The organism is Legionella wadsworthii DSM 21896 = ATCC 33877 (assembly GCF_000701265.1).
In the GTDB taxonomy this organism is placed as follows: Bacteria; Pseudomonadota; Gammaproteobacteria; order Legionellales; family Legionellaceae; genus Legionella; species Legionella wadsworthii.
This window is the reverse complement of sequence record NZ_KL370760.1, coordinates 584431-625747: the sequence shown is the minus strand read 5'-3', so window position 1 is coordinate 625747 and position 41317 is coordinate 584431. Positions and strand designations below refer to the sequence as shown.

The window sequence follows — 41317 nt, the reverse complement described above, 5'->3', positions numbered from 1 at the left end:
AAGGCATATTCCTACGCGTTACTCACCCGTTCGCCACTCGCCATCAGTCTAGCAAGCTAGACCATGCTGCCGTTCGACTTGCATGTGTTAAGCATGCCGCCAGCGTTCAATCTGAGCCAGGATCAAACTCTTCAGTTCAATTCCTGTGCCAGTTTAAAACCAGCTTCTTACTTCTTTATATACTTCTTAAGCACTCAAAGTTCTTCAAAGTGCCCACACAGTTTGTCTTCTCTCTTCTTAATGAACCTGCCCCGAAGGCGTGCTGCGTATTCTACTGATTTCCCTCCCTGTGTCAAACACTTTTTTTCTTTTTTTCAAAAAAATAGCGTATTACCACGCTCAATTCCATCCATGAACATATAATAATGAATAGCACTTTTTTAGCAAATCGTATCTGCGATTAAATAATTTTAGGGTAGAGCTGGCTATCCTCCTTTTTTTTTGTTAATCTTCACGGTTCAACTATGGTGGCTCTATTGGTCCCTTCGCGGCGATAGATCGTGAACCCCGTCAGGCCCGGAAGGGAGCAGCGGTAGCGATTGATTCGAGCGCCGGAGTGTGGCTCTTAGAGCCGCCGCCCAATTTGTGAAAACCTGTATGAGCTATCTGGCACTTGCCCGTAAATGGCGACCACGCACATTTTCCCAACTGGTTGGCCAAGACCACATAAATAAGGCGTTAATTAATGCGCTAAACCAGCAAAGGCTTCACCATGCCTATCTTTTTACTGGAACTCGTGGTGTGGGGAAAACAAGCATCGCCCGTATTTTAGCTAAATCACTGAATTGTGAGAGAGGTATTAGTTCAGAACCTTGTTTACAATGCACCATATGTCATGCGATTGAACAAGGCCGCTTTATTGACCTAATTGAAATTGATGGAGCATCTAAAACGCGGGTGGAAGATACTCGTGACTTGTTGGACAATGTGCAATATGCACCAGCAATTGGGCGTTTTAAAATCTATTTAATCGATGAAGTACATATGCTGTCCCAGCATAGTTTTAATGCACTTCTTAAAACACTGGAAGAGCCGCCTGAACATGTCAAATTTATTTTGGCGACAACCGACCCGCAAAAACTTCCAGTCACTGTTTTATCTCGTTGTTTGCAATTTAATCTAAAACATTTGGCTATGGAATTAATCAGCCAGCATTTGCAACTCATTCTCAAAGAGGAACAACTGGACTTTGAAATTCAGGCTGTAGAAATATTGGCTCATGCTGCGCGGGGAAGCATGCGTGATGCATTGAGTCTTTTAGATCAAGCCATTACTGGTTGCGATACTCAATTGCGCGCAAGTGATGTGAAAATGATTTTAGGGTATACGCAGCAAGATTATGCATTACAAATAATACAAGCCTTAGCAGAACAAAATGCTTCTGCTGTTTTAGCAATTAGTCAATATATTGCCGTAGAGGGAGGACATTTTCAGTATGTCCTTGATGAGCTTCTTAACTACCTTCATCAAATTGCGGTCTATCAAACTATTGGAGAATCTAACCCTCTAATCAACCCATCACCGGAAATTAAATCACTATCCCAATATATATCAGCTGAAGACATTCAGTTGTTTTATCAAATTGGGCTAAAAGGACGTGAAGAAATTCAACTCGCTCCAATTTTAAGTATTGGTTTTAACATGACCTTATTGCGTATGTTTACTTTTAGACCAATGCCTAAAGTGGCTCCCCCTCCTCTAGCATCCTATAGTAACTCGCAAATCGATCTATCTGCTTCTTCACAAAAAAAGGAACACCCCGTGAGTGCTCCGCACGAACCTATTCAGGATGAACCTGATTCAGATGCGGATTCAGAAAATCTGGAACAACCCATTCAAGTTCTATCTCATTTAGATATACATTCAGAAGATAATGTTAACAGCGATCAAAAACTGGATAGGGCTCAGGAAACTGAGGATTGGGCAAACATCATCTCTCATCTCAAACTGACGGGCTTAACGTTAACTGCAGCAGAAAATGCGGAACTCGTAGCCAAAGAAGGACGCGATGTCATTTTGCGGGTGTCCAAAGGGCACCAGTCTTTATTTACACCGACAATTCTTGCGCGTATCGAAACGGCACTAGGCAACTATTTCCAACATCAAGTAAAAATTTCTCTAAATAGCGATGAATTAGTCCAAGCATCTCCGGCCCAACAAAAAGAGATAGCAATGCAACACAAACAAATAAAGGCTGAAGCGGCATTAAATAATGATCCGGTATTTCAACAGCTCCAAAAAGAATTTTCAGCGGAATTGGTCAAAAATTCTATTGTCCCGCTAAAAGATGACTTATAATATATTGCTTTAAACCCCTAACCTATGAGGTCCCTATAATGGATATGAACCAAAATCTTGGAAACTTGATGAAAGAAGCGCAAAAAATGCAACAACGTATGCAAGAAGCGCAACAACAATTAAGTCAATTAATTGTTACAGGTGAAGCAGGCGGTGGGATGGTCGCAGTTAAAATGAACGGCCGACATGATATTACTGAAGTAAAAATTAAACCTACCATGATGGAAGAAGATGTAGAAATGCTAGAAGATTTAGTTGCTGCCGCGGTGAACGATGCAGTACGAAAAATTGAAAAAGCCTCTAAAGAAAAAATTAGCCAATTAACCGCCGGCCTAAATATTCCAACTGACTTAATGGGCGGTGATAAGGGCGATAAGGAATAGTCCTAACGATGGATATGTTAAACCGTTTGGTAGAAGCACTTCGCTGTCTACCAGGCGTAGGTCCAAAATCAGCACAACGTATGGTGTTTCATTTACTTCAGCATCAAAGACAGCGGGGGCTGCACCTCGCATCTTGTCTTGAGCAAGCAATGAACAATGTCCATCATTGCGAACGTTGTGCTAATTTTACAGAACAAAAAATTTGTAATCTCTGTCAAAACCCCAATCGAGATGCGTCCGTACTTTGCGTCGTAGAAACCCCTGCTGATGTATCGGCTATAGAACAAAGTAATGCTTTCCGAGGTAAGTATTTTGTGCTCATGGGAAAAATATCTCCGCTGGATGGTATGGGTCCCGAAGACATAGGATTACCCCGACTGAAAAGCCTCATTATTCAAGAAGAAACCAAAGAAGTAATCCTGGCATTAAGCCCTAGTGTAGAAGGACAAACTACCATTCATTTTATTCATCAGCTTTTGCGGGGTTTGCCTATCAATATCACTCAATTGGCACACGGCATCCCCTCTGGAGGAGAATTGGAGTTTTTAGATGGTAACACTATAGGAAACGCCCTTCGAAACAGAGCAATAATTCATGTTTAAAACTGTGTCTTGTAAAAAATACCTTATTATTTTGATGCTTCTCATTTCTGGTTTCGCCAATGCATCTTTTTATAAAAATTTATGGCCTATATGGGAGGTAAACAATCCTTTATCCAAAAAGGTGATTTCTCATAAACTTTGGCAAGATTTTTTAAATCGGCGAATCGTCACTAACGAAGAAAATATCAATCTGGTTGATTATGCGCATATGACTCAAACAGATATGAATTTGCTAAAAGATTACTTAAAAGATATGTCTGAAATTAATATTAATCTTTACAACCGCAAGGAGCAACTAGCTTATTGGATAAATCTTTATAATGCACTTACGGTGCAAATCATATCGAACTATTTCCCCGTCACTTCCATTCAGGAAATTAATATTTCTCCTGGATTGTTTAGCATAGGACCTTGGGGCGCAAATGTAGTCACTGTAAACAATACGACCTTAACTTTAGATGATATTGATAATCGAATTATTAGAGCCATTTGGAATGATCCCCGCACTCATTATGCAGTCAACAATGGCACCATAGGCGCGCCAAATCTTAATCGAAAAGCATATGAGGGGAAACTTTTAGAAGAACAATTAAATCAAGCCGCATCCAATTATATAAATTCACTTAGGGGAGTAAGTGTCATCGAGGGCAAATTAATTATTTCTAAATTATATGATTGGTATGAAGAAGACTTTGGCGGGACAAAACAAGATGTCATTTTTCATTTATTACAATTTGCAAAAGAACCGTTATTAAGCCAACTAAAACATATAAATACTATAGACAGTTATATTTACAATTGGCACCTCAATAGTCCTTCTCATGATCATGAATAAACATTTTCCTGCTTTTAAACCATTAAAATAAGTGTATACTTCACTGATTTGGGATTAAGGATATAAAAATGAATCGGGGTGGATTTTCTTGGAAAAGATTGATTGGTCTATCGGCCCTAAAAGCTAAAATTTCACGCACAATTGGAGTACCATTGACTAAATCCGGACGGGAAAGAAAGCTTGGTGCCTTAATCATCAAATCATTACGTTCACTTCTTTTAGAATATAAGAAAAGCAAACCTTAATAGTACTAATGCAAATAAAGACCCTATCTATTGTTGTCATGGCTAATTGATTGTAGTCATCGAGTCCTAGAAAATCTAAAAACAATATTTAAGTCATTATGATAAATGTAGGACTTACATCAGATGGCACTACATGGATTTGATCATTTGATTGAAGAAACATTGGTAAGATGACCTGAGCTTGCTTTGATACATAATAAACCTACCCATTATCCAATCCATACTGCTATTTTAAACAACCAATTAAATAGTGTTATTCAGCTGCTTCATGTAAACAATACTGCTCTTCAAAAGGACTCTAATGGTTGGTTGCCTTTACATTATGCTGCTCGATATGCCAACAAAGAAATTATTGAAGCGTGTTGTCAATTCAGTACAAATAAAGATACTCCCGATGCGATGGGAAGAACTCCTATAATGATCGCAGCTGAATCCGGCAGACTTTCGGCTGTTATTACGCTTATTGGATATCAAGCACAAGTAGATCTTTCTGACTCTGCAGGCCTTGGGATACTACATTATGCAGTAAAATCAGGCAAACTGGATCTCGTGCGCTGGCTGATAGAGCATACCCATTTAGACATCAATGCGACAGATGGTCAAAACCAGACACCAGTACAACTGAGCGAAACGAATTTAAGCGGAACTGATAAAAATAAAATCTCTTCATTTTTGTTAGAGCATGGAGCCAAATTAACATTGCTACCTCCCTATGGATAAACGGCGAAGTCAGATTGTCAGTGGTATCTAGAAAAAATAAACTGACTTTTATTAAATTTGACAAACTGCCACGGCATTGGATACTAGGCATTATTTTCTAGATTCATTTATCTCGAGAGATTGGAATATCTGATCCAAATTTTTATTATCAGGTTGGGGAGTAAATTGATATAGTGTCATTGCTCTATTTACTGCTTCACGATAATCAACTCCAATCTCAATATCTGGACTCAGTACATGGTATCGATAAGGTTCACCAAGTAGATGTCTCTGTTCTAAATCAATACGTAATGACTCCATAATACAACTTAAAATATGAAATACATATTTTATGGCGTCTTTTTCTTCAGTGTTCATGGTTGGAAACCCATTAACCGTTCTGCCCTGAGCCAGGGTAAAAAAAATATTGATTAAACGATGGGTGTCCTCATTTGAAAAGAAGCCATACAAGTTTAAACAATCTTTAGTAGGAAGCTGTGCGAATAAAGTTAATATTTTTTCTTGTAAGGATCGCAGTGAAAATGGGGTCCCATTACTATTTCCTGGAACTAAATTCTGTTGAAGCACCATGGCTGCATCAATAAAAAAACAAGGTTTAAACGAAAATTTATAAGCGGCAAAAAGACGGTAAAGATAATCTATTTCTGATGTCTTATGGGGTGAATAGGAATTCACTTTTAATTTTTTTATTGCTGCAATTAATATGGTTCTGAAATGTTCATTTTCTTTAAATTGAATGCCTGGGGGTAATTCATCGTCTCCTATAAAATAATCAACTCCACGACACAGGCAATTTTTCTTCGCCAGATCATATAAATAGCTCTGTAGGTATTGAATAGAATCATGCAACAGACACAAACGCATTTGTACTGAAATCAATTTCTCGGGAGGGGTTATTGCTGTAAATAATTTGCATGGATTTTTTTTATAGAAGGAAATGGAGTTCACAAATGCAGCAAAATTAAGGTTTTCAATGTAATTTAATGCGGCTTGTATTTGTTCTTTACTTTCATTTGAGGTATCTTCTTTGGACTCACAGGATATGTCCTCAAATCGATTCAAAATTTGAATTAATTCATCGACCCAGGAATGTAAATCGAGTTTTGAGAATAAATAGTCTAATTGTGTTGTACGTAGTTTTTTTTTAAATGGATTAATCTCTTGTTTCAATAAATGCTGTACTCCATTATTCTCTTTTCCCAGCCAGATTAGAAATCGGGTTTTATTCTCGGTCATCCGTTCTCCGCGAAATATCTTCTAAGATTCCTTATACTTCAGTTTAATAAAATAAAGCAAAAAATTTATCAAATAATAGCGTAAATTGGAGCAATAACTCTTAGAATAATAGCGAAAATAATTGCAAGTCGATACTAATCTTGCCAAAATTATAATGATCCTTGTTAAAAGTTCGGAAATAAGTGAATGCCGCATTCGAGTTATTTTATATTCATTGATAATGATCCTATAAGTGAGGATCTTAAGAATTACTTTGCTCAATTTAATATAAATATCATACAACAAAAACAGCTAACACCTATCCAAAAGGGATTGGGTAAACCCGATGCGATATTAATCGACTGGTCCATTATAAAAAATGATCTGCAGGTCATACATCAATTTTATACAGACTATCCAGTTCCTTTATTAATAATGCACAAATCTCCCGATGAAGAAGCATGTATCAAAGTACTCGAAGCAGGGGCAGATGACTTCATTATAAAACCTCTTTTACCTAGGGAGCTTCATGCAAGGGTCAGTGCGATTAGTCGACGTGTAATCCGTGCGCAGCAGCAATCCGAACATGAAAAGGACATTTTTGTTTTTGCAAATTGGCGGCTTTATCCTGCTTCCAGGCAGGTATTTCGTGAGAATACCCATGAAGAATTACTGTTAAGTGCTGGTGAATATGATTTATTATTAACATTTGTACAACAACCTCAAAGAGTACTTGATCGAGAACTTTTATTACACATTACTAAAAACAGCGATCTCAATCCCTTTGATAGAAGAATCGATGTACAAATCAGTAGACTGCGTCAAAAAATTGAAATTGATGCAAAAAAACCTGTTTTAATTAAAACAATCCGCAATGGGGGTTATATGTTCACAGCACAAGTAATGACAATAAAAGCTAACGATTCCAAGTAAATCTATTTACGTTTTTTAATTGTTTTATATACTTTCACACTTCGGATTGTATTGTCGCCGACTTTTAATATCTCCATTCGATAGTTTTCTATGGTTAAGCAGGACTCAGCGGGAGGGATATACCCCAAATATTCTACAATTAAACCACTCAACGTTTTAGGTCCTATCATAGGTAAATGCCACCCCATTAATCGGTTTAAGTGACGTAAGGTTAAACCGGCATCCACGATAACTGAACCATCGCTTTGAGGTATGAAATCTCTGGTCAGTGCCGCAACGTCTGTTGTAAACTCACCTACTATTTCCTCGAGTATGTCTTCCATAGTGACTAAACCTTGAATATTTCCATATTCATCAACTACGAAGGAAATGCGTCTTTTCATTTTTCTGAAGTTTAAAAGTTGAATATTAAGGGGCGTAGCTTCCGGAATAAAATAGGGCTTATCCGCTGCCTTTATTAAGCTGTCGAGATCAAGTTCGTTTTCTATTGCTAAATTTAATACATCGCGAACGTGGATCATACCAACCAGGTCATCAATTGAATCGCGATATAAAGGCAGCCGAGTATGTTTTGCTGTTTCTAATTGATACAAAATTTCTGACCAAGGCTCTTCTATATCAATTCCAACAATATCTGACTTAGGTATCATGATATCTTCTACTGTAGCTTGCTCCAAATCCAATAAACTAATTAACATACTTTTATGCTCAACGGGAAGCAACCCTCCCGCCTCAAGTACTACTGAGCGTAACTCTTCCCCTGTCAATGATTCTTTTTGAGCCTTATCAATGGATATTTTAAATAAGCGTAATACTCCGTTTGATAATGAGCTGCTGATGTACACCAATGGTAAAAAAATCATTTGCAATATCAGCAAAGGAAGTGACGTGGCAAATGCTACACGTTGAGGATAAATTGCTGCAAAAGTTTTAGGTATCATTTCAGCAAAAACTAAAACGATAAGGGTTAAAATAACTGTGGCTATAACAATTCCCATATCTCCATAAATATGCTGCCCTATTAATGTAGCTATTGTAGACGCCAGGATGTTGGCCAGGGTATTACCTATTAACACTACACTGAGTAGGCGATCAGGTCGAGACAGGATCTGATTGACTCTTATTGCCTGTTTGTCATCTTTTTTGACTAAATGCTTTAACTTGTATCGATTAATCGACATCATCCCGATTTCAGTACCTGAAAAAAAAGCAGCCAAAAAAATTAAAAAAAGCAATATGATGAACAATGTAGAAAGATGGAATGACACTGAATATCCTTAGGCTTTTGTCTCACGAGTTAAAGTATCATATGGTTTCAAATAAATCGAGATAGAAGCAACTTTGTCCGTATGGGCTTATCATCATGATTAGAGCGGTATATGAATTCAAAAATCTGGTTAGGAGCTCAGTAAACCCCTAAACCAGAACTTTTCCTACTTCAGCATAAATTATTTTTCACTGTTATACCGATCCACGCTGGCCATGATTTCTTCGTATGCTGCTTCAGGTCCGACCCAGCCATTCAGTTTAACCCATTTCCCCTCTTCTAAGTCTTTGTAATGACTGAAAAAGTGTTCCAATGAATTTAATAAATGTTTTGGCATGTCTTCGTAGGTTTGGACTGATTCGTAAATTTTAGTAAGCTTATTTATCGGAACAGCCAAAATTTTCGCATCAATGCCCGATTCATCAGTCATTTTGAGCATACCGATGGGTCGGCATGGAATAACCGAACCGCCAACGAGAGGTACAGGGGTTACGACGAGAACATCAACAGGATCTCCATCTTCTGATAAAGTCTGGGGTACATAGCCGTAATTCACAGGGTAAAACATGGGAGTGGATAAAAAACGATCTACAAACAAGACCCCGGATTCTTTATTTACTTCATATTTTACCGGTTCGCTATGCATTGGAATTTCTATAATCACATTAATTTCTTTTGGTAAATTACTGCCCATACTAATTCTCATTAAACTCATTTGTTCCTCTCCCCCTCTTAATCAAGTCTTTTTTTGATAGATAAACGGCATAAACTCAAATTATTAGTGAATTTTAAAACTTCGATAAAGCGGGTATTATGCGAAAAAACCTATCAAAAGGCAAAGAGAAGCTGTCGCATTCTGAGCAATGCGATGTATAATATCTTTTTTAACTGACGAGATTACTTATGAATTGCTTATTTTGCAGTATTGCCCAAGGTTCGATACCTGCATCAGTAGTTTTTGAAGACGATGAAATAATGTCTTTTCGTGATCTCCACCCACAAGCTCCCACACATCTATTGATCATTCCCAAGCAGCATATTGCTACATTGAATGATGCAAAAGATGAAAACCAGGCCCTGTTGGGAAAAATGATTTTAAGTGCAAAAAAAATTGCTCAAGCTGAAGGAATAAGTGACGCAGGATACCGATTAGTTTTTAACATTAATCCCGATGGTGGCCAAACAGTATATCACATTCATTTACATTTACTGGGTGGTCGTCATATGACTTGGCCCCCGGGATAGGAAACAATATGGAAAAACTTTATAAAGAACTGCTATCGCAATTAGGTGAAGACGTTAACAGGCAAGGGTTAATCGATACCCCTGCACGCGCTGCAAATGCCATGCGTTATTTGACTAAAGGTTATAATGAAAGTCTCGAAGAGATAATCAATGGGGCTTTATTCGATTCCGACATGAGTGAAATGGTCATCGTGAAGGACATTGAAATGTACTCCATGTGTGAACATCATTTGCTTCCATTTCTTGGAAAATGCCATGTAGGCTATATTCCCAATGGGAAGGTAATCGGATTATCAAAAATCGCTCGCATTGTTGATTACTTTGCTCGACGCTTACAAATTCAAGAAAGGTTGACTACAGAAATCGCGAACTGCTTGGAATCGATTACTGGGGCACGCGGTGTTGCTGTCGTTATTGAAGCCAAACATCTTTGTATGATGATGCGTGGTGTTGAAAAGCAAAATTCAATAATGACTACATCCGTGATGCTCGGAGACATGCGCAATAATCCCACCAGTCGCGGTGAATTTTTAACCTTGACTCATAATTACAATAAGTGATTGTCTGATAAATCCTGGGCTTGCAGCGCTTCACCCAGGATTTAAAAAATCTCTCTAGTAGAACTAGAGAGGAAGTTCTTATTCTTCTTCTCCCTCACCAGCCACATGTTCTTGATGGTGCTCTTCTTCATGTTCCTTTATTTCTTCTGAAGCTGGGGTAGTTGCTTCCGCTGCTTGAGGTTTGTCTTTCCATTCAAGCTTGACACGTCCTTGCTTATCAATGCCCGCAACAAATACTTCAATCTCTTGGCCCTCTTGTAGCACAGACTCAACTTTTTGAGTCCGATCATTGCAGATCTGAGAAATATGAAGCAATCCGTCTTTACCAGGTAAAAGATTAATAAAGGCACCAAAATCTACAATTTTACTGACTTTACCCTTATAAGTTTGACCCACTTCGATTTCTGCAATTAATGCTTTGATCTGCTTTTGTGCTTCTTCTAAAGCATCCATGTCCGGAGAAAATAATTGAACCACTCCGGTATCATCTATATCTATAGAGACTCCGGTGCTCTCAATCAATCCCTTAATAGTGGCGCCACCTTTACCAATAATCGTCCGAATTTTATCTTCAGCAACTTTCATCGTAGTAATGCGGGGCGCATGTTTGGACAACTCATCCCTATGTTCTGATAGTGCATTATTCATCACATTAAGTATGTGTAAGCGACCTGCTAAAGCTTGATCTAAGGCTTGCTCCATAATTTCATTAGTAATTCCATGGATTTTAATATCCATTTGTAATGCAGTAATTCCTTGCTCAGTTCCAGCAACTTTGAAATCCATATCTCCTAAATGATCTTCATCACCCAAAATATCAGTAAGTACAGCATACCGATCACCTTCTTTTATCAAGCCCATAGCTACCCCAGCAACAGGTGCTTTCAATGGAACACCTGCGTCCATTAATGCCAAACTGGTTCCACACACAGTTGCCATGGAACTTGAGCCATTGGATTCGGTAATTTCAGAAACGACTCTTAAGATGTATGGAAATTCACTTGTTTCAGGCAATACAGCCATAATGGCACGTTTAGCTAATCGGCCATGACCAATTTCCCGTCGCTTAGGACTTCCGACCATACCGGTTTCACCTACAGAATAAGGAGGGAAATTATAATGCAACATAAATCGATCTTTGGTTTCTCCAGTAATATTATCGAGTATTTGTGCATCCCGCTCATTACCTAATGTGGCTACTACAATTGCTTGGGTTTCTCCACGGGTGAATAATACAGAACCATGTGTTCTTTCCAGAAGTTTGGTACGAACAGAGATAGGACGAACAGTTTTGTTGTCCCGTCCATCGATTCGTGGCTCACCTTCAAGAATGCGGTTACGTACTGTTGCACGTTCTATTTCCACAAACATGGATCCAATGACATCTGCTTTTAACTCTTCATTTTCAGCTTGTAATGCCGCAATTGCTTGTTCTTTTAATTCATCCAAACGTGCATATCGCGTTTGTTTGTCTCTAATTAAATAAGCTGCCTCAACCTCTTGCTTCACCATATCCGAAATACGTTGCTGTAAATGAGTATCGGCTTCTGGAGCAACCCATTCCCATCGTGTTTTTCCGGCTTGTGCTGCCAGTTCTTCAATGGCTTTAATCACGTTTTTCATCATTTCGTGTCCAAACATGATCGCACCGCGCATGATGTCTTCGTTAAGCTCTTTGGCTTCTGATTCCACCATCAAAATAGCATCTTTGGTTCCGGCAACGACTAAATCTAATCGGGATTCTTCTAGTTCTTTACGGCTAGGGTTTAAAAGGTAAATTCCATCTTTATAGCCCACACGAGCAGCGCCAATAGGCCCATTAAAGGGAACACCAGAAAGAGCTAGAGCAGCAGAGGATGCAATCATGGCAACAATGTCTGCAGAAACTTCGGGATTTAAAGAAAGAACGGTAACAATAACCTGAACTTCGTTAGTAAAACCCTCTGGGAACAGTGGACGAATCGGCCGATCAATCAGTCGTGAAGTTAATGTTTCATTTTCAGAAGGCCTACCTTCACGTTTGTTAAATCCACCAGGTATCTTGCCTACAGCGTAAAATTTTTCTTGGTAATTTACTGTGAGTGGAAAAAATCCATTTTCTTCGCCACCTTCTTTTTTGCCAACTACAGTAGCTAACACTTGTGTGCCATTCATACTGGCTAATACAGCTCCATCAGCTTGTCGCGCAATTTCACCTGTTTCCAATATAAGAGTGTGGTCACCAAATGCTATTTCTTTTGTAAACTTAGCCACGTAATCTTCCTCATTAAGTAATTATAACGAAAAAAAAGGCGCAGAGAATGCGCCTTTCAATAAAGTTTTTTTTGTCCAAAACATTTCTACAGAAATGTGTTTGCCCAGCAATCAATAAGAATCTCTCAATTCCAAAGTTTGGATCAATGTTTGATAGCGAGCACTATCGTTGCGCTTTAAATACTTTAATAACTTACGACGTTTATTAACAAGTTCTTGTAGTCCACGTCGAGAATGAAAATCCTTTTTGTGTTCTTTAAAGTGTTCAGTTAAATATTTAATACGATTTGTAATGATAGAAACCTGAACTTCAGGCGAACCTGTATCTTTATCGGAACGCTTGAATTCTTTAACGATTGTTGCTTTATCTGCGCTGCTTAGCGACATTATACACTCCCGGAACTACTAAGTATTCATTTTAAAGGCGAACATTCTACCAAGGCATACGCAATGAAACAAGTGCTGAAAAACTTTTTGTGCAAAAAATTTCTTAATTTTCTGGTTTACTCTCATTCAAAAAGCTAAAAATCAAAAGGAGAGTAATCGTTTCGCTTTAATTTCACCTTGTGTATTTCGTTCACCTAACCCAATAAATTGAGACTTTTCATCATAAAGACGAACGCAGTCCAATCTTTCTCCACCTAATTTATTTTTTACGAGCCTGCCTTGACGAATGGTAACTACTTCCTCGGCTAAAAGAGTGACGTGTTCTAAATAATTTATCGCTCTATCCATAGGAAATAAACATTTTATTCGTTCAGACAGAGTCATTGATTCTAGTTCAGCTAACGAATACATCGGCATGTTTTCAAATCCAGATGTATAAACGCGATGCAGGCGCGTCACATGAGCTCCTACACCTAAAGCATCCCCAATATCTTCAACTAAATTGCGAATATAAGTTCCTTTGCTGCAATTTACCGTGATTGAAAATTGACGACCATCAAATTCATTCAGTTGTAAATCACGAATTAAAATCTCCCGTGCCTTTCTTTCTACATTGATGCCTTCTCTGGCAAAGCGATACAGGGGCGTTCCATTAAATTTTAATGCAGAAAACATGGAAGGCACTTGTTTTATGTACCCTGTATGCTGCATCAGTACACCCAACAATTCTTCCTCGGTAATAGCAAAATTGTCCATAAAGGCAATGACTTCACCTGTTGCATCCGAGGTATTGGTTTTAATTCCCAACAAACCAGTCGCTTGATAGCATTTATCTGCATCAAGTAAAAATTGACAGACTTTAGTTGCCTCGCCAAAACATAGGGGCAACATACCTGTAGCAAGCGGATCTAAACTCCCGGTATGGCCAGCTTTTTGCGCACCCAGTAACCTTTTGGTTTTCTGCAGAGCCGTATTTGAAGTCATTCCCTCTGATTTATTCAGCAAAATAATTCCATCTATTGCTGATTCTTTAATCGTGCTCATCTTCATCAGAGTCTGGAGGGTTTACTTTATCAATAAGCCGGCTTAAACGTTCACCATATTCTATGGATTCATCATAGACAAAATGAAGTTGTGGAACGGTACGCAAAGTAATACTTCGTGCCAAAGCACTACGTAGATAGCTCGCGGCAGCATTTAGTATTGTTTCGACCTGTTTTTTATCATCATCCAGCACAGTAAAATACACTTTGGCATGACCCAAATCCGCAGTTACTTTGACCGCGGATATGGTTATAAAACCAGTTAAGCGTGGATCTTTTACTTCCATAGGAATTATCTGAGCTAGTTTACGCTGAATCATCTCAGCGACCCGATCAGTACGTTTAAAATTATGGCTCATCTTTATAAATCACGCTTTATTTCGACTATTTCATATACTTCAATTAAGTCGCCAGGTTTTACGTCATTGTAATTTTTAACACCTATACCACATTCAAATCCTTGGCGAACTTCAACCACATCATCTTTAAATCTTCTTAAAGATTCCAACGTTCCCTCATAAATGACCACATTTGCACGTAGTACACGAATGGGGTTATTGCGCTTAATGACACCTTCAACAACCATACAGCCCGCAATGGCACCGATTTTAGGTGATTTAAATACATCACGAACTTCAGCAATACCAACAATTTCTTCTTTAAACTGAGGGGCAAGCATTCCGGTTAGAGCGCCTTTTATCTGATCAACTATATCGTAAATAACGCTATAGTAATGAAGTTGTATCGATTCGTGCTCTGCTAATTTCTTGGCACTACTATCTGCTCGAACATTAAATCCTACCAGTATGGCATTTGATGCTATGGCCAAATGAACATCAGACTCTGTGATACCGCCAACACCGCTTGAAATCACTTCTACTTTCACTTCATCGGTAGACAATTTAACCAACGCATCTGAAATGGCTTCAAGAGAGCCCTGTACATCTGCCTTGAGTACCACATTAAGGACTTTAGATTCCCCAGCAGCCATATTCTCCATTATGCCTTCAATGGTAGATTTTTGGCGTCGGGCAAGTTTGACATCCCGGAATTTACCTTGGCGGAATAAAGCGACTTCTCTCGCCTTTTTCTCGTCAGAAACCACCACTGCCTCATCTCCAGCATGGGGAATCGCAGACAAACCAAGTACTTCAACTGGAATGGATGGACCTGCTTTTTCAACCATATCACCATTATCACCAACAAGAGCACGTACTCGACCGTATTGGAACCCGGCCAGTATGATATCTCCTTTATGTAATGTTCCGCTTTGCACCAGTACGGTTGCTACAGGACCCCTGCCCTTATCCAGGCGGGACTCGATGACTACTCCTTTAGCAGCACCATCAGTAACCGCCGACAACTCCAAGACCTCGGATTGCAACAATATTGCATCCAGTAGCTCATCAATACCCATACCAGATTTAGCCGAAATATTAATAAACATGGTGTCACCGCCCCAAGCTTCGGGAACGACTTCATGAACCGTTAATTCATTCATGACCCGATCAGGATCAGCATCTGGTTTATCCATTTTATTAATCGCCACAATAATTGGCACTTTTGCTGCCTTAGCATGCTGAATGGCTTCGATAGTTTGTGGTTTGACTCCATCATCAGCTGCCACAATCAAAATGACGATATCTGTGACTTTGGCTCCTCGAGCTCTCATGGCTGTGAATGCAGCATGGCCTGGTGTATCCAAGAAGGTAATATCACCTTTAGGTGTGCTTACGTGATAAGCACCGATATGTTGGGTAATACCTCCTGCTTCACCAATCGCAACCTTGGTTCTTCGAATATAGTCAAGCAAGGAAGTTTTACCATGGTCAACGTGTCCCATAATGGTCACTACAGGCGCTCTGGATTCATTATGGATACCTGTGTTAATGGATTCTCCGAGACCGACTTCTATGGCATCTTCTTTAATAACACGAGACTTATGGCCCATTTCTTCGACGACAATGACTGCCGTTTCCTGATCAATAACCTGATTGATTGTAGCCATTGCGCCCAATGACATCATCACCTTAATGACTTCAGCAGCTTTAACGGACATTCTTTTTGCTAACTCAGCCACGGTAATAGTTTCCGGAATTAAAACCTCTTTAACAACCGGAGAAGTGGGTAAAGCAAATCCATGAGTCAGTGATTCTTCTGCTTCTCTCAATTTCTCGGATTTTTCAAATCCTTTCCGTTTTTTAAACTTGTTACGTCCACCTCGTCGATGTCCTTCTTGATCATCATCTTCCCGATCATAGGACACCTGGTACTTAGGTTTTTTCTTAACTTTTCTAAAGTCTGTTGCTTCCGATTCACTTCCTTGATCGACATGTTTCTTTTTAGCTGGTTTCTCGACTTTATGTTCTTCTTTTTTGGGTAATTCTTCAGTAGTCCCAAGGGCACCGGCGTTTTCTATCACTTCTTCTGAAGATACCTCAGCCACTTGACCCTCTGCTTTTACTTCTTCATTGTTTTCAGTTGTCTCAGTCTGTTTTAATATTTCATTTTGGGGTTCTTCAATCATTTCAGCATTTGATTCAGACACTGCGCCAATGGCATCTGGTTGAGCGTTCTCTGAAGCAACTTCATCTGGGTTTTGGTGCTCGGCAGTTTGTATTGCCAGTAGATTTTCTTCAGGAGCAATCTCTGATTCTTCGATTTCTGGTTGTTCTATGATTGGGGCACGTTTTACAAATATCTTTTTCTTACGTACTTCAACATTAACTGTTTTGCCACCATGAGCATCATGCCCTACAGAAACTTTTGATAAACTTTTTCGTCTTAGCGTAATCCTTTCAGGCGAAACATTCACGTCACGTAGAGAAGTCCTCTTCAAATGATTGAGTAGGATCCGCTTTTGCTCTTCATTCACAGTCTGTTGGTCATCAGAAAAAGACAAGCCTGCTTCCTGTAACTGGTTCAATAAGCGTTCAACCGGAATACCAACGACTTGAGCTAATTGTTTAACCGTCACATCCGCCATATTTTAATCCCCTTTCAGCAGCTATATTAATTATCTAAGAATAAACTGCATATTTGTACTACATTAATTTAATAAATCCATAGTATTATAAAAACCATGGTTCTCTGGCCTTCATGATTAATGCACCGGCCTTTTCTTCAGTCATTCCTTCAATTTCCAATAACTCATCTACAGATTGCTCTGCTAAATCTTCCATTGAAGTAATTCCTTTCGACGCCAATTTATCTGCGAGCTCCTCATTCATCCCCTCCATTGAAAGAAGTGATTCGTCAGGTGTGCCCGATAATTCTTTACCGGAAGATAATGCCATGGTCAGCAATTTATCATTGGCTCGATTCCGTAATTCTTCAACAATTTCTTCATCGAAATCTTCGATTGCGAGTAATTCTTCCTTTGGCACATAAGCTATTTCTTCAAGTGAAGAGAAGCCATGCGCAACAAGTAAAGTCGCGATTTCTTCATCAATTTCCAACGCAGTGGTAAATAATCGAACAATTTTGCTGGATTCTTCTAAATTCTTATTTTCGAATTCATCCGTAGTCATCACATTTAAAGTCCAGCCAGTTAACTGACTGGCCAAACGTACGTTCTGACCATTACGACCAATTGCTTGGGATAATTGATCTTTTTCTACTGCTAAATCCATAGTATGCGTGTCTTCATCAACAACTATTGAAGAAATTTCGGCTGGTGCCATGGCATTAATCACTAATTGGGCTGGATTATCATCCCACAGTATAATATCCACACGCTCGCCACCAAGTTCGCTTGAAACAGCCTGAACTCGAGCTCCCCGCATCCCAACGCATGCACCTACAGGATCAATCCGGCCATCATTGGTTTTAACTGCAATTTTGGCTCTATTTCCAGGATCGCGTGCTGCTGCTTTCACTTCGATAACATTCTCACCGATTTCTGGAACCTCAATACGAAAGAGCTCAATCAGCATTTCATTGCGAATGCGGCTTACAAATAATTGAGGACCGCGGGCTTGGGGAGTAATTTCATATAAATAAGCTCGTACTCGGTCATTTGGGCGAAACATTTCATGAGGCAGCATTTCTGTACGCGGTAAAAATGCTTCGGCTTTACCGCCTAAATCGATTATAACATTATCTCGGGTTACTTTCTTGACAGTTCCATAAATTAATTGACCCAGCTTGCTTCGGAATTGATCGATTACGAGCTCCCGTTCTGCTTCCCTGACCTTTTGCATAATGACTTGGCGGGCAGCTTGAGCTTCTATTCTTCCAAATTCAATTGATGGTATCGATTCTTCAATGCGCTCACCTACCTTTATGGCAGGATTACGTTCTTTTGCTTGTTCCAGAGTAAGTTGACGATCAGGAAATTCTAATTCGTCTTCATCCACCACGTCCCAGTATCTAAAGGTTACATATTCACCAGTACGGGGATCCAGTTTTATCCTTACCCCTATATCCAAACCAAAGATCTTGCGAGTTGCAGACTCCAATGCGGCCTGAATGGCAAGTAAAATAACTTCTTTACTTACGCCTCTTTCGTTTGACAACGCCTCTGCAACTAGTAACAATTCTTTACTCATTGTTCGCCTCTCTATACTGTCAAATTTGCTTTCACAATATTTGAAAAAAGTAATTCTTGATCTTCGTCATTTATATGAAGCACTATGGAGTTTTCAGATGCTGAAACAATAGTACCCATCAATTTACGTTTTCCATTAATCGGTTTAAAAGTTTTTACCTGTACTTCATGTCCCACGTAACGCTGATATTGCCAAATTTTAAATAGTGGTCTAGGGATGCCAGGTGAAGAAACTTCCAAACTGTAATTGCCTGGAATTGGATCTTCAACATCAAGTAATGCACTCACCTGGTGGCTTACTGCTTCACAATCTTGAATACCTATCCCGTCAGCTTTATCGATATAAATACGCAATAAAGAATGCCTACCTTGTGAAAGGTATTCGCATCCCCAAAGCTCATAGCCCATATCATTAATGGTAGGAGCTAATATATGTTCCAAGTCATCTTGTATCATAGTTTATAAACTAAAATGGGCTCAAAGCCTAATGCAAATACAATATAGTAATCTCGTGGCAAAGACTAACTTAAGAAGTGATTGATAAAACATTATTTCCGAGTAAGACCTTTGCTTCGCTGGGCTACTACTATCTTTTTTGTGCAGTTACAAATTTAACATAATAAAAAACCCCATAAATGGGGTTTAAATAAGTGGTAGCGGGGGCAGGATTTGAACCTACGACCTTCGGGTTATGAGCCCGACGAGCTACCAGGCTGCTCCACCCCGCGTCAACTGATGGCAAGTATACTTAGAGTCAGTACTCTTAGCAAGTACTTTTGCATAAGAATATAAATAAATATGTTTTCTGTATCAAAAAATACTAATATCTCTTAAAAATAAACAAGAGTTATTCACTTAGGGGCCAAATGCGTTGATGCAAGCAACAATCAATGCGCTCGGAAATATTCCCAAGTAAATTAACGACAAACAATTGAGAGAAAGTACTGCAAGATTTCCTTTATTCATAACAATTGGATCGGCCTGTACTGGTTTGTCAAAATATATGATTTTAACAATTCTCAGATAGTAATAAGCCCCAATTACAGTAAAGAATAAGCCTAATACAGCAACCCAAGTCATGTGCGCATCAACCAAGGCTTTAAGTACCAATAATTTGGTAAAAAATCCTACGGTAGGAGGAACACCTGCGAGAGAAAACATGATGATTAACATTAAAAAAGCCAACCATGGGTTTCTTTTGTTCAAACCTTTTAGGTCATCAAGATTATCTATTTCCATGCCCTGGTTAGACATCAACACCACTAGACCAAAAGCTGCAGCTGAGGTAATTGAATACACTACAATATAATAAAGAGCAGCGGAATACCCAGATGCTGTTGCAGCGAGAACTCCAAAAAGGGCATATCCTATATGCGCTATTGCAGAATAAGCGAGTAAACGTTTTATACTGGTTTGCACTACAGCAAATAGATTGCCCAAACCAGTTGAAAGCAACGTAATCACTAATAATATTTGTTGCCATTGTGCACTAATATCTACTAACCCAATGGTGAGTAATCTTAGTGCCATCCCTAAAGCTGCGACCTTAGGTGCGGCACTCAAGAATAGCGTCACGGAGCTTGGAGCGCCCTGGTAAACATCAGGTGCCCACATATGGAAGGGAACAGCTGCCAATTTAAAAGCCACACCAGAAAGAATAAAAACTAAAGCAAAAGTAAGTAAAGTACTTTGCTGTTGCCAGTTTGCAGCAATAGCATTAGCCACATCAAGTAAATCCAGCTTTCCAGTGGCTCCATATATTAACGAAATTCCGTATAGAAGCATTGCGGATGCGATGGAACCCATAACAAAGTATTTCATTGCTGCCTCAGAAGCATCACTGTCAGTTCTTCGGATGGCAGTCATCGCATATAAGGGTAATGACAATAACTCTAGTCCAAGAAATATTGTCAGCAATGAATGTGCGGAGACCAGTAGCATCATGCCTAGCGTAGCAAACATTCCCAGAATGTAATAATCTCCCGAAGGCATCTGTCGTTCTTCTATATAGTTTTTAGAGTAAATAAAACTCAGCAAGACAGATATATAGATAAAAAATTTCATGATGTTGGCAAGATCATCATTGATATATAGTCCATTAAAGGTAATAACTTTATACATGCCAATATAAAGAAAGCTAACCACAGCAGCCAATATTAAACCAATGCAGGAAACGACATAAGCAATGGGTTGATACTTATCCCGTAAAAATAAATCAGCCAGCAAAGCAACGCATGCTGCAGTCAAAATGATTATTTCCGGAAGAGCTACATGGATATTTTCAAGTAATGCTGTCATATTGATTAACCTTGATTACAATTTTGTTTGACTTGCCAATGCCAGAGTATGACTTACGGTTTGATGTATGTACTCTAAAAAGGGCTTTGGATAAACACCCATAGCGATAACCATCAAAGCAAGTAAGATATAAGCACTTAACTCGTAGCCCGAAAGATCTTTTAATGCTGCAACTTTTTCATTTGCTACAGGACCATAAATAACTCGTTTATACATCCACAGGTTATAACATGCTGCTGTAATTAAGGTAGATGCGGCCCAAAATGTTATCCAAAACCCTGCTTTCATGGAACCGAGAATTACCATAAATTCTCCAACAAAACCTGATGTACCTGGTAAGCCAGCATTCGCCATACAAAAGAGCATAAAGAACGAAGCAAATACAGGCATGGTATTCACAATGCCACCAAAATCAGCTAAGCGTCGGGTATGCATGCGATCATAGATATATCCTACTCCAGCAAAGAGTGCGCTGGAGACGAAAGCATGGGAAATCATAACGACTATGGCGCCTTCTAATATAAGTCCTGCGGCACTTAATCCTGATTGTTTTGCTATCGCAAAAACAGCAAAACAGCCTAAGGTGACAAAGCCCATATGAGAAATTGATGAATAAGCAATCAGTCTTTTCATATCTTTTTGAATAATGGCTACCAAAGCAATGTACACGATCGCAATTAAAGACAATGCAATCATGACGCCCGCATAACGGTTACACGCATCGGGTACTATTGGTAATGCAAAGCGAATAAATCCATAAGCCCCGAGCTTTAATAAAATAGCCGCAAGTACTACAGACCCTCCTGCAGGCGCCTCGGTATGTGCATCCGGCAACCAGGTGTGCACTGGGAACATGGGAATCTTAATCGCAAAACCAAGAAAGAATGCAATAAATATTAAAGTTTGAGCTGTCATGCCCAACTTTACGGCATAAAATGCTTCTATATTGAATGATCCTGCTATATAACCCATGTATAAAAAGCTAGCCAACATGAGTACAGAACCTAAAAAAGTATAGAGGAAAAACTTAATAGCAGCATAGACACGATTGTCAGAACCCCAAATACCTATGATCAAATACATGGGAATTAAAGTCGCTTCCCAGAAAATATAAAATAATATCGCATCTAAAGCCGAGAAAACACCAACCAATAATCCCTGCATGATTAAAAAAGCAGCCAGATATTGAGACACTTTACTGGTAATGCTCTCCCATGTCGCCAATATGACGATCAAATTGGTAAAAATACTAAGAACAATGAGCAGTAAAGACATGCCATCAATGCCCAAGCTGTAGCTAATACCTAAAGCAGGCATCCATGAAAATTCCTCCAAATATTGCATGCCCAATACTTTAGGATCGAATCCAGCAATAAGAGGAATGCAAAGTAATAGACAGAGTATTACGGTAAATAGAGCCAAGAAACGTGAAATATTCGGGCTTCGATCATCTCCTGCAAGAAGAACAAAAACACCGCCTATTACTGGCAACCAAATTAGTAAATTGAGCAAATAATGCATACCTTCACCCTATATTTAGCTGAGTATCAACCAGCATAAAAGTCCAAGTAATCCCAAAACCATCACTGCTGCATAATGGTAAAGATAACCACTTTGTATCGCGCGACCTTTAGCGGAGAACCACCTAATAAGTCGACTGCTGCCATTGACAACCAATCCATCGATTAATTTTTGGTCACCAACACTGTAAAATGCAGTTCCAATCCCCTTTGAACCTTTTACAAAAAACAAATTATTAAAGGCGTCAAATCCATATTTATTGAGAAGGATTTTATAGACAACAGACAAATGTCTGGCGAGATACCCTGGTATGGTTGGGATGGCAATATAACAAATCCACGCAATAGCAATTCCAGCCAGGGTAATCCAAAATGTCAGAGAAAATACAGAATGCAATAAACTTGCAAAAGGAGAAGTGACCTCGTGCGCAAGCTCGGCCAGAACATTATGTTCAGGAAGAATAAATATTGAGGAACTTAATATAGTTGGATTATTGAACAGCATAGGCATATAAAGCACATAACCTAATACTATCGATGGGATGGCAAGGAGAACTAAAGGCAACCAGACCACCCATGGCGACTCATGAATGTGGCTTAAGGTATGCTCATCCATACGCGGCTTACCATGAAATGTCATAAACAAGGATCTAAAGGTATAAAGCGCCGTCACTCCTGCACCAAGTACCACACAAAAATAGGCATAGCTGCTGCCAGGAATTTGTGACAATTGAGCCGCTTCAATAATAGTATCTTTTGAATAAAAACCTGATAACGGAGGTATTGCGCAAAGTGCCAGAGAACCAATGACGAAAGTAATATAAGTTATGGGCATTTTATTCCATAAACCACCCATTTTGCGCATATCCTGTTCATGGTGCATGCCAATAATAACGGAACCGGCGCCGAGGAAAAGGAGTGCTTTGAAGCAGGCATGAGTTAACAGGTGAAACATTCCGGCGCTATAAGCAGAAGCGCCCATGCCCACCATCATATAACCCAACTGGGATAATGTAGAGTAGGCCACAACACGTTTAATATCATTCATGACAAGAGCAAGAATCCCTGTAAAGAGTGCTCCAGTCGCGCCGATGACCAAAACAACACTCAATGCTGTTGTAGACAACTCGATCAAAGGAGATATGCGGGCAATCATGAATACCCCAGCGGTAACCATCGTGGCCGCATGGATTAACGCAGAAATTGGGGTAGGACCTTCCATTGACTCAGGCAACCACACGTGCAATGGCACTTGCGCCGACTTACCCATGGCGCCAACATATAGGGCCAAACAAATAACAGTCATTAAAGACCAAGGGTGTCCTTGAAATAATTCTATATTTTGGCTTGCCAAATAATTTGCACTTTTAAATACGGTCTCGTAATCAATACTACCTGTATAAGCAAATACTAAAGCAATACCTATCAGGAAACCAAAATCACCTACTCGGTTGACAATAAATGCTTTGAGACTTCCTTCAATCGCCGATTCCTTTTGGTACCAAAATCCGATGAGCAGATAAGAAACCAGACCTACGCCTTCCCATCCAAAGAATAATTGTAAGAAATTATTCGCGGTAACCAACATAAGCATCATGAAAGTAAATAAAGAGATATAACTGAAAAAACGTTGATATCCATCATCATCTGCCATATATCCGATACTATAAATATGAACCAGAAGTGAAACAAAGTTGACAATGACCAACATGACCGCAGTGAGCGGATCTATTAAAAACCCTATATTAAATTCAAAGGGAATCATAGCCCCACCACTAGCCCAGTTGTAAACTATGGTGTTTACATTGGGAATAATCCCGGAAAATATTTGCCAGGCCACATATAAGGATACTGCAAAGGAAATTGCAACCCCAAGGATAGTAGCAGTATGGGCTCCGACCCGTCCTATTTGATTACGAAAAAAACCTGCAATGATAGAACCTGCCAGAGGCGTCAAAACGATTATTAGACAAAGTTGTTGGATACTCACAATGTTAACCTTTTAAATGATTCATTTTATCGACATCAATATTGCCTCTATTTCGATAAAGCAACATGACTATGGCTAATCCTATTGCCGCTTCTGCAGCAGCAACTGTTAAAATAAAAAAGACAAAAACTTGTCCACTGATTTCGTGGTAATAATGAGAAAACGCTACAAAGTTTGTATTCACAGCAAGTAACATCAATTCAATACAGACCAGCAGCAAAATGATGTTTCTGCGGTTCATCATTATGCCAATAAGACCGAAACCGAATAGTATCGCTCCCAGAATCAAGTAATTATTAATAGGTATCATAGAGAGTTCCCAACCTTATTTTTCTGCTTTCATATTAATTAATTCAACACGATCTTTTTTCTGTGTGAGAATTTGTTCCCTCACATTCTGTACCTTGGATTTTCTTGGACCTCTATGTACCAGAGTTATGGCTGAAATGATTGCAATTAACAGAAGCGCAGCAGCTATCTCAAATGCCAGAAAATAATCAGTATATAAAACCATACCTAAAGCTTCAGTGTTGGATACAGGTTGTGCTTGAGGGGTATTTTGTGTATTTAATTGACTGCTGATTGGTGTAACATTTTGTAACTCAACGTTAGATTTAAAGGTACCTGATGGAATGGATACCAATAAAAGACCTACTAATAAAGCAACCAAAATCAATCCAAAAGGAATATAGCGCTTGTGGTGGCTTTTTATCATTTCAACATCAATGTCCAGCATCATTACGACGAATAAGAACAGTGTCATCACCGCCCCTACATAAACCAAAACCAGAATAAGCGCCAAAAATTCCGCCTCAACAAGGATCCATAGAGCTGCGCTGGCAAAAAAGGTAACCACCAGACTAAGCACGCTACGCACTGGGTTATCTTGAATAATGACCAAAAAGGCAGACCCAACGGCTATTGCCGCAAATACGTAAAAAATAGTTTGAATTAGTATTTCATGCATACTTTACCCCGTTAACGGTATTTTTCATCAGCAGCTCTATCGGCTGCAAGTCTTGGTTCCATTAAGTCACCCAGTGCCAGGAGCTTTTCTTTAGTCATAATATTCTGACCGCGTTCACTGATGTGAAAATGATGTATTGGTGTGACAACTATGGAATCTACAGGGCAAGATTCTTCACATAAACCGCAATAAATGCATTTAAACGCATCAATGTCATAGCGTGTCGTACGTCGAGAACCATCGTCACGTGGTTCCGCTTCTATGGTAATCGCCAATGCAGGACATACCGCCTCACATAGTTTACATGCGATGCAACGTTCCTCGCCGTTAGGATAACGACGCAAGGCAAGCGCACCTCTAAACCGATGAGAGATGGGCGTGGCTTCCTCAGGAAACTGGACAGTTACTTTTTTCTTAAAAAAATATTTACCAGTTAACTTAAGACCCTGCAATAATTCTATTAAAAGAAAACTGCGTACATAGTATTTGATAAATTGATATACTTTTTTCATCGGCTTCTCTATTTAAAACCAAGGTTTAACATGTGTAACAACCATTAACGCAGTTACAATAATCCAAACAATGGTAACCGGGATGAGTACTTTCCAACCTAATCGCATCAGCTGGTCATAACGATACCGAGGGAAAGTAGCCCTTACCCATAAATACACATATAAGAAAAAGCTAACTTTTACGATTAACCAGACAAATCCAGGAACAACAAAAAATATGTTTTGTAAAAATGGAATCCCTTCAAATGGCGACTTCCATCCGCCCAAGAACAAAATACTGAGCATGACTGAAATAAGAATCATGCTGGCGTATTCTGATAAAAAGAATAGTGCAAACCCAATTCCAGAGTATTCAACATGGAATCCAGCCACTATTTCAGATTCGCCTTCGGCCAAATCAAAAGGCGCTCTATTGGTTTCTGCGATACCTGCAATCCAGAATACCAGGAATAAAGGAAGCAAAGGAATAAACCACCAATGTATGATTCCGCCGCTTTGGGAATTCACGATATCGGTAAGATTCTGGCTGCCTGCAGCAAGCAATACACCTACCAGGGCAAAACCCATAGCGATTTCATAAGATACTGTTTGTGCGGTACTTCTTAATGCACCAAACATTGCATATTTAGAGTTGGAAGCCCATCCTGCTATTAATACACCATATACTCCAAGCGAACTTAAGGCAAAAACATAAAGAACACCGGCATTAATATTCGCTAGAACCATGCCTTCCTGGAAAGGAATGACTGCCCATCCTGCCAGGGCTGGAACTAAAGCAAATAACGGCGCAGCTATAAATAGATATTTGTTGGAGCGCGTAGGAATGATAATTTCTTTAGTGATGAGCTTAATTAAGTCTGCAATTGGTTGCAGTAAGCCTAATACACCTACACGATTAGGTCCGATACGTTGTTGAATATATCCAATAACCTTACGCTCTGCATAAATTAAATATGCAACACATAAGAGTAATGGAATAACAATTACTAATATTTTAATGATGACCCAAATTAATATGCTAATATCTTGCAGCATTTTTTTACCTGCCTAGCGCTTAATAGTTATTGCAGCAAAAGAATGGCCTAAATCTACAGTTTCAGGCATAGCGTTTGCTACCCATACAACATCTGCCGCAATGCGTTCGTCACGTTTAAGCGGCAATGTTATCTCAATATCTCCCTGAGATACAGTAGCAACCTCATCTAATTTCAATCTATCTGCTGTCTCAGGGTTCATACGGATGCATGCTGATTCTGCAGCAGCGCATAATTGCAAGGCTTTGGCATTTCTCACAATGGCATCACTACGATAGAGGGGCCACTCGCCAACTCGAATTAAAGACTGATTCATTAGTGGCAAGCTCTCAGGATAATAAGGCTTGTATTCTTGCTCCATTGTAATGGCAACAGTATTTTTAATTTCTGACAGGACATCTTCAGTTGACATGTAGTCAAAACCATCACTCTTCAATAAATTACCTAATACACGCAAAATTTTCCATGCAGGACGCGACTCTCCATGTGGGGGAGTAGCTCCGCGCACAGATTGCCAGGTATTATCAACATTAATGTAGGTGCCTGATGTTTCTGCAAAAGGGGCCATGGGTAAAATAACATCCGCATAATCATGCATGGATTCATGATTGAAAGCAGAAATCAGTACAACAAATTCGGCACCTAACATGGATTGCCTTGCGCCATAAGGATTTGCAAAATCAAAGCCAGGTTCTACACCCATTAAAACATATGCTTTAAGCTTGGCATTCAGTGCAGCTTGCACATCCATTCCCGGGTTTGTGTCTTCTTTACCTGCAGCCAGTCGATGGGGAAGCATACCTGCCATCCATGCACCTGCAGTATTTGCACCCTGGGTTAATCTTAAGATCTTTGTACCGCTTAATTTTTCAATATGGTGAACTAAAGTACGTAGAAGGGCAGCTTCTGGATGATTCTCACACAAAGCACCAGTAATGAGACAAGCGTTTTCACCTTTCAATGCTTCAGCTACGCGAATCGTACTTTCATCAATATCTAAGCCAACTACTAATTTTTGAACTTCTGCAGGTAGATTTTTCATCTCCCCAGCAAGAGCTAAAGCAAGTTTGGCGAGCTGCATGGGCATTTCTAGTGGGGAAAGGATAAATCGTTCAGTAAGATTAAAACGATATTCAAAATCCACAGGACTGATTGAGTAAATTTTGGCGCCATTACGGTATGCCTTACGAACTCGGATTCCAGCTAGCGGAACTTCTCGATCAATATTACAGCCAATCAACACAATAGTGTTTTGTTGATCAATGTCTGCATAAGCTAATGAACTTCTTGGTGTTGTTGCTTGGGATTCTTGATCTTTAAAATCAGTTTGTTGCAAACGGTGATCCAAATTATGGACGCCCAAGCTTCTCATTAATTTTTGCAATAAATACATTTCTTCTAAGGTAGAAGAACTCGAAGCGAAAGCAGCTACTTGCTCTGCGCCATTTTGTTTTATAACTTTAGCCAATCCATCTGCAGTAAACTTTAACGCAGTTTCCCAATCAACTATTTCCCATTGTCCATTGCGTTTTATTTGGGGTTGACTTGCTCTGGACGGACTGTTTAATCCCAAATAGCTGAATCGATCTCTATCGGCGAGCCATGTCTCGTTAATAGATTCATTTTCTTTAGGCACGACACGCATGAGTTCATTTCTGCGTGTATGCAAATAAATATTTGAACCCAAACAATCATGGGGTGCTACGCCCTCATGCTGGTTGAGTTCCCAGGCTCGGGCAGTATAACGAAAGGGTTTAGAAGTTAATGCACCCACAGGGCATAAATCAATAATATTTCCTGAAACTTCCGACTGCATGCTGTGCTGAACATAAGTTCCAATTTGCATGTGCTCGCCACGGCCTGTTGCACCCAGCTCTCTTAATCCCGCAATTTCCTCTCCAAAACGAACGCATCGGGTACAATGAATGCACCGAGTCATTTCTGTTTCAATAAGCGTTCCCAAATTATCATCGTCTACTGAACGTTTGGTTTCTGAATAGGGTGATTCATAAGCACCATATCCCATAGACACATCTTGCAATTCACACTCTCCCCCCTGATCGCAAATAGGGCAATCGAGTGGATGATTAATCAGAAGGAATTCCATTACCACCTTTTGAGAATGTAATGCTTCCTTGGATTTGGTAAATACTTTCATACCGTTGGTGATAGGAGTGGCGCATGCAGGAACAGGTTTGCGGCCGTTTTCTACTTCAACCAAACACATGCGGCAATTTGCAGCAACGGATAATTTTTTATGATAACAAAAACGAGGGATATGAATACCTGCTTCATCAGCAACTTCGATGATCATTTTACCGTTTTCTGCTTCAAATGTTTTACCGTCGATTTCAATAGTAGTAGTCATGATCAAACCTTTTAATTATGCTGCGACGATCGAGCGTTTATGCTTAACGAAATATTCAAATTCATTGCGGAAATGTTTTACGAAACTTTGCACAGGCCAAGCTGCTGCCTCACCTAGTGCACAAATAGTTCGTCCTTCGATATTATCCGCAACATTGACTAATTTCTCTACATCTCCTGGTTCACCATGTCCCTCTTTGATTCGATGTAATAAACGGACCAACCATCCTGTACCTTCGCGGCAAGGAGTACATTGACCGCAAGATTCATCCATATAAAATTCAGAAATGCGGTATAATGCATCAACCATACACGTGGTTTCATCCATAATAATTACAGCACCGGAGCCCAAGCCTGAACCGGCTTTTTGAATGCTGTCATAGTCCATGTCAAGCTCCATCATGACATCGCCAGGGAGCACACGCATGGATGATCCACCGGGAATCACTGCTTTAATTTTTCGGTTATTTCTGACGCCACCTGCAAGTTCAAGAAGTGTTTTGAATGGTGTACCTAATGGGATTTCAAAATTCCCAGGTTTATTAACATGTCCGCTGACACTAAAGCATTTAGCACCACCATTATTTGGCTTGCCTAATTTTAAAAACCACTCGCCACCTTTTTCCATAATAACCGGAACCGAAGCAAAGGTTTCCGTATTGTTAATGGTTGTAGGCTTTCCATATAAACCATAGTTAGCAGGGAAAGGGGGCTTAAATCGAGGCTGTCCTTTCTTTCCTTCTAAAGAATTAAGCAGCGCCGTTTCTTCACCGCAAATGTATGCGCCAGCACCCAGATGATTATAAAGGTCAAAATCAATTCCGGAACCTAAAATATTTTTACCCAGTAATCCTGCTGCATAAGCTTCTTTAAGCGCAGCCTCTGTGCGCTCATAAGGCAACCAAAATTCGCCACGAATGTAGTTATATCCAACCGTTGAGCCCATAGTGTAGCCGGCAATAGCCATACCTTCGATGAGTTGATGCGGGTTTAAGGTAAGAATTTCGCGGTCTTTACATGTACCGGGTTCTCCCTCATCAGAGTTACACACTACATATTTCTGTACTGGAGTATTTCTATTCATAAAACTCCATTTCAGCCCCGTTGGAAACCCAGCGCCTCCTCTGCCGCGTAAGGCAGAAGTTTTCAATTCATCAATAATGACTTGTGGAGGAGTTTGCTCTTTGAGTATTTTCCTCCATGCACTATATCCACCAACACTTTCATAAGCAGATAGTGTCCAAGGTTCTTGTAAATGAAATGTTCGATAGCAAACTTGATTTAATTCGACCACGGCAACCACCTCTATCTTTAATCGTATTGTTCCAACACTTTATCTATAGATTCAGGAGTCAGATTTTCATGATAATCTTTGTCCACCTGCATCATTGGCGCGTTTACGCAGGCACCTAAACACTCAACCGACCGTAATGTAAAACGACCATCATCTGTGGTTTCGCCTAAATTTATGCCCAATTTTTTTTCCAAATGCGTGACGACACCAGCAGAGTCACGCAGCATGCACGATATATTGGTACAAACATTGATTAAATGTCTGCCAATCTGTTTGTGTTCGTACATTGTATAGAAACTGGCTACCTCATAAACGGAAATCGGAGGCATATCAAGATATTCAGCTACGGCATCCATTAACTCTGTAGTAAGGTGTCCATGCTCTTCTTGAACAATACGCAGAGCACTCATTACTGCAGATTGTTTCTCATCGGCAGGATACTTTGCAATCCAATGATCGATGTCTTTTATTCTTTCCTTTGACACCATTTGATGTAATATTTTTGCTGAATTCTCAGACATTTCTAAACCTTTATAAATTTAAACTGGAACGTCATTCATTTCAAAGTTGCACGCCAGTATCATTAACGATCAATTTCACCAAATACGATATCCTGACTTGCTAGAATCGCGACACCATCCGCAATCATATGCCCTCGAGCCATCGCATCAAAACTTGATAGATGAGCAAATCCCGGCGCGCGAATTTTTATTCTATAGGGTTTATTCGCTCCATCAGAAATCATGTAAATCCCAAATTCACCTTTTGGTGCTTCTACAGCGCTGTATACTTCGCCATGAGGAACACAGAAGCCTTCTGTAAATAATTTGAAATGATGGATTAATGCTTCCATGTCTTCTTTCATTTCCACCCGGCGTGGCGGAGATATCTTGTGATCATCGATCCGTACAGGTCCTGGGTTTGCTCTAAGCCATTCGATACACTGTCTTATGATACGATTGGATTGCCTCAGTTCTTCAACGCGAACTAAGTAGCGATCATAACAATCTCCTGTTTTACCTACAGGAATATCGAAATCTACTTTATCATACACTGCATAGCTTTGTTTTTTGCGTAAGTCCCATGCGATACCTGAACCACGCAGCATTGGGCCTGTAAAACCCCATTGCAAAGCCTCTTCAGGTGAAACTACCCCGATATTAACCGTACGTTGCTTCCAGATTCTATTGTCAGTCAATAATGTTTCATACTCATCGACACAGCGAGGAAAACGTTCTGTAAATGCCCATAGGAAATCCAACAAACTTCCGTTTCTATGCTCATTAAGCTTTTCAACTTCCCGCTCACTGTGCCATCTTGAGGGTTTGTATTGTGGCATGGAATCAGGCAAGTCACGGGCCACTCCTCCAGGTCTGTAATAAGTTGCGTGCATTCGTGCACCAGATACAGCTTCATAACAATCAAAAAGATCTTCACGTTCTCTAAAGCAATAAAGAAATACAGTCATCGCACCAATATCAAGCGCTATAGCACCCAACCACAAAAGATGATTTAAAATGCGGGTTACTTCATCAAACATGGTACGGATGTACTGGGCACGAATTGGCGCTTCTATACCTAAAAGTTTTTCTATCGCGCGGACGTAAGCATGCTCGTTACACATCATCGACACGTAATCGAGCCTATCCATGTATCCAATGGATTGGATGTAAGGTTTCGTTTCAGCAAGCTTTTCTGTTGCTCTATGCAATAATCCAATATGTGGGTCTGCTCGAACAATTGTTTCGCCATCTAATTCTAGAACCAACCGCAAGACACCATGAGCGGCAGGATGTTGTGGACCAAAGTTTAAAGTGTAATTTTTTAGTTCAATCATTTTTTTGCACCCTTATCGCCTATATATCGGTTATCTTGACGAATAACCTTGGGCACCAGGACTCTTGGTTCAATATCTACAGGAGCGTATATGACCTTTTCAAATTTTGCATCATAACGCATTTCAACATGACCACTAAGAGGGAAATCTTTACGAAATGGATGTCCAATAAAACCATAATCGGTCAAAATACGTCTTAAATCAGGGTGCTCCTCGAATAAGATTCCGTATAAATCATAAGCTTCTCGCTCAAACCAATTTGCGCCCTTCCACAAATGATGGACAGAGGGAACAATAAGATGAGACTCTTCCAGAAAGACCTTGACACGCAATCGATGATTTAGTTTAGTTGACAGTAAATGATAAACCACAGCAAAGCGTGGCTTTTCCAAGGTAAATTCTTGATCATGCTGACGCTCTACTCCGCGAGAGAATCCCCTCTCTGTCGCTTCATCAGTTTCCCAATCATATTGGCCATAAAGCAAATAATCGACAGCGCATAGATCAATAAGCTGATCAAAGCAAAATGCTTCCAAATCACGAAGTTCTAGCATCATTGCTTTTAAATTGGATGCACTACACTCAATCGTCACTTCGTCATGTGCAACGATAATGTCACTAATATAGGCCGCTAATTCAGTTTTGAGTTGATCAATCAAATAATCATTTTTAGTCATCTATTCTGCACCCTATGATGATCTTAAGCTTCTAAGATTTTTTTATGCCTAATTTTGTTCTGCAGTTGAATAATGCCATACAGCAATGCTTCTGCAGTTGGAGGGCAGCCTGGCACATATACATCTACTGGGACAATACGATCACACCCGCGAACTACGGAGTAGGAATAATGATAATAACCCCCTCCATTGGCACAAGAACCCATAGAAATAACCCATCGAGGCTCTGGCATTTGATCATAAACTTTTCGCAGAGCGGGAGCCATTTTATTGCATAAGGTTCCAGCAACTATCATCACATCGGATTGGCGTGGACTAGGACGAAAAATAATGCCAAATCGGTCCAAATCGTAACGGGATGCACCTACATGCATCATTTCTACCGCACAACATGCCAATCCAAAAGTCATAGGCCACATGGAGCCGCTGCGGGCCCATCCGAGAAGTTTTTCGACTGAAGTCGTAACAAAGCCACTTTTTTGCAATTCTGCAACCGCCATAGTTAGCCTCTAAGCAGTTAAAATATTAATAAAAAAAGTTCCACCACTGATTGCTTTCCTATTTCGAAAGGAAAGATCAGCAGTGAAATAAACCTATTTACAATTTCCTGAATTGAACGAAAACTCAGGACCCTCGAGCACCACCGCAGCATACATCAAAGTATGGGAACTTTGAAGCGCGAATCATCCATTGTTGAATATAGAAATTGCAAACAAGCCCAATGGTACACCTGAGTTTACTCCCACTCTAGTGCGCCGCGTTTCCATTCATAAATAAAGCCAATTACCAACAATCCTAAAAATAACATCATTCCCGCAAAACCGAACCAGCCAATTTTACGTAAAGCCAATGCCCATGGAAAGAAAAAAGCTGTTTCCAAATCAAAAATAATAAATAATATAGCGACAAGGTAAAAGCGAACATCAAAGGGGATACGAGAATTCTCAAATGCACCGAATCCACATTCGTAAGGTGAATTTTTAGCACTATCAGGTTGGTGCTTCGAAAGTAGAGACCCTGCTCCTATCATTGCAGCACCCAGCGCAAATCCGATAATTATGAAAACAAGAACAGGTAAATATTGAGCTAGCATTTTTTCACCTTGTACGGATTAAAATGGTGCCGAAGGCCGGACTCGAACCGGCACGGCTTTCGCCACCGCCCCCTCAAGACGGCGTGTCTACCAATTCCACCACTTCGGCAATTCTTCTTTTCAGACCTGTTTCTATTTGTATGCTTGTCATCCAGCCATGATTTCTTATGAAATTACATCCCAATCCCAGTACTCAAGAATGGGGGCACTTTGGCTTAGCTTAACAAATGGAAACAAACCCATTATTTAAATTATTGTATCTTACGCAGCACAATAAGTGCATCGAAAGAAAACCTATTACTTCTTATTGCTGTCATCTCCGGGTACAGGAATTGTATTCGCTGGTACACTCGTAGGTTGAGGAATAACCTGCTGCTCCCCTTTTTGATATTGGACAGAAACCAAATAGGATAACAATAAACTGGTTACAAAAAACGTCAGTGCCAGTCCACCAGTTAATTTAAACAAAAAACTACCTGTCCCTTGGCTTCCAAATAATGTATTTGAAGCGCCCGATCCAAAAGCAGCACCAATATCAGCACCTTTACCATGTTGGATGAGTACTAAGCCGATTAAGACTACAGCAACGATTACATGAATCATTAAGATCAATTGATACATTTCACAATTTCCAAAAACTGTTTCGCGTTCAACGATGCACCGCCTACCAAACCGCCATCAACGTCTGGCATACTGAACAATGCTTTAGCATTATTCTCATTCACACTACCTCCATAAAGAAGGGGTAAATGCGCAGCATCGCTATGATTTATCTTTCCAATCAGCTTTCTAATAAACTGATGTACTTCCTGTGCTTGGTCTGGTGTAGCAGTTTTTCCTGTACCGATAGCCCAAACGGGTTCGTAAGCAATAACACAATCCTGAAAGCAATTTTTATCGTGTTCGCTTACAGCGAGCAATTGTTTGGCAATTACTTGCTCTGTTTGCCCTTTTTCACGTTCAGTTAGTGTTTCACCAACGCAAAGAACCGGTATCATACCATGTTCTTTGACATGGTGGAATTTTTGGGCTACAAAATTTTCTCCCTCATGAAAGCAATGTCTTCTCTCAGAGTGACCCACCAAAACATAGCGGCAATTAAAATCTTTGAGCATGGGACCGGACAACTCGCCCGTGTATGCACCAAAGTTTTTTGGGTATACATTTTGTGCGCCTACATTAATTTTACATTCGGAAAGTGTCTCACTAACTTGTGGAATGTAAATTGCTGGGGGCATCACGATTATTTGGACATCATCGATAGAACCCAGTGAGTCTTTAAGTTCTTTACTTAATTGAATCACTTGCTGCAGCTGCCCATTCATTTTCCAGTTGCCAGCAACAATCTTGTGTCTCATTAAATACCCCTTGCACTTTCAATGCGGACTATACCCAAACTATGCGCTGAAGTGTAGTCCTATCACCATTTTTTTAATGCAAATTATGCTCAAATAATACTCTATCGGCTCATTTTTACCGCTGAACATTTAAACTTCTTTCAATTTGGCTTATATCATCACACAGTTTTTGGGCATGTTGTTTCACCAGGGATTCATCTATGCCTTCTACCATCACCCGTAACAGGGGTTCGGTACCTGAAGGTCTCAGTAATACACGTCCCTCCCCATTTAAACTGGATTCCAAAGCCTTCACTATCTCTATTACTTGTGAGTGTTCAGCAAGTAAGGTGGCATAATTGGTTCTTAAATTCATTAAACTTTGCGGCAGCAGCGTGATGCCTTCATTTAACTGCTGTAGCGTTTTACCTTGTTTTACCATAATGGACAACACTTGTAAGGCAGCAACAATCCCATCACCAGTAGTTGTTTTATCCAAACAGACGATATGCCCCGATGTTTCACCCCCAATTTTCCAATCCTTTTCGCGCAGTACCTCTAAGACATACCGATCACCTACACGTGAGCGAATAAAAGGAATACCTAAGCTCTTAATGGCAATTTCTAAACCATAGTTACTCATCTGGGTACCGACTACCCCACCATTTAATACGCCACGTTGATGTCTGTCTTTCGCAATAATAAAAAGAATTTGATCTCCATCGAGTATACGACCATCGGAGTCAATCAAAATAACACGATCTCCATCGCCATCCAGCCCAATTCCTATATCTGCACCGGTACTTAGAACCTTTTGCCTTAACAGTTCAGGAGAGGTAGAACCGCAATCTTCGTTAATATTAAAACCATCAGGCCGATTACCAATAGACACTACTTGGGCGCCTAGCTCTGAAAATACATTGGGGGCAATATGGTAGGTTGCGCCATTGGCACAATCCACAACTATTTTTAAGCCCGATAAACGAGTTAATGATGGAATTGTGGATTTGCAAAATTCTATGTAACGACCGCTGGCATCATTGATACGAGTTGCCTTCCCTAAATTTTGAGAAGGTACTGTTTGCATTTTCTTTTCCAGCTCAGCTTCAATAGCTAATTCAACGCTATCCGGTAGTTTTCCACCCTCCGAGGAAAAGAATTTAATACCATTGTCTTCAAAGAGGTTATGCGATGCGCTGATGACAATGCCCGCATTGGCTCTAAGTGTTTGTGTCAAATAAGCGATGGCAGGAGTTGGCATCGGGCCAAGCAAAGCCACATCCACTCCTGCGGCTGATAAACCGGCTTCCAGAGCAGACTCCAACATATACCCTGATACCCTTGTATCCTTTCCTATCACTACTTTTTTACGATGTCCATTAGCAAATACGCGACCTACGGCCCATCCCAGTTTCAAGACAAACTCAGGGTTTATATTCGATAGACCCACATGTCCCCGTATACCATCAGTACCAAAATATTTACGTTGACTCATCCTTAGACACCTCTTATTCAAGAATTTTATGCCCGCGTGAGCTGATTTATATCGGCTGATCAATCATATTGATCATGCGTAACGCTTGATTTGTTTCATCTACATCATGCGTTCTAATCATACCAACACCTTTAAGCATGGCATAAATAGCAACCGCTATACTCCCTATCAAACGCTCACCCACCTCTTTAGAAAGCACTGCTCCAATAGTACTTTTGCGTGATACCCCCAAAAGCAGAGGCCTTTTAAATGTTGCAAAGCTATCAAGATTTTTGACCAAGAGCAAATTATCTTGTACTTGTTTTCCAAATCCAAACCCAGGATCAAGTATTATAGTACTTTTTTTAATACCTACCCGCTCACATTCAGCAATACGATCCCCAAAAAAACGGGTTATTTCATGAAGCACCCCTTCCGGATAAGTTGGATTATGTTGCATATTTTGCGGCGCTCCCTGCATGTGCATAAGACATACAGGAACCGCCAGCTGGGCAGCCATTTCCAAAGCTCCTGGAGCGCGTAAAGCATAGATATCATTAATTATGTTCGCTCCTGCGCCCACAGCAGCGTTCATGACCTCAGGTTTACTCGTATCAATTGAAATACAAATGTCTGAGTAGGTGCGTATTTTTTCAATTACAGGAATGACACGATTCAACTCTAGTTCAAGAGAAACCTCCTGAGCCCCAGGCCTGGAAGATTGACCGCCTATATCAATTAAATCCGCTCCTTGGCTTATTAATTGTAAAGCGTGGTCAATGGCTTTATCACTAGATAAAAATTGACCGCCGTCAGAAAAGGAATCGGGAGTAACATTCAAAATACCCATAATTAATGGCTTGACATGGGCATTAGGTTGACTTTCAAGCCAAGCTGTAAATTGGGATGCGTTCACCTGCTTCTCTCACTAAAAATTTAGTGCTCTTCAGCAGGATTGACACTAACTTCATGTTCTGTCGGTTTTTCTGAAGAAGGACTTATCACCTCAGCGCCATCCAGAGGTTTTGACGAACCCCAATCTTCCGGTGGAGTAGGTTCTTTGCCAGACATTATCTCTTGTATTTGCCTGAGATCAATGGTCTCATATTTAATTAGACTTTGAGCCATTAAGTGCAATTTATCCATATTGGTAACCAAAATTTCTTTAGCGCGTTTGTAGTTTCTATCAATGATGGCTCTCACTTCATCATCAATTTGCTGTGCCGTTCTGTCAGACATTTCTTTGTGTTTATTCATTGAACGGCCCAAGAATACTTCCTCTTCCTCTTCACCAAACGTAAGCGGACCTAACGTTGACAATCCCCAGGAAGTAACCATTTTACGTGCTATTTCAGTAGAACGCATGATGTCATTTGATGCACCCGTCGTCACGCTTTCTGGACCAAAAATAAGTTCTTCGGCGATACGACCGCCAAACAAACTGGATAATTGGCTTTCAAGACGACGTTTACTATGGCTATACCTATCTTGTTCTGGTAAAAACATGGTCACGCCAAGAGCACGGCCACGAGGTATGATGGAAACTTTATAAACTGGATCGTGTTCTGGTACAGATAATCCGACGATGGCATGGCCTGCTTCATGGTATGCAGTCAGTTTTTTCTCATTGTCATCCATAACCATAGAGCGTCTCTCTGCGCCCATCATGATTTTGTCTTTCGCTTTATCCAGCTCAGTCATAGTGACCTTACGCTTATTTGCTCGTGCAGCAAATAAAGCAGCTTCATTCACCAGATTTGCCAAATCTGCTCCAGAAAAGCCTGGGGTACCTCGGGCAATTGCCATGATGTCGACAGCACCATCAACTGGAACTTTTTGCAAATGTACCCTTAAAATTTGTTCACGCCCCCGAATGTCCGGTAAAGGAACGACTACCTGGCGATCGAATCGTCCAGGACGTAGCAAGGCTGGATCTAAAACATCAGGACGGTTTGTAGCGGCAACAACAATAACGCCTTCGCTTCCTTCGAAACCATCCATTTCAACTAGTAATTGGTTTAATGTTTGTTCACGCTCATCGTGTCCACCACCAAGGCCAGCTCCTCGATGTCGACCTACAGCATCAATTTCATCGATGAAAATGATGCAGGGTGCATGTTTCTTAGCCTGCTCAAACATATCGCGAACACGGGAGGCACCCACGCCGACAAACATCTCAACAAAGTCTGAACCTGAAATAGTGAAGAATGGTACTTTAGCTTCACCTGCAACCGCTCGAGCTAAAAGCGTTTTACCTGTTCCTGGAGAACCTACTAATAAAACGCCTCGAGGAATGCGTCCGCCCAAGTTCTGGAACTTGGTAGGATCACGTAGAAAATCAACTAATTCCTTCACTTCGTCTTTTGCTTCATCAACTCCAGCAACATCAGCAAAAGTGACCTTAACCTGGTCCTCACCGAGCAAGCGCGCTCTGGAACGGCCAAATGACATGGCACCGCGCCCACCCCCGCCTTGCATTTGGCGCATAAAAAATACCCAAACCCCAATTAAAAGCAGCATGGGGAACCAATTAATAAATAAGTGGAGAAGGAAACTTTCTTGCTGTTTTTCTTGGCCGCTTACATCGACTTTGCTTTTTAATAACTCACCCAATAAAGCATTGTCTTGCATGGGCATGTAAGTCACAAATCGTTTATTATTCTTGGTCATCCCCTTGATGATTTTATCATCCTCAATTGTGACTGAGTTAACCATACCTTGATCGACTTCTTTCAGAAATTGACTGTAAGACAGTTTTTCAGCAACCGAGTTCCTTGGGCCAAAATTACTGAAAACTGACACAAGCACGATTGCTATAATCAGCCATAAAAATAAATTCTTAACCATGTCGTTCAAAGTATTAACCTCGTTAGTGACGTACAGCTTTTATTTATATGATCGAAATTCTTAGATCATAAAGTTACTATAAATTGTATCCCTTTGCCAGCAAATAGGTTTCTTTTGAGCGAGCACGAGAAGCTAAAGGCTTGCGAATCACTACTTTTTCAAAAGAAGATCTAGCCTGTTTAATCAAATCATCAAAGCCTGCGCCATGAAATATTTTAATTAACATAGAGCCACCTGGTTTTAGCATTTTTTCCGCAAAATCAAAAGCCAACTCCACTAAATACATGGCTCTAGGAATATCAATTGCAGTGTTACCACTTAAATTTGGGGCCATATCGGATAAAATCAAGTCAACGCCGTGATTAGGGATTACATCCATTAGTTTTTGCAATACGTCCTCTTCCCGGAAATCACCAAGAATAAAATGCACATCAGGCAAAGTATCCATGGGCAAAATATCCAGAGCAATGATATGTCCGCGGCCCTGCATCCGCTCAGAAAGATACTGAGTCCATCCTCCAGGAGCCGCTCCAAGATCAACCACGGTCATTCCTGGTTTTATTAAAGATTCTTTTTCATCGACTTCTTTTAGCTTATATATAGCGCGGCTGCGGTATCCTTCTGCTTGTGCCTTTTTTACATAAACATCATCAAAGTGCTCTTGCAACCATCGCTTACTGCTTTTAGTACGCTTCATAAATTCGTATCAAGTATCAATTAGATCTATGATACTGAATTTTACTACCTTTTCCCAGCAAAACGTGCAATAATTTACCATTTATTATTCATTCTCTAATCTTATAATATAATTGGAGTGAAATTAAGGAATAAATACAGTGGATACCGCATTCAAAAAAGCACTAAAAGCTCAAGCCCATCATCTAAAACCTGTTGTGCTTCTTGGCGCTAAAGGTTTAACAGAGGCTGTTAAGGCAGAAACAGACATTGCATTACTATCACACGAATTAATAAAAGTAAAAATCAATGGAGCCGAGAAAGAAGACAGGTTGAACATGGCGGTTGAATTGTGCGATCAACTGCATGCAGAACTTGTACAGATGATTGGCAATACCTTCATTATATATCGTAAAAATGAAGAGAAACATAAGTGACAGAATTAACAGTATTGTATACACTAGACTTTATAAAAATACTTCCCTTCAAAAAACCATTCCTATAATCCTGTTGAAAGGTGCTGGTCAAAAGGGATAATTAAAATTTATCGTATGGCCTATGATATTAAAATACATACCAAATGCTCTGACTTTATTGCGGCTGATCATCATCGCGCCTTTCTTGTTTTATTTATATAAACATGAGTATTCTATTGCATTTTATTTATTTATATTTGCTGGCTTAAGTGATGGTTTGGACGGTTTTTTAGCCAGAAGCTTCAATTGGCAGAGTTTTTTTGGGTCTTTTGTAGATCCTATGGCCGATAAATTACTGATAGCTTCCAGCTTTATTTCTTTAGCTTTAATTGGTGTATTACCCTGGTGGCTAGTCATTCTGGTATTTCTTAGAGATTTAACCAT

Annotated in this window: 39 protein-coding genes, 2 tRNA genes, 1 rRNA gene, 1 other RNA gene and 2 pseudogenes (1 of these 45 cut by a window edge); 11 read left to right on the top strand and 34 right to left on the bottom strand. The window is 40.0% G+C overall.

Going from position 1 to position 41317, the window contains the following annotated elements:
* Positions 1–138, bottom strand: a 16S ribosomal RNA gene (locus BU07_RS0114455); the annotation flags it as partial.
* A 336-nt stretch (positions 139–474) separates the two neighbouring features.
* Here BU07_RS0114455 and ffs point away from each other — a divergent pair.
* The 6 genes from ffs to BU07_RS0114425 all read left to right on the top strand — a co-directional run bounded on the left by ffs (position 475) and on the right by BU07_RS0114425 (position 5083).
* An RNA gene (gene ffs, locus BU07_RS17320) (signal recognition particle sRNA small type) lies at positions 475–571 on the top strand.
* 26 nt (positions 572–597) lie between these two features.
* Positions 598–2298, top strand: a complete 1701-nt coding sequence (gene dnaX / locus BU07_RS0114450; protein WP_031567229.1) for a DNA polymerase III subunit gamma/tau — start codon at positions 598–600, stop codon at positions 2296–2298.
* 38 nt (positions 2299–2336) lie between these two features.
* Entirely contained in the window at positions 2337–2681 is a 345-nt protein-coding gene (locus BU07_RS0114445; RefSeq protein ID WP_031567227.1) for a YbaB/EbfC family nucleoid-associated protein, read from the top strand.
* Positions 2682–2689: 8 nt separating this feature from the next.
* The gene (recR, locus tag BU07_RS0114440; RefSeq protein ID WP_031567225.1) at positions 2690–3283 is read left to right on the top strand and encodes a recombination mediator RecR; all 594 of its coding nucleotides are present in this window, start codon (positions 2690–2692) and stop codon (positions 3281–3283) included.
* A complete protein-coding gene (locus BU07_RS0114435; protein WP_031567223.1) occupies positions 3276–4118 on the top strand; it encodes a DUF547 domain-containing protein in 843 nt (280 codons plus the stop codon). The genes recR and BU07_RS0114435 overlap by 8 nt, the downstream gene beginning before the upstream one ends.
* 431 nt (positions 4119–4549) lie before the next feature.
* A complete protein-coding gene (locus BU07_RS0114425; protein ID WP_031567221.1) occupies positions 4550–5083 on the top strand; it encodes an ankyrin repeat domain-containing protein in 534 nt (177 codons plus the stop codon).
* Between the two features lie 90 nt (positions 5084–5173).
* Here the strand turns inward: BU07_RS0114425 and BU07_RS0114420 are convergent, their stop codons facing one another.
* A complete protein-coding gene (locus BU07_RS0114420) occupies positions 5174–6319 on the bottom strand; it encodes a hypothetical protein (RefSeq protein ID WP_051635600.1) in 1146 nt (381 codons plus the stop codon).
* A 186-nt stretch (positions 6320–6505) separates the two neighbouring features.
* Here BU07_RS0114420 and BU07_RS0114415 point away from each other — a divergent pair, with 186 nt between their 5' ends.
* On the top strand, positions 6506–7231 hold the full coding sequence (locus BU07_RS0114415) for a response regulator transcription factor (RefSeq protein WP_031567218.1): 726 nt from the start codon (positions 6506–6508) through the stop codon (positions 7229–7231).
* Positions 7232–7233: 2 nt separating this feature from the next.
* Here BU07_RS0114415 and BU07_RS0114410 read toward each other — a convergent pair whose 3' ends face one another.
* Positions 7234–8499, bottom strand: coding sequence for an HlyC/CorC family transporter (locus BU07_RS0114410; protein WP_031567216.1), 1266 nt, complete (start codon positions 8497–8499; stop codon positions 7234–7236).
* Between the two features lie 180 nt (positions 8500–8679).
* The gene (gene ppa / locus BU07_RS0114405) at positions 8680–9213 is read right to left on the bottom strand and encodes an inorganic diphosphatase (RefSeq protein ID WP_031567214.1); all 534 of its coding nucleotides are present in this window, start codon (positions 9211–9213) and stop codon (positions 8680–8682) included.
* Between the two features lie 188 nt (positions 9214–9401).
* On the opposite strand from ppa, the gene BU07_RS0114400 reads away from it, so the two are divergent.
* Together BU07_RS0114400 and folE are read left to right on the top strand one after the other, a co-directional pair.
* The gene (locus BU07_RS0114400; protein ID WP_031567212.1) at positions 9402–9743 is read left to right on the top strand and encodes a histidine triad nucleotide-binding protein; all 342 of its coding nucleotides are present in this window, start codon (positions 9402–9404) and stop codon (positions 9741–9743) included.
* Between the two features lie 8 nt (positions 9744–9751).
* The gene (gene folE / locus BU07_RS0114395) at positions 9752–10303 is read left to right on the top strand and encodes a GTP cyclohydrolase I FolE (protein WP_031567211.1); all 552 of its coding nucleotides are present in this window, start codon (positions 9752–9754) and stop codon (positions 10301–10303) included.
* Positions 10304–10381: 78 nt separating this feature from the next.
* On the opposite strand, the gene pnp is transcribed toward folE, so the two are convergent.
* The 30 genes and pseudogenes from pnp to rlmE form a co-directional block, all read right to left on the bottom strand.
* The gene (pnp, locus tag BU07_RS0114390; protein WP_031567209.1) at positions 10382–12556 is read right to left on the bottom strand and encodes a polyribonucleotide nucleotidyltransferase; all 2175 of its coding nucleotides are present in this window, start codon (positions 12554–12556) and stop codon (positions 10382–10384) included.
* Between the two features lie 111 nt (positions 12557–12667).
* Complete coding sequence (gene rpsO / locus BU07_RS0114385) at positions 12668–12943, bottom strand: 30S ribosomal protein S15 (protein ID WP_031567207.1); 276 nt, start codon at positions 12941–12943, stop codon at positions 12668–12670.
* 141 nt (positions 12944–13084) lie between these two features.
* On the bottom strand, positions 13085–13987 hold the full coding sequence (gene truB, locus BU07_RS0114380) for a tRNA pseudouridine(55) synthase TruB (protein WP_031567206.1): 903 nt from the start codon (positions 13985–13987) through the stop codon (positions 13085–13087).
* Positions 13974–14345, bottom strand: coding sequence for a 30S ribosome-binding factor RbfA (gene rbfA, locus BU07_RS0114375; RefSeq protein WP_031567204.1), 372 nt, complete (start codon positions 14343–14345; stop codon positions 13974–13976). Before rbfA ends, truB begins: the two co-directional genes overlap by 14 nt.
* Before the next feature lie 2 nt (positions 14346–14347).
* A pseudogene (gene infB / locus BU07_RS0114370) lies at positions 14348–16366 on the bottom strand (translation initiation factor IF-2); the annotation flags it as partial.
* Positions 16367–16638: 272 nt separating this feature from the next.
* Positions 16639–16972 (bottom strand): annotated as a pseudogene (locus tag BU07_RS17895) (translation initiation factor IF-2 associated domain-containing protein); the annotation flags it as partial.
* Positions 16973–17057: 85 nt separating this feature from the next.
* Positions 17058–18536, bottom strand: a complete 1479-nt coding sequence (gene nusA, locus BU07_RS0114365) for a transcription termination factor NusA (protein WP_031567198.1) — start codon at positions 18534–18536, stop codon at positions 17058–17060.
* Between the two features lie 11 nt (positions 18537–18547).
* Positions 18548–18991 (bottom strand): ribosome maturation factor RimP, encoded by a 444-nt coding sequence (gene rimP / locus BU07_RS0114360; RefSeq protein ID WP_031567196.1) that lies wholly within the window; start codon positions 18989–18991, stop codon positions 18548–18550.
* Between the two features lie 195 nt (positions 18992–19186).
* A tRNA-Met gene (locus tag BU07_RS0114355) sits at positions 19187–19263 on the bottom strand.
* Between the two features lie 127 nt (positions 19264–19390).
* A complete protein-coding gene (nuoN, locus tag BU07_RS0114350) occupies positions 19391–20833 on the bottom strand; it encodes an NADH-quinone oxidoreductase subunit NuoN (RefSeq protein ID WP_031567193.1) in 1443 nt (480 codons plus the stop codon).
* A gap of 15 nt (positions 20834–20848) precedes the next feature.
* Complete coding sequence (locus tag BU07_RS0114345; RefSeq protein WP_031567191.1) at positions 20849–22354, bottom strand: complex I subunit 4 family protein; 1506 nt, start codon at positions 22352–22354, stop codon at positions 20849–20851.
* A 15-nt stretch (positions 22355–22369) separates the two neighbouring features.
* On the bottom strand, positions 22370–24343 hold the full coding sequence (gene nuoL, locus BU07_RS0114340; protein ID WP_031567190.1) for an NADH-quinone oxidoreductase subunit L: 1974 nt from the start codon (positions 24341–24343) through the stop codon (positions 22370–22372).
* A gap of 4 nt (positions 24344–24347) precedes the next feature.
* Positions 24348–24653, bottom strand: coding sequence for an NADH-quinone oxidoreductase subunit NuoK (nuoK, locus tag BU07_RS0114335; RefSeq protein WP_031567188.1), 306 nt, complete (start codon positions 24651–24653; stop codon positions 24348–24350).
* A 15-nt stretch (positions 24654–24668) separates the two neighbouring features.
* Positions 24669–25310, bottom strand: a complete 642-nt coding sequence (locus tag BU07_RS0114330) for an NADH-quinone oxidoreductase subunit J (protein WP_031567186.1) — start codon at positions 25308–25310, stop codon at positions 24669–24671.
* Positions 25311–25321: 11 nt separating this feature from the next.
* Positions 25322–25822: an NADH-quinone oxidoreductase subunit NuoI gene (nuoI, locus tag BU07_RS0114325; RefSeq protein ID WP_031567184.1), complete on the bottom strand. Its 501-nt coding sequence runs from the start codon at positions 25820–25822 to the stop codon at positions 25322–25324.
* 12 nt (positions 25823–25834) lie between these two features.
* Positions 25835–26857, bottom strand: a complete 1023-nt coding sequence (gene nuoH, locus BU07_RS0114320; RefSeq protein ID WP_031567182.1) for an NADH-quinone oxidoreductase subunit NuoH — start codon at positions 26855–26857, stop codon at positions 25835–25837.
* 12 nt (positions 26858–26869) lie between these two features.
* Positions 26870–29224 (bottom strand): NADH-quinone oxidoreductase subunit NuoG, encoded by a 2355-nt coding sequence (gene nuoG, locus BU07_RS0114315; RefSeq protein WP_031567180.1) that lies wholly within the window; start codon positions 29222–29224, stop codon positions 26870–26872.
* 15 nt (positions 29225–29239) lie between these two features.
* Complete coding sequence (gene nuoF, locus BU07_RS0114310; protein WP_031567178.1) at positions 29240–30517, bottom strand: NADH-quinone oxidoreductase subunit NuoF; 1278 nt, start codon at positions 30515–30517, stop codon at positions 29240–29242.
* A gap of 17 nt (positions 30518–30534) precedes the next feature.
* Complete coding sequence (gene nuoE / locus BU07_RS0114305) at positions 30535–31038, bottom strand: NADH-quinone oxidoreductase subunit NuoE (protein ID WP_031567176.1); 504 nt, start codon at positions 31036–31038, stop codon at positions 30535–30537.
* 62 nt (positions 31039–31100) lie between these two features.
* Positions 31101–32354 (bottom strand): NADH-quinone oxidoreductase subunit D, encoded by a 1254-nt coding sequence (locus BU07_RS0114300; protein ID WP_031567175.1) that lies wholly within the window; start codon positions 32352–32354, stop codon positions 31101–31103.
* Positions 32351–33031 carry an NADH-quinone oxidoreductase subunit C gene (locus BU07_RS0114295; protein ID WP_031567173.1) on the bottom strand — a complete coding sequence of 227 codons (681 nt, stop codon included), beginning with the start codon at positions 33029–33031 and terminating at the stop codon, positions 32351–32353. The genes BU07_RS0114300 and BU07_RS0114295 overlap by 4 nt, the downstream gene beginning before the upstream one ends.
* Before the next feature lie 23 nt (positions 33032–33054).
* Entirely contained in the window at positions 33055–33531 is a 477-nt protein-coding gene (locus BU07_RS0114290; protein ID WP_031567169.1) for a NuoB/complex I 20 kDa subunit family protein, read from the bottom strand.
* A 236-nt stretch (positions 33532–33767) separates the two neighbouring features.
* The gene (locus BU07_RS0114285; RefSeq protein ID WP_031567166.1) at positions 33768–34124 is read right to left on the bottom strand and encodes an NADH-quinone oxidoreductase subunit A; all 357 of its coding nucleotides are present in this window, start codon (positions 34122–34124) and stop codon (positions 33768–33770) included.
* 24 nt (positions 34125–34148) lie between these two features.
* Positions 34149–34233 (bottom strand) — tRNA-Leu (locus BU07_RS0114280).
* 188 nt (positions 34234–34421) lie between these two features.
* Positions 34422–34745, bottom strand: a complete 324-nt coding sequence (gene secG, locus BU07_RS0114275; protein WP_031567163.1) for a preprotein translocase subunit SecG — start codon at positions 34743–34745, stop codon at positions 34422–34424.
* On the bottom strand, positions 34733–35482 hold the full coding sequence (tpiA, locus tag BU07_RS0114270; protein WP_031567162.1) for a triose-phosphate isomerase: 750 nt from the start codon (positions 35480–35482) through the stop codon (positions 34733–34735). The genes secG and tpiA overlap by 13 nt, the downstream gene beginning before the upstream one ends.
* A gap of 115 nt (positions 35483–35597) precedes the next feature.
* Entirely contained in the window at positions 35598–36956 is a 1359-nt protein-coding gene (gene glmM, locus BU07_RS0114265) for a phosphoglucosamine mutase (protein WP_031567159.1), read from the bottom strand.
* A gap of 46 nt (positions 36957–37002) precedes the next feature.
* On the bottom strand, positions 37003–37851 hold the full coding sequence (folP, locus tag BU07_RS0114260) for a dihydropteroate synthase (protein ID WP_031567157.1): 849 nt from the start codon (positions 37849–37851) through the stop codon (positions 37003–37005).
* A 20-nt stretch (positions 37852–37871) separates the two neighbouring features.
* Positions 37872–39782: an ATP-dependent zinc metalloprotease FtsH gene (ftsH, locus tag BU07_RS0114255; RefSeq protein ID WP_031567154.1), complete on the bottom strand. Its 1911-nt coding sequence runs from the start codon at positions 39780–39782 to the stop codon at positions 37872–37874.
* 76 nt (positions 39783–39858) lie between these two features.
* On the bottom strand, positions 39859–40479 hold the full coding sequence (gene rlmE / locus BU07_RS0114250; protein WP_031567152.1) for a 23S rRNA (uridine(2552)-2'-O)-methyltransferase RlmE: 621 nt from the start codon (positions 40477–40479) through the stop codon (positions 39859–39861).
* Positions 40480–40618: 139 nt separating this feature from the next.
* On the opposite strand from rlmE, the gene yhbY reads away from it, so the two are divergent.
* Positions 40619–40894, top strand: a complete 276-nt coding sequence (yhbY, locus tag BU07_RS0114245) for a ribosome assembly RNA-binding protein YhbY (protein WP_031567149.1) — start codon at positions 40619–40621, stop codon at positions 40892–40894.
* A 121-nt stretch (positions 40895–41015) separates the two neighbouring features.
* Positions 41016–41317 carry the 5' portion of a CDP-alcohol phosphatidyltransferase family protein gene (locus BU07_RS0114240; RefSeq protein ID WP_031567146.1) on the top strand. It continues 256 nt past the right edge of the window, so the window shows 302 of its 558 coding nt (coding positions 1–302); its start codon is at positions 41016–41018; its stop codon lies beyond the right edge, outside the window.

Excerpts from the sequence above, each read along its gene's own strand:
- dnaX (WP_031567229.1), top strand. The coding sequence starts at position 598 with ATGAGCTATCTGGCACTTGCCCGTAAATGGCGACCACGCACATTTTCC.
- BU07_RS0114445 (WP_031567227.1), top strand. The coding sequence starts at position 2,337 with ATGGATATGAACCAAAATCTTGGAAACTTGATGAAAGAAGCGCAAAAA.
- recR (WP_031567225.1), top strand. The coding sequence starts at position 2,690 with ATGGATATGTTAAACCGTTTGGTAGAAGCACTTCGCTGTCTACCAGGC.
- BU07_RS0114435 (WP_031567223.1), top strand. The coding sequence starts at position 3,276 with ATGTTTAAAACTGTGTCTTGTAAAAAATACCTTATTATTTTGATGCTT.
- BU07_RS0114420 (WP_051635600.1), bottom strand. The coding sequence starts at position 6,319 with ATGACCGAGAATAAAACCCGATTTCTAATCTGGCTGGGAAAAGAGAAT.
- BU07_RS0114415 (WP_031567218.1), top strand. The coding sequence starts at position 6,506 with ATGCCGCATTCGAGTTATTTTATATTCATTGATAATGATCCTATAAGT.
- ppa (WP_031567214.1), bottom strand. The coding sequence starts at position 9,213 with ATGAGTTTAATGAGAATTAGTATGGGCAGTAATTTACCAAAAGAAATT.
- BU07_RS0114400 (WP_031567212.1), top strand. The coding sequence starts at position 9,402 with ATGAATTGCTTATTTTGCAGTATTGCCCAAGGTTCGATACCTGCATCA.
- folE (WP_031567211.1), top strand. The coding sequence starts at position 9,752 with ATGGAAAAACTTTATAAAGAACTGCTATCGCAATTAGGTGAAGACGTT.
- rpsO (WP_031567207.1), bottom strand. The coding sequence starts at position 12,943 with ATGTCGCTAAGCAGCGCAGATAAAGCAACAATCGTTAAAGAATTCAAG.
- truB (WP_031567206.1), bottom strand. The coding sequence starts at position 13,987 with ATGAGCACGATTAAAGAATCAGCAATAGATGGAATTATTTTGCTGAAT.
- rbfA (WP_031567204.1), bottom strand. The coding sequence starts at position 14,345 with ATGAGCCATAATTTTAAACGTACTGATCGGGTCGCTGAGATGATTCAG.
- nusA (WP_031567198.1), bottom strand. The coding sequence starts at position 18,536 with ATGAGTAAAGAATTGTTACTAGTTGCAGAGGCGTTGTCAAACGAAAGA.
- rimP (WP_031567196.1), bottom strand. The coding sequence starts at position 18,991 with ATGATACAAGATGACTTGGAACATATATTAGCTCCTACCATTAATGAT.
- nuoN (WP_031567193.1), bottom strand. The coding sequence starts at position 20,833 with ATGACAGCATTACTTGAAAATATCCATGTAGCTCTTCCGGAAATAATC.
- BU07_RS0114345 (WP_031567191.1), bottom strand. The coding sequence starts at position 22,354 with ATGCATTATTTGCTCAATTTACTAATTTGGTTGCCAGTAATAGGCGGT.
- nuoK (WP_031567188.1), bottom strand. The coding sequence starts at position 24,653 with ATGATACCTATTAATAATTACTTGATTCTGGGAGCGATACTATTCGGT.
- BU07_RS0114330 (WP_031567186.1), bottom strand. The coding sequence starts at position 25,310 with ATGCATGAAATACTAATTCAAACTATTTTTTACGTATTTGCGGCAATA.
- nuoI (WP_031567184.1), bottom strand. The coding sequence starts at position 25,822 with ATGAAAAAAGTATATCAATTTATCAAATACTATGTACGCAGTTTTCTT.
- nuoH (WP_031567182.1), bottom strand. The coding sequence starts at position 26,857 with ATGCTGCAAGATATTAGCATATTAATTTGGGTCATCATTAAAATATTA.
- nuoG (WP_031567180.1), bottom strand. The coding sequence starts at position 29,224 with ATGACTACTACTATTGAAATCGACGGTAAAACATTTGAAGCAGAAAAC.
- nuoE (WP_031567176.1), bottom strand. The coding sequence starts at position 31,038 with ATGTCTGAGAATTCAGCAAAAATATTACATCAAATGGTGTCAAAGGAA.
- BU07_RS0114300 (WP_031567175.1), bottom strand. The coding sequence starts at position 32,354 with ATGATTGAACTAAAAAATTACACTTTAAACTTTGGTCCACAACATCCT.
- BU07_RS0114295 (WP_031567173.1), bottom strand. The coding sequence starts at position 33,031 with ATGACTAAAAATGATTATTTGATTGATCAACTCAAAACTGAATTAGCG.
- BU07_RS0114290 (WP_031567169.1), bottom strand. The coding sequence starts at position 33,531 with ATGGCGGTTGCAGAATTGCAAAAAAGTGGCTTTGTTACGACTTCAGTC.
- BU07_RS0114285 (WP_031567166.1), bottom strand. The coding sequence starts at position 34,124 with ATGCTAGCTCAATATTTACCTGTTCTTGTTTTCATAATTATCGGATTT.
- secG (WP_031567163.1), bottom strand. The coding sequence starts at position 34,745 with ATGTATCAATTGATCTTAATGATTCATGTAATCGTTGCTGTAGTCTTA.
- tpiA (WP_031567162.1), bottom strand. The coding sequence starts at position 35,482 with ATGAGACACAAGATTGTTGCTGGCAACTGGAAAATGAATGGGCAGCTG.
- glmM (WP_031567159.1), bottom strand. The coding sequence starts at position 36,956 with ATGAGTCAACGTAAATATTTTGGTACTGATGGTATACGGGGACATGTG.
- ftsH (WP_031567154.1), bottom strand. The coding sequence starts at position 39,782 with ATGGTTAAGAATTTATTTTTATGGCTGATTATAGCAATCGTGCTTGTG.
- rlmE (WP_031567152.1), bottom strand. The coding sequence starts at position 40,479 with ATGAAGCGTACTAAAAGCAGTAAGCGATGGTTGCAAGAGCACTTTGAT.